The organism is Nocardiopsis alba, assembly GCF_000710955.1.
Taxonomy (GTDB): domain Bacteria; phylum Actinomycetota; class Actinomycetes; order Streptosporangiales; family Streptosporangiaceae; genus Nocardiopsis; species Nocardiopsis alba.
In genome coordinates this window covers 171,970-229,640 of the sequence record NZ_BAZE01000009.1, presented here as the reverse complement: position 1 = coordinate 229,640, position 57,671 = coordinate 171,970, and the positions used below count along the sequence as shown (strand labels likewise).

Sequence of the window (57,671 nt, the reverse complement as noted above, 5' to 3'; positions counted from 1 at the left end):
GGTGGCGGTGACCGGGGGCCAGGCCACGCCGAGGCTGATGACGACGGCGGCGTACACGGCCCAGTTCATGCGCAGGTCGAGCAGCAGGAAGAACGGGGCGGCGAAGGCGGCGATGAGGACCACGCCGCCGAGGAAGACGGTGGTGCGGCCGAGACGGTCCGAGAGCGATCCCATGAGCAGGATGGAGATGGTGCTGACGAGGGCACCGGCGCTGACCGCGTTGAGGACCACCGACTGCTGCATGTCCAGGGTGCCGGTGGCGTAGCTGACCACGAAGGTCGCGAAGATGTAGAACGGCGCGGTCTCGACGACCTTGGCGCCGACCGCCACGAGGACCGAGCGCCAGTGGTCGCGCAGGGTGTCCTTGATCGGCAGTTTGGCGATGTTCCCGCTCTTCTTGGCCTCTCGGAAGGCGGGGGTGTCGGCCAGTCCCTTGCGGATCCAGAGGCCGACGAAGACCAGGACGAGGCTGGCGATGAAGGGCAGCCGCCATCCCCAGGCCTCGAAGGCTCCGTCGGGCAGCAGGCTGACGAGCGCGAAGGCGATCGTGGACAGGAGCATGCCGATGGTGACGCCGGTCTGGGGCACCGAGCCGAAGAAGCCGCGACGGTTCTTGGGCGCGTACTCGTAGGCGAGCAGCAGCGCCCCGCCCCATTCGCCGCCGATGGCCAGTCCCTGGACGACCCGGCAGAGGATGAGCAGGATCGGGGCGAGGACGCCGACCTGGGCGTAGGTGGGCAGGAGACCGATCGCGACGGTGGCGCCGCCCATCATCGACAGGGTGATGACGAGGGTCTTCTTCCGCCCGATGCGGTCACCGATGTGGGAGAAGACGATGCCGCCGAAGGGGCGGATGAAGAAGGTGAGCGACAGCGACAGGTACGACAACATCAACGAGATGACGGGATCGTCGTTGGGGAAGAACTGCTTGTCGAAGATCAGCGCCGCGGCGGTGGCGTACAGGAAGAAGTCGAACCACTCGATGGCACTGCCACTGAGGCTGCCGATGAGCACACGGCGGTTGGTGGCCGGTTGGCCGACCGCGGACTGCTGGGAGGACACGCAGTACTCCTCGTGTCGTGGCCCACGTGACGCGGGCCTCATGATGTGAACTTGTGCAACGTACAATTTTACGTTGCACAAAGCAAGACCACTTTCCAGGTCGATCAAGCCGTGACCTGCGCCGGGCCGTCTCCGAGCGTGCTCTCGAAGGCGTTCCCAAGCCCCTCGATCCCGCGCCTGGAGCCCTTTCAGACCTCTTCGCGCCCCGCCCACACACCGCGCACGTGCCCCAGGTGCCGTCGCATGAGCTCCTCCGCCCCGGAGACCTCACGGGCCTCGATGAGGTCGAGTAGATCGTGGTGCTCCTGAGCCGTGGCCCCGAGCCGATCCTCCTCGTACAGACGCCTCAGCGCCGACAGTCGGGACATCCCGCGCAGACGGCGGATCTCCTCCACCAGACGCCCGTTGCCCGCGATGGACAGTAGCCGCAGATGGAAGTCGGTGTCGGTGGCGATGAACTCCTGGAGTTCACCGGCGGCGGCGGTCGCGTTGAGTCGATCCGCCAGCGGCCGCAGGAGAGCGACCTGCTCGGACGTCGCGATCCGCGCGACCCGACCGACCGTGGGCACCTCGATGAGCGAGCGCAGTTCGATGATCTCGTCGAGGACCACGTCCCCCACCTCGACCACGCGGTAGCCGCGGTGCCTCAGGGGCTCCACCAGCCCCTCCTGGGCCAGCTCCATCATGGCCTCGCGCACCGGGGTGGCGGAGACGCCGAGACGTTCGGCCAGCGTGGGGGCCGAGTAGATCCGGCCCGGTTCGAGTTCGCCGGCCACCATGGCCTGACGCAGCACGTCCGTCACCCGGGACCGCAGGCTGCTGTTCTCGGCGAGCGATCCGATGACCGATGCCGACCGCCCCCGCGGCGCGTCGATGCTCATGTGCTGTCGTTCCTCCCCGCACGGACTTCCGGAGCTCCCAGGATGTCATGTCCGGCGCACACGTCATCGCCGGTCCGCGCCTTCGCGGTACCGCCGCCGATCGCCCTGCCCTACAATCCAGATGTCATCATCATCCGAATGATCCCAACATCCGTAACGCGACCGGACCGACGAGACGACGCACGGCACGGAAGGCGCACCGCATGAGACCCGTGACGACCCCCATCGACCTGTTGATGCTCCGCGGCCTGCGCTGTGTCGGGCTCGGCCCTCCGGAACGACCGCCCGCTCCCCGAGAGGGGTCCGACGTCGACATGGGACCGTCCGCTCCTTCACACGAGGACGCGACCGTCCACGGCATCGGCCCTATCGAGGGGCGGGACTCCACCCGCCCGCACCGCCGCCCGAACGGCTCACGCCCCACCCCGGGCCGCGATCATCGCGCGCACCCCGGGACAGGCGTGCCTTCGCACGAAGACGCACTCGTCCAGCCGCTCGGCGTCGCCCGTCGCCACCTTCAGTCGCACGCCCCGCGCCACCCGGTAGGGACGCGAGGTCAGCACCGAGCCCAGGGACCGACGCAGCCGGGAGATCTCCGCTCGAACACTCACCACGTGCTCCTCGTCCCCGTACAGGACACGGCTGAGCGCGGCGGCCCCGATCCCCTCCTGACCGACCAGGTACATCAGGAGAAGGATCTCCGCGTGCCTGGTGGTGAGCCGGGAACGCCAGGAACCTCCTCCCACGACCTCCACCGCCGGTTCCCCCGACAGATCCAGTCGTAGCTCCACGAGATCGCGGCGGGGGGTCGACGGAGGACGCAACAGCCAGCCCTCCCCCACCCGCTCGGGCATACAGAGCCCCATCCCCGGCACCGCGAGCGCGCGTCCCTCGGCGGGGGCCGCGACCCGGTCCAGGGTAGGCGGCCCCGTGCCCTCCGCCACCCACCCGTCGTCGTCCACGAGCAGGTAGGGCCCCTTCCTCCCCGCGGAGCGGACCCCGGAGGCGACCCTCAGACGTTCCAGCCGGGCCCGATGGTGTTCGGCCAGTCGCAGTTCGACCAGACTCGCGGCCCCCGCGACGAGTGCGGCGACCATGGGGTGCAGGGTCAGAGCGGGGCCGCTGACGTCGACGACCCCGAGCATGCGCCCCGTCCTGGGGTCGTGGATCGGCGCCGCCGTGCAGTACCACGGGAGTTGACACTGCTCGAAGTGCTCGGCCGCGAACAGCTCCACCGGCTGGGCCTCGGCCAGGGCCGTGCCGATCGCGTTGGTGCCCACCGCGGACTCGGTCCATCGGGCCCCCTCCGCGAAACCGAGCCGGTCGGCGCTCATCCGGACCCCGGTGGCCCCGTCGCGCCACAGGACGACCCCGTCCGCGTCGGTGACCACCATCAACGACCGGGAGAGCCGCGCCGCGGAGCCGACCATCCGGTGCAGTTCGTCGACGACGGACGACAGAGGGGATTCCCTGCGCCTGTGCTCGACCTGGTCGGCGGGGATCACCGACCTGAGGTTCCCACCGTCGGGGTCCAGCCCCATCTCCAGGACCCGCGACCACGATCGGGCCACGAGGGTGCGAGGCCGCCCCACGGCGCGGGAGCCGCCGATGACCTGGTCCCGTGTTCGGCTCAGTGCCCGGGCGTGGGAGGGCAGGTCGGTTCCGGGGGAGATCGCGTGGAAGGTCGTCACTCTTCACCGTCCTCGTCGGCGCGTCAGGGGCGGTGGATCCGGGACGGTCGCGCAATCGGCCGCAACCCTTGTGGGGCCTCCACCGAACGAGTTGTGATGGCGATCACGTTACGCCAAGGAGGCCGTCTCATGACAGAATCCGCGAAATCCGGGGCGGGGGAACGGGAACCGACCGCCGTCCGCCATCGTGCGGAGACCTGGCTCCACGCCTTCGAGGAGGCGCTGACCGAACGCGACACCGCGCGGGCCACCGGAATGTTCGCCCCCACCTGCTACTGGCGCGACCTGGTCGCCTTCACCTGGAACCTGAAGACCGTCGAGGGCCACGAGGAAGTGGAGACGATGCTGCGCTCCGTCCTCGACTCCGCCGACCCCTCCGGCTTTCATCTCACCGAGGAACCCACCGAGACCGATGGCGTGATCGAGGCCTGGATCGCGTTCGAGACGGCCGTCGGCCGAGGCCGAGGACATCTGCGTCTGCGGGACGAGGGCGCCTTCACCCTGCTCACCACCCTCTATGAGCTCAAGGGCCACGAGGAACCCGAGGGGGAACGGCGCCCTATGGGGGCCGAGCACGGCGCGCGTCGCGACCGCGTCACCTGGGCCGAACGACGCGAGGCCGTCCTGGAGGGGATGGGACGCTCCCACCAGCCGTACGTGGTGGTGGTCGGCGGCGGGCAGGGCGGCATCGCGCTCGGCGCCCGGCTGACCCGGCTCGGAGTCCCCTACCTGGTGATCGACCGGCATGAACGCCCCGGCGACCAGTGGCGCGGTCGCTACAAGTCCCTCTGCCTGCACGACCCCGTCTGGTACGACCACCTCCCCTACCTCGACTTCCCTCGGAACTGGCCGGTCTTCGCCCCCAAGGACAAGATCGCGGACTGGCTGGAGATGTACACGAAGGTCATGGAGGTCGACTACTGGTCCTCCACCACCTGTCTGAGCGCGAAGCACGACGAGGAGACCGGGGAATGGACGGTCGTGGTGGACCGGGCAGGCGAGGAGATCGTGCTGCGCCCCCGACATCTGGTCCTGGCCACGGGGATGTCCGGCAAGCCGGTGGTCCCCGAACTTCCGGGGCGTGACCGCTTCCTCGGAGATCAGCACCATAGTTCGCGGCACCCGGGCCCCGACGCCTATCGGGGGAAGAAGGCCGTCGTGATCGGGTCGAACAACTCGGCCTTCGACATCTGCGGAGCGTTGTGGGAGAACGACGCCGAGGTGACCATGGTGCAGCGTTCGTCGACGCACGTGGTCAAGTCGGATTCGTTGATGGACCTCGGGCTCGGCGACCTCTATTCCGAACGGGCCCTGGCCGCCGGGATCACCACGCAGAAGGCGGACCTGACCTTCGCCTCGATGCCCTACCGGATCATGGACACCTTCCAACGTCCCGTCTACGACCGGATCAGGGAGCGCGACCGGGAGTTCTACGACCGCCTCGAACGCGCGGGCTTCCTCCTGGACTGGGGCGACGACGACTCCGGGCTGTTCATGAAGTACCTGAGGCGCGGTTCCGGGTACTACATCGACGTCGGCGCCGCCGATCTGATCGCGGACGGACGGGTGCGCCTGGCGCACGGTCAGGTGACCGGGCTGACCGAGACCTCGGTGGTGTTGGAGGACGGCACCGAACTGGAGGCCGACCTGGTGGTGTACGCGACGGGATACGGATCGATGAACGGTTGGGCCGCGGACCTGATCGGACGTGAGGTGGCCGACCGGGTCGGCAAGGTGTGGGGGCTCGGCTCGGACACCACCAAGGACCCGGGGCCCTGGGAGGGGGAACAGCGCAACATGTGGAAACCGACCCGCCAGGAGGGGCTGTGGTTCCACGGCGGCAACCTGCACCAGTCACGCCACTATTCGCTGTATCTGGCGTTGCAGCTCAAGGCCCGCTACGAGGGGATCCCCACCCCCGTCCACGGACTTCAGGAGGTGCACCACCTGTCCTGAGACCGAGAGGCCGACATCACCGGCCCGGGAGGGCTCCCATTCCACTTCGTCCAAAGTATTGACGAAGTGGAACGGCGCCGGCAACGTACCCGGCAACGGCCATGGGACGACGGATCGGAGACCCACCGTGCATGACGACCGGCGGCTGATCGAGGCACGACTGGAAAGGGCCCTGCGGGAACGCGTACGGCCCGCCGTGTACGGGGAGTCGATCCCCTTGGAGGTGGCGCGCTGGGACGTCCCGGGCGAGCCCGTCCCGGTCGCGGAGGGCCTCGCCGCACCGTACGGGCCGGCCCGGGTGGGCGACGCCTGGGGTCCGGCCTGGGGCACCACCTGGTTCCGGCTTCGAGGACGGGTCCCGCGGGAGTGGACCGGTCGCCGGGTGGAGATCGTGTTCGATCTCGGCTTCGACCGGGCCATGCCGGGTTTCCAGTGCGAGGGTCTCGTCCACCGCCCCGACGGGACCGTGGTCAAGGGGCTCAACCCGCTCAACGCGTGGATCCCGGTGGGCTCCCCCGTCGAGGGGGAACAGGACGTGGAGTTCCACGTGGAGGCGGCCGCAAACCCGATCATCCTCGGAGATCCGCCGTTCGTCCCCACCGACCTGGGTACGGCCCCCGGCCCCCGGGACGAACCGCTCTACCGGCTGGCCCGCGCCGACCTCGCGGTGTTCGAGGAACAGGTGTGGGAGCTCGCCCTGGATCTGGAGGTCGCCGGCGGACTGATGCTCGAACTCGACACCGGCGACCCCCGTCGGTGGGAGCTGCTGCGCGCGCTCGGTCGGACCCTGGACGCCCTGGACCCGCAGGACGTCTCCGGGACCGCCGAGAGCGCCCGCGAGGTCCTGGCCCCGGCCCTGCACTCCCCCGCCTCCGCCAGCGCGCACCGGGTGTCCGCGATCGGGCACGCCCACATCGACTCGGCCTGGCTGTGGCCGCTGCGCGAGACCGTCCGCAAGGTGGCGCGCACGAGCGCGAACGTCGTCGGGTTGACGGCCGACCATCCGGAGCTGGTGTTCGCGATGTCTCAGGCCCAGCAGTGGGCCTGGCTCAAGGAGCACCGTCCGGAGCTGTTCTCCCGCGTGCTGGAGGAGGTGGCGGCCGGCCGGTTCGTCCCGGTCGGCGGGATGTGGGTGGAGTCCGACACCAACATGCCCGGCTCCGAGGCTCTGGCCCGCCAGTTCACCTTCGGCAAACGCTTCTTCCGTGACGAACTGGGGGTGGACACCCGAGAGGTGTGGCTCCCGGACTCCTTCGGGTACTCGGCGGCCCTGCCCCAGCTGGTGCGCCTGTCCGGGTCCCACTGGTTCCTCACCCAGAAGATCTCCTGGAGTCGGACCAACCGGTTCCCGCACCACACCTTCTGGTGGGAGGGGCTGGACGGCACCCGGGTGTTCACCCACTTCCCACCGGTGGACACCTACAACTCCGAACTCACCGGTGCGGAACTGGCACACGCCTCCCGAAACTTCAGGGACAAGGGCGACGCCACCCGCTCCCTCGTACCGTTCGGCCATGGCGACGGGGGCGGCGGCCCCACCCGAGAGATGCTGGGCCGGGCCGCCCGGCTGCGCGACCTGGAGGGTTCGCCCCGGGTGACGATCGAACACCCCGAGGAGTTCTTCACTCGAGCCCACGCCGAGTACACCGACGCCCCGGTCTGGTGGGGCGAGCTCTACCTGGAGTTCCACCGAGGGACCTACACCAGCCAGGCCGCCACCAAACAGGGCAATCGACGTTCGGAGCACCTGCTGCGCGAGGCGGAGCTGTGGTCGACGACGGCGGCGGTCCGGGCGGGGGCCGACTACCCGTACGAGCGTCTGGAGCGGATCTGGCGGACGGTCCTGCTCCACCAGTTCCACGACATCCTCCCCGGGAGCTCCATCGCCTGGGTGCACCGTGAGGCGGCCGTCGCCTACCGGGAGGTCGCCGAGGAGCTGACCGACGTCATCGCGCGGGCCCAGGCCGCACTGGTCCCCGAGGGCTCCGAGGCCGGGGACGGCGTGCTCTTCAACCCCGCCCCGCACGAGCGTGACGGGGTCCCCGCGCTGGGCGCGCTCCCCCGCTCCCGGGTCGCCCGAGACGACGTGCCCGAGGCGCTCGTCGCTCCGGACGAGGACGGATTCGTCCTCGACAACGGCCTGTTGACGGTGCGCGTGGACCGGCGGGGCCTCGTCGTCTCGATCCTGGACCGTTCCGAAGGGGAGCGGGGACGCGAGGTGCTCGCCCCCGGGACGACCGGCAACCTGCTCCAGCTGCATCAGGACGTCCCCAACGGTTGGGACGCCTGGGACGTGGACGAGTTCTACCGGAACAACGTCACCGATCTCACCGAGGCCGACTCCGTCGCCGTCCCCGCCCCGGAGGAGAGGGCGGAGGCGGGTCTCTCCTCCACCGCCGCCGCCGTACGCGTCAGGCGCTCCTTCGGTTCCTCCTCCGTCGTCCAGACGCTCTCCCTGGAACCGGGGGCACGAAGGCTGGACGTGGCCACCGAGGTCGACTGGCACGAGCGGGAGAAGCTCCTCAAGGCCGCGTTCCCCTTGGACGTGCACGCCCGGCGCTCCCGCTCCGAGACCCAGTTCGGCCACATCGAACGTCCCACCCACACCAACACCTCGTGGGACGCGGCCAAGTTCGAGATCTGCGCGCACCGTTGGGTGCACGTGTCCGAACCCGGCTACGGGGTGGCGGTGCTCAACGACTCCACCTACGGCCACGACGTCACCCATGACGCGCGCCCCGACGGTGGGACCACCACGACGGTGCGGCTGTCCCTGCTGCGGGCGCCGCGTTTCCCCGACCCCCTGACCGATCAGGGGGTCCACCGTCTCCGCTACGCGCTGGCCCCGGGCGCGGAGGTCGAGGACGCCGTCCGCGAGGGCTACCGGATCAACCTTCCGGTCCGGGAGCTTCCGGGCGCCGCGGTGGTGGAGCCGCTGGTGACCGTGGCCGACCCCGGCGTGGTCGTGGAGGCCGTCAAACTCGCGGACGACCGCTCCGGCGACGTGGTGGTGCGCCTGTACGAGGCACGCGGCGGACGCGCTCGAACCGCCCTGACCACCGGCTTCCCGGTCCGCGGGGTGAGCGCGGTGAACCTGTTGGAGGAGGACTACGAGGAGGCCCCGGAGCTCCTCTCCACGGCCCTGGCGGACGAGGGCGAGAAGGACGCGGGGAGCCCTCATCGGGTGGAGCTGTCCCTCCGCCCCTTCCAGATCCTCACCCTGCGGTTGATGCGCTAGCCCTTCATCGCGCCGCCGAGGGCGAAGCGACCGCCCATGGCGCGGGAGACCGCCATGTACAGCGCCACGACCGGGAGCGTGTAGAGCAGGGAGTAGGCGGCGAGCTCTCCGTAGCGCACGCTTCCGTACTGGCCGAAGAAGGTGAACACCCGCACCGCGGCGGGCATCTTCTCCGGGCTGCTGAGCAGGATGAAGGGGACGAAGAAGTTGCCCCAGGTGGTGACCAGGGTGAAGATCCCGACCACCGCCAGGCCCGGCGCCAGCAGCGGTGCCACGAGGTGACGCAGGGACTGCCAGGCGGAGGCCCCGTCCACCCAGGCGGCCTCCTCCAGGGCGATGGGGATGCCGTCGATGAAGTTCTTGGTGAGCCAGATCCCGAACGGCAGGGTGCTCGCGGCCAGGAACAGGGTGGTGGCGATCAGCGAGTCGAGGAGACCGACCTGTACGAACATCCCGTAGACGGGGACCATGATGGCGGTGATGGGCAGGCCGGTCGCGAACAGGACCGTGTACAGGAACGGTCTCCGGAACCGCAGGTTGTACCTGGACAGCGGGTAGGCGGCCAGGACCGAGCAGACCATGGTGATCAGGGCCGCTCCCCCACAGGTGAGGAGGCTGTTCCAGAGCGGCCGATAGACGATCTCCTCGGTCATGATCGCGGTGAAGTGGTCGAGTGTGAGCGAGGTCGGCGGTCCCGCCCTCAGCGAGGGCTCGGAGTCGACGGCGGCGAACACCATCCACAGGGTCGGGGTCAGGAACAGCACGGCCAGCAGCCCCAGGAGAAGATGGGCGAGCAGGCCTCCGGCCACCCGGCTCGGGGCGCTGACCACCATGCGCGCCCCGCGACGGGTCCTCCGTGTCCGGTTCATCGCCGCTCCTCCTTACCGAGCATGCGCACGTAGACGATCGAGAACAGGCCCGCGACGACCAGGAGCGCCAGGGCGATGGCGGTGCCGTAGCCGAGATCGCCCATGCGCAGAGCCTCCTGGTACATCAGCAGCGGCAATGTCGTGCTGCGGGCGCCGGGACCGCCCGAGGTCATCACGAAGATCAGCGTGAACACCTGGACGGTCTGGAGGGTGATGAGCAACAGGGTGGTGGCCAGGGTGCGGCGCAGCAGCGGCAGCACCACGTGCCACAGCACCTGGAAGGGAGAGGCGCCGTCCACCCGAGCGGCCTCCTCGAGGTCGTCGGGCACCTCGGACAGCCCCGCGGAGTAGGTCATCATCGAGAAGGCGGTGCCCTTCCAGACATTGGCCAGGATCACGGCGAGCAGGGGCGCGGTGAACAGCCAGTTCTGCTCTCCCGCCCCGAGGAACCCCAGGACCGCGTTGAGGGTCCCCTCCCGTTCCAGGAACGCGTACCAGACGAACCCGGCCACGACCTCGGGGACCACCCACGCCCCGACGACGATCGCGCCGACCGCGGCCCTGACCGCCCCGTGGCGGGCGCGCGTGAGCAGGGCCAGGACCAGGCCCAGCACGGTCTGCCCGAACACGCTTCCGATCAGGAAGAGGGCGGTGAGGATCGTGGCGTCGCGGAAGCGGACGTCGGTGAGCAGGCGTTCGAAGTTGGCGACGCCGACGAAGTCGGTCCGCGCCGCGCGGGCCCCGGTCAGAGCGGCGTCGGTCAGCGAGGCCCACACGGTCCACAGGATGGGACCGGCGAAGAAGGCCAGCAGGAGGAACAGGGCGGGGCCCATCGGGACGGCCCAACGGGCCGCCCTCGACCAGGTCCGCCCCGGCCCTCCGGAGCGTTCGGCGCGAGGTCGGGAGAGGTCCCCTCCTCCTCGCTCCAGGTCACCGGAGGCGCCCACCGGTCAGGATCCGTCCGTCACGTTCTCGGGACCCACGATGGACTCCAGCTCCCTCGTGTAGGTCAGCGCGGCCTCCTCCGGGGTGGTCTCGCCCAGCATCACGCTCTCCGTCGCCTCCTGGATCGCCAGGGAGACCCTCGGGTACTCGCTGTAGGCGGGACGGAAACCGGTGACGTCCACCAGCGCGGCGAACCGTTCGGCCATAGGCGCCCCCTCCAGGAAGCCGGGGTCCTCGGCGACGTCGGAGCGGACGGGGATCTGTCCGCCCTCGACCGCGAACCCGACGGCGTTCTCCCTTCCGAGCGCGTAGGTCATGACCTCCCAGGCCAGGTCGGGGTCGGTGGCATGGGCCCCCATGGACAGGGCCCAGCCTCCGGACATGCTCGTCACCCCCTCGCCTCGACCGTCTCGGGTGGGCATGGGGGCGAACTCCATGTACTCCTCCCACTCGGGCCAGGGCCGGTTGGCCTCCTCGATCCACGATTGGGTGGCCCAGGAGCCCTCCAGACTGATCGCCATATCCCCTGCGGGGAAGCGTTCCTCGTTGTTGACGGTGCCGATGTTGGCGTCCAGCGCGTCCTGTGGGGCGTGGGTCAGTTCCTCCTCGAAGAGGGTCCACACGAATTCGAGCGCGTCGGTGAACCCGGGCCCGGCGGCGACCCACCGTCCCGAGTCCTCGTCGAAGAGCGTGTCCTCGGTACCACCGAGCAGCATCTGGAAGCCCTGGAGGGAGGCGACCTCCCCCGCCGGAGTGCCCGCGTAGACGTTGAGCGGCACCACGTCCGCTCCGTGCTCGGCGCGGACCGCCCGTGCGGTGTCGAGTACCTCGTCCCAGGTGGAGGGCTCCCAGGGAAGCGGGACTCCGGCCTGTTCGAGCAGGTCGGAGCGGTACCACAGGCCTCGTACGTCGGTTCCGAGCATGACCCCGTAGCGGGTCCCGTCCAGAGAGGTGACCGCCTCCGCCTCCTGTTCGCCGAAGTACTCGGAGTCCTCCCAGGAGTCGAAGTATTCGTCCAAGGGCGCCAGGTACCCGGCGTCGGCGTCCTGGTTGATGGTGAAGGTGTCCTCGTAGATGAGGTCGGGCGCCTCGCCGGGGGAGCCGTTCATGAGGTTCACCTGGGTCTGGTAGTCCTCGGCGGGGGCCTCGATGGGGACGAGTTCGATGGTGACGTCGGGGTGGTCGGCCTCGAACTCCTCCTTGACGCGGTTCATCAACGAGTCCATCGCGATGAAGGTGCCGTACCTCTGGTAGGCGATACGGACCGTGTTCTCGTCCCGTTCGGCCGGGGAGGAGCAGCCCGCGGCGATCAGGGTCAGGAGTGAGGCGGTCGCCGCCGCCCGGATCGTGTTCCGTCGAGTTCCCCTCATCGTCTACCCCTCGCACAGCGGTGGTGTGGAACGCCGGACGACCCCAAGCAGTGAGCCGTATCACATGCTTACTCAAAACCTTGGATAAAGGCAATGGGGCAAGTCGGATATACAGGCGGTTACCCTCGTGATCGGGGCGGGCCCCGTACCCCGCCCGCCGGTGAGGCGGAGAGAAGGCGACGTATGCGCACCAGCACGAACCTGCTGTGGCTGGGAGACCTCAACCAGAGCAGGGTGCTCGACGCGGTGCGCCGGGCCGAGGGGATCAGCCGGGTCGACCTGGCCGCGCAGACCGGACTGACGGCTCAGACCGTGTCCAACATCGTCCGCCGTCTCCTGGAGGACGGCCTGATCCTGGAGGACGGTCGCGCCACCTCGCGCGGGGGCAAACCCGCCACCCTGCTGCGCCTCGACCCCGGCGCCTACTACGCGGTGGGCATGCACATCGACCCCGCGTCCACCACTCTGGTCGTCACCGACCTGGCCGGACGCGTGGTGGTCCGGGCCCGACGACGCACCCCCTCCTCCCAAGGCCCGGAACGGGTCATCGCCGCACTGTCCCGCTCGGTCCACGCCCTCGTGGCACGGGCCCCCGCACCCGACCGGATCCTGGGGCTGGGGGTGGCCGTCCCGGGACCGATAGACCGAGGCGACGGGGTCGTCACCCCGCCCCACCTGCCGGGCTGGAGATCGGTACCGCTGCGCGAGGCGCTGGCCGAGCGCACCGGACTACCGGTGGTGATCGACAACGACGCCACGGCGGCGACCATCGGCGAACGGTGGGCCGGCGGGGGCGAGCGCTCCGAGGACATGGCGTTCGTGTACGTGGGGACCGGTGTGGGCGGCGGTCTGGTGCTGGACGGTCGGGTCTATCGGGGCGGCACCTCCAACGCCGCCGAGATCGGTCACGTGACCGTCGACCCTCGGGGCCCGTGGTGCCCCTGTGGCGATCGGGGCTGCCTGGAGACCTACGTGTCCCCCCACGCGGTCGCCTCCGAGGCCGCGCGTCTACGCGGGGACGACGCGGCCGACTTCGAGCGCGGACAGGCCCGCACGGTCGCCGCCTACCGGAAGGTCTGCCGTGAGGCCCGCACCGGGGACCCGGTCGCCTCACGGGTGATCGAAACCGCCGGAGAACGGCTGGGAGAGGCCGCCGTCACCCTGCTCAACCTGATGGACGTACCGATGGTGGTCCTGGGCGGCTGGGGGATGTCCCAGGTCGGCGACCTCTACGCGCGAAAACTGGCTCGGGCCGTCGCGGAGCGCACCATCGCCCGTTCGGCGCGCCGCCTCCGGGTGGAGCCCTCGCTCATCGGCGAGGACGTCGGCGCCATCGGCGCGGCCACCCTGGTCCTGCACGCGGCCTACTCCCCCAGCGTCGGCGGGGTCTGACCCCCTCGACGGGGTCAGCGTTCGGGGTAGACCGCCAGGATGCGCTCGGCGACGTTCGGGAAACCGCTCTGCTCCAGCAGGCGCACCTGCTCCCGGACGAACGCGGCGCGCTCGCCCTCGTCCTCGACCGAGTCGATCAGCCCCCGGAGGATGGCGACCTGCACGTCCTGCTGCATGGCGTGCTCGTCCTCCTCGTCCTCGGCGGGCCACCAGTAACTCTCGTATCCCTCGTCGTCGATCCCGCTCCCCGGCCCGGCCGGTGCGTGATCGGGCAGGTGCTCGATGATCTGCCCGGACAACTCCTCGGAGGGCTCGGGCTCATAGCGGGGTGTCCTCGGCGGCGCCGAGGGCGAGGGGCCATCGGCCGCCAGGGTCCGACGGACCCGTTCCGCCTCGTGTTCGGCCTCCCAGAGGGCGCGATCCTTGCGCAGATCGACGACGCGGCGCAGTCGCTCCTCGTCCTCGTCGGCCAGTTCGACCCGGATCTCGTCGGCCCACACCTCGACGACGCCCTCGGCGATCGGGGACTCCGCGGCGAACAACGCGGCGAGCTCGGCCTCGACCAGGCCACGGTCCTCGGGCCCCGTCCTGCCGAGCACCTCGCGAGCGCGCAGCAGGATCGAGTACGAGGCCGGCCCGGCCGGGGCGCGCAATCTCAGGTCGACCCGGCGGGCCCAGCGCCAGTGCACCCGCGCGGAGAAGACGAAATCGTAGTCGGGCAGGGCGCTGGGCAGCTCGGTACGGCGCAGACGCACGCCTCGGGTCCCGCTCTCTCCACGCGGCGCGGGGACCGGTTCGGGCTCGTCCCCCTGATCCGAACGGTCCCGGGACGCCTTCTCCACGTCGGTGTCCACGACCGCCTCCTCCGACGTTCCGGAGGCGCGGCCTCCTCGTCCTCTCGACAGGTCCGCCACACGCCCGGCGATCCGCTCCAACGTCTCGGGCCGCGCCAGGGAGACACCGAGGAGCATCAGGGCCACCGGCAGCCACACGAAGGTCCACACCCCGACCAGCGGGAACAGCACCGCGGGGACGATCAGTACCACGATGAGTACAAGGAGGCGCGTGCGGGCGAAGGTGGCCACGGGGTCTCCTCGAGCGGGGCAGGGGCTGCGGGCGGGGGAAGGTCCACTAGCCAGTCTGCCCGAGAACCGGCGTGCCCGCGCCACCGACGTCGACTCCGTACCCGCTCGCCCGCTTTTTCCTCCTGTCGGGAAAGGAACGAACGCTTCGATGACGGGGGTGTCAGGACCGCTCCACACAGGGTCAACGAGTCGGGAAACAGTGGCTGAAGCCTTGTCGTGTCGTCTTCTCCGGTCCTCGAGAGAGGGTCACCATGGCCGAATGCGACCACCCGCTCTTCCAGCGCAGCCCTCCGTCCCTCCGGGCGGCCGGCCATCGGTCGGTGGGGCCTCCGCGCGCGCTTCGACCCGATTCCGTCCCGAGGTCCAGGGCCTGCGGGCCCTCGCCGTGATGCTCGTGCTCGTCTACCACCTGTCACCGGGGCTGATACCCGGCGGCTACGTGGGCGTCGACGTGTTCTTCGTGATCTCCGGATTCCTCATCACCTCGCTGTTGCTGCGCGAGGTCGAGCGGAACGGGAGGGTGTCGCTCTCGGGGTTCTACGTACGGAGGGTGCGCCGTCTGCTGCCCGCGGCGACGGTGGTCCTCCTGGTCACCGGTGCCGTGTCGCTGGTGGTGCTGCCGGTGACCCGCCTGGGCGACACGGCCTGGCAACTGGCCGCCTCGGCCTTCTACGTGGAGAACCTGTACCTGGCGGACCAGGCCCTGGACTACCTGGCCGCGGAGACGCCGCCGAGCCCGGTCCAGCACTTCTGGTCGCTGTCGGTGGAGGAACAGTTCTACCTGGTGTGGCCCCTGTTGTTCCTGCTCTGGGGGCTGGCCGCGCGCCGGTGGCGGGCCGGCACCGGGACCCTGGTGACGGTCCTGGCCTCGGTGTTCGTGGTCTCCCTCGTGCACTCGATCCTGGCGACCGCCTCCGATGCCCCGTCCGCGTACTTCATGCCGTTCACCCGTGCCTGGGAGTTGGCGACGGGGGGACTGCTCGCGGTCCTGATGGCCCGGGGCTCGCTCCCGAACGCGGTGCGCCTCCCCCTGGGCTGGATCGGGCTGGCCGCGATCGTGGCCTCCGCCCTGCTCTACGACTCCGGGACCCCCTTCCCCGGTTACACCGCGCTGCTACCGGTGCTGGGCTCCGCGGCCGTGATCGCCGCGGAGCGCCCTTCCGGCCCCGCCGCCTCGAGGTTGCTGAGCACCGGGCCCGCCCGCTTCCTCGGCGACGTCTCCTACGCCCTCTACCTGTGGCACTGGCCGATCATCATCTTCGCCCTGGTCCTGCTGGAGCGGGACTCCCTCGGACCGCTCGGCATGATCGTGGCCGCCACGCTCTCGATCCTGTCCGCGTGGGCGACCAAGGTGTGCGTGGAGGACCCGGTGGCCCGGCGAGGGCTGATCCGGACCGGACGCGCGGCCCTGCTCGTGGCGGTGACCGGAATGCTGACGGTGGCGCTGGTGGCGGCGGTGGCGTGGTTCCGCACCGAACGGATCCGCACGGTCGAATTCGACCCTGCCGTGCACCTGGGACCGGGTGCGATCGGTTCCTCGGAGGTCTCCTCCGGAGCGATGATCTACCCGTCCCCCATCGACGCCGAGGACGACATGCCCCGTACCTACGACGACGGCTGTCAGGCCGGGTTCGACGAGGACGACCCCTCCGATTGGTGCTCGTACGGTTCCGACGACCCCGAGGCGACGGTCGTGATCACCGGGGACTCCCACAGCGCGCACTGGTTCCCCGCCTTGGAGGAGCTGGCCGAACAGCGCGATTGGCGTCTGGTCGTCTTCAGCAAGTCCGCGTGCGCCTTCACCGGGGTGATGGTCGGTAAGGAGGGCGGCGCCTACGAGGAGTGCATGGACTGGAATCGGGCGGTGGTCGACGAGGTGGTCGAGATGGACGCCGATCTGGTGTTCACGAGCTCCTCGGCGAAGGGCTCGCCGTACGGGCTCGGGGACGCGGGAGCGGAGGAGTCCCGCCAGGCGATGTCGGAGGGGATGGCGGAGCTGTGGAGCGAGGTGACCCGGGAGGGGATCCCCGTCATCGCGGTGCGCGACACCCCTCGGACGGAGTCGAACGTGTTGGAGTGCCTCGCCGCGAACACCGAGGACCTCTCGACCTGCGACCGTTCCCTCGAGGAGGCCCTGGAACCGGAGGACCCGCAGAAGGAGGCCGCGGAACGGGTGGACGGGGCCGAACTCGTCGACCTCACCGACCGGTTCTGCGTGGAGGACGCCTGCCCCGCCGTCGTCGGGAACGTGGTGGTCTACCGGGACTCCCACCACATCACCAGGACGTACTCGCGCCTGCTCGCCGACGATCTCGGCGAACGGATGGACGAGGCCCTGGCCGGAACGCCCGGAGGCCCTCTCCCCTGACCCGGGGAGGACGGACGAAGGGGCGGGCCGCCGTGATCGGCGACCCGCCCCTTTCACGTTCGGACGGTTCGGGGTCGCGGACGCCGCTCAGCGCGGCCCGGCGGGACCCTGGGGGCCCTGGGGGCCGTGCGGTCCGCCTCGGGGCCCCTGAGGAGGTCCGGCGGGCCCCCACGGAGCTCCAGGCTGCCCCGGAGGTCCTTGCGGGGGTCGAGGACCGCCCGTTCCCGGAGGCGGAGGACCGAAGGAGGGCGACCCGCCCCGGCCCGGCGGCCCGGGGGGAGGAGGGAAGGGCCCCTGGGGCGGGCCGCCCTGGGCACCGCCGCCGGGGACCGGGCCGCGCCGTGTGAGCACGAGGTCGACCACCGCCCAGACCATCACCGCGATCAGGACGAACGACAACAGTACGATCCCGACCCCCGAGGATGTCTGGATGTCGGCGTACGCGACCTGCCCGCCCGAGGCGGATGCGATCTCCTCCTCGGCGGAGGAGGCCATGACGATCTGGTTCACCCCCGCGGTCACCAGGGCGAGACCTCCCGAGGCCAGGGCTCCGATGCTTCTGGCCAGGGGGTTCGGGAGTCCGACGCTCAACCCGACCCCGACCAGCAGGGACACCAGCGAGACCAGGAGCAGCGGGTTCGCGTCCACGCGCAGATCTTCGAGGTCGCCACTCCCCAACTGGGAGGCGAGACTGCCGTCGAGCGAGGGGGTTCCGCCGAAGGTCAGTGACATTCCGCTGTACGTGATCCGGAGATCGCCGGCCATACCACTACAGGAAAGGGAGAAGAAGGGGAAAAGGAAACAGAGGACGGCGAAGGCGAGCCCGCTCGGGCTGATCAACCTTTTCGGCCATGACGTGGACAACAGTCTTCTTCCTCTCACAGTGCGCACCGACGCCATCGCGAACGCACCGGACGGGGGGATGTTCCGGGGCGCCACCGTTCCGGCGCTCCGGAGCACCATGGTGACACACCCTCGGGTCATCGAACCCACACGAATAAGCCATCGAGGGAGGAAGGGATCTCCAGGCGAGTTCGCCACCCCATGACCACATTCGGCCAGAGTGGAAAGAACAAGGAAGAATAAATCACGACACACCATCACAAGACGTACCGGCCATCCTCGTGGAAACCCCTGTGAAAAGGCGTTTCACACGGTCGCCGTACGTTATCCGCAGTATGCTCGTGAAACCTCCTTCCGGCGTGGCCGTTTCCATCCGCCGTTCCCGGCCTCCGCCGGAGCGCCCAGGCAAGGCCCACGAGGAAGGCCCCAATGACCACCCACGGAATCGACCTCGGCACCACCTACTCCCGCTCTTCGAACGGGACCCGTCCCACTCCCGTCGGCACGTCGGCCATCTCGTCCACACCGACGACCCCCTCCCGGCCCCGGCGGACCACCCCTTCCGAATGCGCTTCCACCTGACGGAGGCCGGCCTGCTCCGAATCCGAGCCCGAGAACCCGAGAGCGGCCACGAGGCCGACTTCGGCATCAGGATCGGAGGGATGAGCCCCGAGCAGGTGGAGGAGGCCCGCCAGACCCCGGGCATGATCCGCGCCGGCGGATGAGGGTTCCCCACGTCCGACCCGCACGGACCGGGACCGGCTCTCGCCGGCCCCGTACCCGCGGGCGGGCGAACGCGAGGACAGGGAGGTCCGGGCGACAGACGGTCCGGACCGTCGACCGACGGGAGCGACGATGGCCTGGAACCGGGGTGCCCGGAGCGAGCACGAACGGCGGGTGCCGACCCCCGCTCGACACGACGAGACGCCCGCGGACCCGTTCGTCCGCCACGGCATCGACGACGACCTCCGTGAACGGCCGAAGGAGGAGGCCCGGACCGACCTGCCCGCCCGAGGGGCGCGTGTGGTGGACCGGCTGCCCGAACTCCCGATCCTGCCTCCGTTACGGGACCACCGGGCGCTCGGCGACCACCTTCGTACACGCGGCGCCCTCTTCTCACCGGTGGTGGTGTTCGGCGAGGAGCGGCTGTCCCGGGGGTTCACCGTGCTCGATGGTCTCCGGCTGCGGGATGGCGGCCTCCCGGAAGAGGGCGGGTACGTCACCCTCGACGACGAGGCGCTCGACGCGGCCGGACGCCGTCTCCAACGGGAACCGATGACCGAGGGCAAGGCCGCCGCCGAGCGGGTGATCGCTCTGCTCCGTTCGGCCGGGTCCCGCGAGGCACGCGATCGGATCGTGCTGTGGGAGATCGTCTCCCACATGTCCTCGCCGCCCCCGGTGGTGTCGGAACGTGCCCTGGCCGAGCCGTGGACGGCGGCGGGGTTGGACCCGGACGAGGCCTCACGGATCGCCGCCGCCCTGCGCCGCGGCGAACGGGGCGCGGGACGGACCGGGGCGGCCGAGCGGGAGGTGCGCGCGCTGCTCGCCGATCGCTGTCTGCGCCAGGCCGAGGCGGCCACGGCCGAGCTCCCCCGAGAGCACCCGCTCCGGAGCGAGGTGTCCGATCTCGCCGAGCGGGTCGCATCATTGGTCCGCGACGCCGACCTGGCCCTGCGCGAAGGGCGGGCGGAGGACGCCGCCCGTGACCTGGCCGTGGCGGTGGAACTGGCCGTGGACGACGAGCGACTCCCGCTCCGGCTGGGAGCGATCCCGCCCGAGCCCGTCCAAGAGGTGACGGCCCGTGTCGACGGCCGCCGAGTGGTGGTGACCTGGCGCCCGAGCACCAGCACGGCCGGGACGGTCAGCTATCGGGTGACCCGCCGGACCGGGAGCGGGGGAAGCGCGAGGGAGACCCCTCTGGGCGAGGTCACCGGTACCGAGGCGGTGGACGACCATCTCTGCGTGGGCGGTGACGCCCACTACGCGGTGGTGGCCGTACGCGGTGGTCTGGGGGTGTCCCCGGAGGCGACGAGTACGCCGGTGATGATCACCCCGGACGTCGCCGAACCGAGGACGGTGTCGGACGAGACCGGGGTGACGATGTCCTGGCGACCCCCTCCGGAGGCGATCCGGATCGAGGTGCTGCGCGGTGAGGGGACGCCGCCGCACGGCTCCTCTCCGGGCACGATCGTGGTGGAGCACGACGGTTCCCGCTTCCACGACGCGTCCGTACGTCCGGACGTGGAGTACTTCTACCGGGTGCGCGCGGTCTACCTGACCTCTCGGGGCAGAACGCGCACCTCCCAGGGGCGGGTGATCAGGGTCGTCCCGGGCCCCAGGGCCGTTCCGGTGCGCGATCTGCGGGTGTCCCCCGACCCGCGCGGCTTCACCGCCTCTTGGACGCCTCCGGAGCGCGGCCGGGTCCGGCTCTTCACCGACCGACGCGAGCCCTCCGTCCCCTTCGGCGCCGAGGTGGACACGGGACCGGAGGCCCTCCCTTGGGTCCCCGTCCCGGGCACGCCCGTTGTCGACGCCGACGGACGCGCACGACTTCCGCTCTCCCTGCCGGCGGGGATCACCCACGTGCTGGCCGTGACGATGGCCGGGGAGAGCACCGTGATGGGAGAACACGTCCGGGTGACCGCCGCCCCTCCCGTCACCGACCTGCGCGCCGAACGCTTCGACACGGCGGTCCGGCTGGGGTGGACCTGGCCGGAGCACACCGCCACCGCCCTGGTCTCCTGGCGACCCGACACCCCCCGGGAGGACGAGCTCCCGATGTCGGCCGAAGAGGATCGGGAGGTGTTGGGCACGGAACGCCGCTCACGGCGACGGTACGACGCCGAGGGTGGGTTCGAGGCCCGGATGGGGGCGGGCCCCCTGCTGGTGACGGTCCGCACCGTGGTCTCCACCGGTGACGACGAGGCCTTGAGCGTCCCGGTGACCGTACGTGTCCCCGGACGGGTGGTCATCGACTACAGGGTGGAACCGGCGGGGCTGCTGCGTCGGGAGCGGGTCGTGCGGCTGAGCTCGGAGGTCTCCTGTCGTATGCCGGAGATCGCCGTGGTCTACACCCCCGGCCGGATCCAGCCGCACACCGGGGAGCGGGGGCGGGTGCTCTCGGTTCTACCGGCCCGCCTCCTGGAGCCCGGTGAACGGGTGTCCGTCCGGGTCCGACCGCCTCGGGAGGCCGAGCCCGGCTGGTTGATGTGTTTTCCGGTGGAAGGGGGCGAGGACGTCCGTCTTCGTCAGCCCCCGGTGAAGGAGCTGCGCCTTTGAACCTCCAGGTCCCCTACCCGCTGTCCCCGTTGGAAGGGCCGCGTCTGGTGTGCCCCTACTGCTACTCCGACTTCACCGAACGCCGGATCCTCTTCCGCTGTACCGGACGTCCCGGCCCCACCGGGGCGATCTGTCCGTCCGTTGAGGACGGCGCTCTGCGAGATCATCTGGGGCGGCGGGAGCGGCTGCCACCGGTGTTCGCGGCCGACGGTCGACGCCCCAGGGCGAAGTGCCCCGAATGCTCCGCGGCCACCGATCGCCAGGTGTGCGCGGTCTGCCACTCCCGGCTGCCGGTGAACTTCGGGCGGATGCGCGGTCGCATGATCGCCCTGGTCGGAGCGCGCGAGTCGGGCAAGACCGTGTTCATGACGGTGCTCGTCCACGAGTTGAAGAACAGGGTGGGAGAGCGTTTCGCGGCGTCGGTGGGGGGCGCCGACGACCACACCCGCCACCGCTTCGCCTCCGACTACGAGTCGCCGCTGTACGAGGAGGGCCGACTACTACGGGCCACGCGAAGGACCGGGACGACCCGTGAGCCACTGGTCTTCAGGTTCACCGGTCGACGACGCGGCCTGGTGCGGACGCGCCCTCGTCACACCCTCCTGTCGTTCTTCGACACCGCCGGAGAGGACCTCAACGACACACGGAGCGTGGAGACCGGCCTGCGCTACCTGGAGAACGCGGACGGCGTGATCGTGCTGTTGGATCCGCTTCGGATGGAGGGGGCCCGTAGGTCGGCCGCGCCCGGAAGCAGGTCGCCCTCTCCCGAGGACCCCCGGCACCGCCCCATCCACGCGCTGGAACGGGTCACCGAGGTGTTGATGCGCCGTCAAGGGACCCCGAACCGGCTGATCCCGGTCCCCATCGCGGTGTGCCTGACCAAGATCGACACGCTGCGTCATGGGTTGGACGAGGGATCGCCCCTGCACCGCCCCCAACCGGACGGGCCGTTCTTCGACGAGTCCGACAGTCAGGACGTGCACGCCCAGGTCCAACAGCTCCTCCACCGCTGGGACGGGTCGGGGGTCGACAACCACGTGACCAACCACTATCGCGACGCCCGTTACTTCGGGGTCTCGGCTCTGGGCGACGACCCCGGCGAGGACAACCGTGTACGGGGCGGCGTCCGCCCCTACCGGGTGGCCGATCCGTTCCTGTGGCTGCTCTCGCGGTTCGGGGACGTCCCGGTCGGCGGTGCGCCCCGCCGGTCGCGTTGAACGGCGTCGGGCCGTGCACCCACCTCCCGGACAGGTCCGCACGACACCGCAGGCACCACGAAAGGGCACGTCAGGCGATGAGTTCACCCCAGCTCTACTACACCTCGTGCGAACGGGGGCTGTCCGGCTGCACCGGCTACCAGTTCAACGCCGCCACCCCCGGTGTGGACACACGGGTGCTGCGCGAGGTGGAACGCTTCACCGTCTACGAGCCTCCCCGGGCCCTGCCACCGGATGAGGTCCATCGACATCCGATCAACCTGTGCTACTCGCCCGACCTGGGCGGCGCTCCGGTCCTGAGCCGGGTGGTCTCCAGCGGTGACGACCCCTCGGGGCGACCGGGCAACTACTTCGCGCACAGTCTCGTCCTGGACGAGGGATCCGAGACGCTGCCGGCCGAACTGTGGGGGGCCTCCTTCTGGACCGACCGACCGGTGACCGACCCCCGCCTGCCCGGGATCACGCTCCCTCCGGGACCGCTCGACCGGCGACGGACCTCGGCCTGGCTCCGCGACCGGGCCGAGGAGACGATCCGTGGGCTTTTGGTGTCGGTGGACGCCGCGATCGAGGGCGGCGCCCCCGTTCTGCTGATCGCCGACGACGAGGCCACCGCTCACTGGGTGGCGGCCCTGTCCCACCTGCTTCCGCCCCCACTGGCCCGGCGGATGTCGTTCGCGACCTACAGCGGGAACCCCGAGGAGACCCTCGTGCACGTGATGGGCGTCCCTCCCGGCACGGACACCCGCGGTCTCCGAGGCCGTTTCGTCGTCTTCGACCCGGACCGGCCCGTGCCCATCGCCCCTCCGCCCGTCCACACGGCCTCCTCGGCGCACCGATCCTTCACGGGGGCGGAGTCGGCACCCCTCCACGAGGCACTCGACACGTTCGAAGAGGGGCCGATACCCGAGGCCTGCCCGGAGACCCTCGCCCTCGTCTCCCTGCTGGTCCACGCGGGCGTGGAGGGCACCCCCGCGTTGTGGGCCGCCTCCCTGCCCTACTCCTCGGGTCGGGAGGGCCCGCTCTCCGAATGGCGTCCCCTGTCCGCCGCCGCCTTCCTGGCCGACGGCTCCTTTCCCGCCGCCGACCCCGATCTGCGGGCGGTCAGGGCCTGGCTTCCCGACGCCGTCGCCTGGTTGGCCCCGGGACAGAGTCGCCATCTGCTCCACAGGCTGCTCGACGCCGACCCCGACACTCCGCACGACGATGACCTGGCACGGCTCAGGGAGGTGGCGCACCGGGCCGGAGATCCGGAGGCGACCGAGCGCCTGGAGGGCCTGATCCTGCGCCGCGCCCTGGACGGGATCGCGGCCGGGGCCTCCGCACCCGCCATGGTGCCGATGCGCTCGGCGTGGGCCAAGGAGGAGGCCGGGGCACGGATCGGCGCCCTCCTGGAGGGCGGGCTGGGGATCGTTCCGACACCGGATCGCGCCGTCGAGCTGCTCCGTTGGGCCGGTTCGGGCGGGGTCCCGCTCCCCCGGTCGGCCCTGGAACGCTACGGGGCCGGCCCGGTCGCCCACAGGATCTCGGCCTCGCCCCCCGAGGCCGAACCCGACCGGTATCTGACGGAATTGCTCGCCGCACACTCTCCGATACGACGTGGGGTCGCCCACGGGCTGGCGGTCCTGCCCCGCAGGAACCTGGCCAGGCTGGCGGCGGGACCGACCGGCGCCTTGATGGCGAAGGACCGGGAGCCCGCGACGGCGCTCCTGCGAGAACTGCGCATGCTGGAACTTCGTGAGGACGACCCGCCGGGTCTGTTGCGCGCGGTGATGGACTCGCGCAGGGAGGCCAGACCCTGGGCCCCGCCTCGGCTGGCCGACCATGACCTGGATCGTGAACTGCTGCTCCGTGTCTGGGGGCCCGCCCCGGGGCCGGAGACGGTGACGGCGGCGCTGTCACTGGTCGACGGTCGGACACGGATCGCTCCCGACGTCGGTGACTGGTGTGCCCGGATCCTGGCCCGGGTCCCTCCCCGAGGGCTCGAGGAGGAGTGGCACCACGCCCTGACCCTGGTGGGCCGGCTGATGCTGCGTCTGCCCGAGTCCTGTAGGGGGTTGGTCGAGGAGTGGGCTCCGGTCGGCGCGAAGGTGGCCGCGCTGCGTCGGGCGCACGGCGAGGAGGGCGCTCGACTGTTGGTGTCTCTGGCGGCTCTGCTTCGGGGCTGCCGGCCGGTGGTGGAGACGGTGGCGCTGCGGCGGGTCTGCGACCGTGTCCTGGACTGGGACCACCGTCTGTGCGCCCGGGTGATGGCCGACTGTCCTTCGAAGGTGTTCGACTCCTATTGTGAGGAGGTCGAGGAGCGTCTGGGCCCCATCGAGCGCGCCCACGGCCGCTCCGTTCCCCCTCTGGAGGCGGACCTGGCCGTTCGGGTGTTCCTGACGGCGCTCAGGTTGGGCGCCGAACCCGGTACGTCCGGAGAGCCCGGCGTCAAGGGCGCCCGGGCCGGCCGTCCCCGTGGCGGCGAGGGGGGAGAACGTTCGGCCGAACGAGGTAGGACGTTGCTCGACGAGGTGATGGGACCCTCGACTCTCACGTGGTCGCGACGGGAGGCCGCGTCGGTTCGCAAGGCCTTCGACCGCCTGCCCGAGGGGCAGGTCTTCGAGTCGTGGGCGCGCGGGTTCCGCGACCGGCACGGTCAGGGGGGCCTGTTCGGCCGGTTCCGGAAGGGGGCGCGCAGAGCGTGACCGACGACCCTTGGGAGCCGTTCCTGTCGACCGTGCGGACCGTGTTCGCGTTCCTGGTGTGCGCGGTGATCGTGTTGGCGGCCCTGGCCCTGGTGGTCGGGCTGCTCCTGTTGGTACGCATCCACCTGCGGCGGATCCACGAGGTGCTGTACCTGGGCGATCATGCCGGAGTGGGGTCTCCCGGCCCCGAGGACTTCGCCTGGCTCGGGTATCACGGTGGCCCGGTGTGGTGGGACCTGGCCGAGGTCTATCGGAGGGTCCGGCTCGACACCGGTCTGTTCGTCGTCTTCCTGTACCCGTTCCTGGCGGCCCAGGCGGTGGTCGCGGCGGCCCATCTGGCCCTGGCCTGGGCGGGGGTCGTGGTGTCGCGGCTGGTGGACGCGGCGTTGTTGGCGGCGCGACGGATCCGTATGGTCTGCCCGAACTGCTTCGAGGCCATGTCCTATCCGTCCTATGTCTGTGACGGCTGTGGGCGGACGCATCGGGACGTGCGACCGGGGATGTGGGGCGTGTTCCGGCGCCACTGTGTCTGCGATCGGGCCCTGCCGACGCTGCTGTTGTTGGGCAGCGCCGACCTGGACACCCGCTGTCCCCACTGCGATCACGCCTTGGAGCACAGGCCGGGTGAGGCGCGCGAGTTCGTTCTGCCGTTGTTCGGGGCGGCGGGCGCGGGCAAGACACGGCTGGCCCACGGTCTGTACCTGAGTCTGGAGCACAGGGCCGAACTCCATCCCGAGACCCTCTCGGTGGAGCTCATGGGAGAGGAGACCGAGCGTCGGCTTCGGGAGAGCCGCACCGTGCTCTCACCCCGCCATCGGGTGGCCCCCACGCCGCCCGGTCGGCGGGCCCACGGGGCGACCCTGCGGGTGGCGGCGGGACGCCGGACCCTTCTGGTCCAGATGTACGACACCGCAGGAGAGTGGTTCAACACCCACGAGCGAACGGAGGAGCTGTCCTACCTGGGCCGGGCGACGACGTTCCTCCTGGTGCTGGACCCGCTCGCGGTACCGGCGGTGTGGGAGGCCCTCGACGCCGAGGAACAGCGCAGGCTGGCCGGAGACCGCTCCGGGGCCCGTGACCCCGAACGGGCCTATCTCCAGGTACGGGACCAGGTACAACGGCAGTACCGAACACTGGGTGCGGCCCCGGGGCGGGGGCGACTGGCGGTGGTCGTGACCCGGGGCGACCTGCTCGCGGGCACCTCCGTCGATCCGCGCGGGATACCGCCCGAACGGTGGCTGGACGAGGTCGTGGGGGCGGCCAACCTCCTCAGGGCGGCGCACGTCGACTTCGGGTCCGTGGAGGTCTTCGTGACCAGCGCCGTCACCGGGCCGAGCGGCGCTCCCGATCCGAGTCTGACGACGCTGTCCCGATGGGTACTGGCCCGGGACGCCGGGGCGCTCGGGGCGGCGCTCCGCGAACCGTGCGATCCCCTCTCCGACGCCGGAGAGGAACGTGTGCCCCTGTCGGCCGGGACGGGAGGCCCCTCATGATCGATCCGAGACACCGTTACCGGACCGTCCGACGTTCCACGGCGTTCCTGTTGTACCTGATCGTCGCCGTGCCGACCCTGATGGCCCTGTTCCTTCTCACCGACCGGACGATCCTGCTGGTCCGCTCGGTCTGGGAGACCCTCGTGCCCTGAGACCGCGCACGACATGGCCCGTTCGGATGGCCGGGGCCCATCCGAGAACTCTTCATGGGCATTACGGGTGATATCAGGGACTTCGGCATGACTCGAAGGGATATGACCCGAAAGGACTAGGGAGTGTTTTTTGGATGCTTTCGTTCGGCATCGGCGGAGCCGATCCTCGGCGAGCGGCCGCCGGGCGATCTCTCGCCAGACGACGAGCGAAGGTCAGCCCGGGTTTGGCTGTCCGAGTGATGTCGGCGCCGCGAGAGGAAGCCCGGCCACGCGAGCGCGGAATGATCCACAAAAGCGCGACCTAGGTGCGGAAGAGGCCACGGGGACGGTTCACGAGACGGACGCCGGGACCCTCGTCGGAGGTGGACTGCCCCCACAGGACGAAACCCAGAGCGACCACCAGGAGGGCCACCACGCCCAATCCGTGACCGGTGCCCAACAGCCCCGTACGCGCCAGGACCCCCGCGTAGCCGACGGCGGCCACCACCCCGAGGGCACCGAGGAGGATCCCGGTCCAGGCCCGATCGGTGAACCGACGCTGGTGGCCGCGTACCACCTCCACCATCGCCGCGACGGCGCGACGGGACCCCTCGTCGGGGGCGGCCACTCGCACGAAGCATTCCCCCGCCAGGACCACGGTGATCCGGGTACGGCCGCGTCGACCGGAGATGAACAGCGCCCCGATCCGGCTCTCACCCGAGACCCGACGGTGTTCGGCGAGGGCCTCCACCCGTCGCCCCACCTCGACGCCTCCCTCGGTGAGCCCGATCTCCAGGTCGCCTTCGCACTCGTCACGGACGATCTCGGCGAGCGCGATCATCTCCTCACGACGCAGGGCCGGATCGCCGAGCCCGGTCGTCTCCTCACGATCGGCGGGTCGGCCTCGCTCTTCTGGGGACATGCCCCCATTATCCGGGCACGCCCACGCGCGCGGCACCCGTCGGCGAGAGCCGGGACGACGCCTCTCCGGCCGGCCGCCACGAGTGCCCGCGGTGCCGGGCTCCGGCGATGGCTCAGTGCCCCCGGCCGTGGCGACCCGCCGCCGTCGAGGCGGTCTCGGTGCCCACGCGCTCCTCGCTCCGGGTCTCGCCCCGAGCGGCCCCCGACGGATTCTCGTTCTGGAAGGCCTCCTGGGCCCGCTGCTCACGCTCCCACAGGACGAAGCGCTCGCTCTCACCCAAGGCCATCGTGGTCAGCCACACCGCGACGGCGATGTCGTCGACCAGGCCCAGCACGGAGAAGAGCAGCTCGGGGATGAAGTCGATCGGGGAGATCACGTAGCCGACGAGCACCACCATGGTGAGGAGCTTGCCGCTGTTCAGCTCGGGGTAGCGACCGCTCAGCTTGGCCCCGACCATGCGCGGCAGCGCGCGGACGCGCTGCCAGACGGAGACCCTGCCGTCGGTGTTCTGGATGACCTGCCACGCGGCCGCCCCGGCCGCGGCACGGTTTGTCTTGCGCATCGTTCGTTCTCCTCAGGGGGCGTACGGCTTCTCGAGATATGACGCGAAACCTGCTCTCATCGTTCCCCCGGATCCGCCGGTCAACCCCGAACGAGACGCACACGACACCGGGGCCCGATCGTGACCTTCGGGTTTTCGACCGCGTTCTCTCCCAGGTCACGGACGTGGTTCCGGCTTCCGTCCACAATGGCGACGATGGTACTGGTGGCGTGGATCCGGAAAAGGCATGCTTGTTGATGCGGCGTCACCTTTCCCCGTCCGTATCGGCGCGGGCCCGAGCCGATACACCGCGCAGAAGGGATCACCGGAGAGAACCCCTGGCCAAGGGTGGTCGGAAACGGCCACCGGAGTCCACTCCCCCTTGGAGAGGCCCGACATGCACGTGTGGAGCATCAGCCCTTTCGGACCGCGTCGAACTCCCGAAAACGGCACGGCCCGTCTCGGGGCGACGGCGACGGAACGGCACCATCGATCACCTCTCTCGGCCCGAGGTGACGAATACCGACCCTCCCACTGTGAGCCTCCCATTCGTTACGATGCGTCCGAGTGGTACCTGAGATGTGGGACACCGCTCCGTTTCAGAAACCGCGCACGTGCGTAGACCCGATGGAGCTCTCCCAGTGTCCAATGCCCAAGACCGGTCGGCGACGACCGTGACCCTGCTGGCGGATATCCCCAGTACGGGCCACGTGGGCGAGGCCGGGGCACGGCGTTTCCCGCTCCGAGGCGACGACGTCGGCGAGCGCAGTTCCGCCTTCGTCTCCTTCGCCGTGGACGAGGTGCGATCGGGCCGCAAGGTCGTCGCGCTCTACCCGGCCTGGCGCGCGGAGGACGCCCGACGCGCGGTCAACTTCGCCCGAGGGGCACTGCGCACCGACCAGATCGCCGGGATCGCCGTCGACCTGTCGCCGTTGGCCCTGTCCCTGGTGGCCGATCAGCTCGCCTACCTGGCCCCCTACCTTCCACCCGGGATGATCGCCGCGCTCTGCGACGAACTGCCCAAACACCTGCTCGCGGGGGCCTGGCTGCGTACCGTCTCGGGTCTGTCCACGTTGCCCACCAGCATGCGCCAACACGTGGGCTCCTATGCCCCTTCCGTCTCCTTCCTGGCCCTGTGCGCCCCCACCGCCCAGGTGGGCCGGCTGCGCCCGGACGAACTCGACGCCCGGTTGCCGTTCCGCCCGGTACAACCCGTACAGCTTTTGTGCTCGGCGCCGGTGCAGACGCCCACCAGGGCGTTCGACGAGAACCTCCCCCGCGTCATCCGGCCGGTGTCCACTCGCAGACTCCCCGCCCAGCCCCTGGGGGCCACCTACTGGGGCACCGGCAAGTACGTGGAGTTCGTGGCCCTGAGCGCCCACCCCCAGGCGCTGGCGTACGCGGCCGGTTCCATCCGAGCCTCCGCCTGCGCCTGGTGCGGCGAACCCATGGCCACCCGCCCCTGCCCGTTCTGCGCGGCCGGTTCCACCGGCCGTCCGGTCCGTCTCACCACCACCGCGACCCCGGTCCCCCCGCCGGAGGAGCCGCGGACCATGTCCACGCGCCCCTCCCCCTTCCCGACCGGCTCCCCGTCACCGGCCCCACCGCCGAACGGGGAACCATCGCCGCACCGCCCGCCGCCGGCCCCGGGCTCCCCCGTGGAGGGAGCGCCGAGCCGCGTCACCGGGCCCGAATCACGGACCTACTCCCGATAGCGGCCCTCCTCCTGCCCCGACCCCGTCGCGCCTCCCGGCCGAGGGCCCTCGACGACACCGAAACGGAAACCACCCCCTATGAACCCCCGTCAACGACGCGGAGTCCTGCTCATGGCACTGGCCGCCGTCGGCGCCGTCGCCGTCTTCGTGTCCGTCTTCACCTACCTCGACGACCAGCAGGAGCGGTTCGGTGGTTCCGCCACGGTCCTGCGGTTGACCGAGGACGTGGGCGCCTATCAGCCGATCGGTCGTGACTCGGTCGAGCAGGTGGAGGTCCCCTCCATGTACTTCGACCCGGAGGTGTTCATCACCGACCTGGACGAGGTCGAGACGCCCGAGGACCAGGAACTGGTCGCCTCCTCCCGGTTGGAGAGCGGCGTCTACCTCCAGCGGGGCATGGTGGAACCGCAGCCCACCCTGACCACCGGCGAGCGCGAGATCGCCATCATGGTCAACGCCGAGACCGGAGTGGCCGGCAAGGTCAGGCCGGGCTCGACCGTGGACATCTACGGCACCTTCCAGGCCCGGGACCACGGAGAGGCCTGCGCCACCCGGGTGATCACCGAGGTGGAGGTCCTCGACATCGGGGAGCTGCGCAGCCAGGAGACCGACGCCGGCGGGGTGGCCGGGGTCGTCCCCGTCACCTTCCGGCTCGACCCGGACGCCGCGCTCCGTTTGGCCTACGCCGAGGAGTTCTCCACCAAGCTCCGGCTGGCTCTGGTCAGCGCCCAGGGCAACGGCCAGGTCGGCGACCAGCAGTTCTGTAGCGGCGACTTCGACGACCTCATCGAGCGGATGGCCGACCAGGACTCCGACGAACAGACCGACGAGCGGCGTGCGCCGCATGGGGGGTAGAGACCGGTGAACTTCCGCGTTCTGGCGGGGATGCCCACGTCCGAGACCGAGATGGTGCTCGCCGCGCGCTTCGAGGAGCTGCCCTCCACCGATCTCGTGGCGATACGGAACTCGGGCACGGCGCTGATCGACGCGGCCGGGGAGTTCCCCGAGCTGGACGTGGTCCTCATCCATCAGGACCTGGGCCCGGCGTCGGTCCTGGACACCATTCGCGACCTGTCGCACCGCCACCCCCAGTTGGCGATCCTGCTGATGTCGCCGTCGTTGGATCCGGAGACCTTCACCGTCGCGATGGAGGCGGGAGCCCGGGGCGTGCTCTCCGCCGACTCCGGGATGAGCGAGCTGGAGTCCCGGATCGCCAAGGCCGCCGAATGGTCGCGTACGCTCCGTCGGCACCTGGAGTCGGCCGCCCACGAGCTGCCCGCCTCCGGGGTACGGGGTCGGATCGTCACGGTCAGTGGGGCCAAGGGCGGCGTGGGCACCACCACCTGCGCCGTCCACCTGGCGATGGCGGCCGCCCGCCGTGACCGGGTGGTGTGCCTGGTCGACCTCGACCTGCAATCCGGCGATCTGCCCGCCTTCCTCAACCTGCAACACCGCCGTTCCATCACCGACCTGGTGGACGCCTCGGACGACATCAGTCCGGGGATGCTCGCGGAGACCCTCTACGTGGACCCACGAGGCCCCCACGTGCTGCTCGCCCCCGAGCACGGCGAGCGCGGTGAGGACGTCAACGCCCGCGCGGCCCGCCGAATCCTGAGCGCTCTACGGTCCCGCTACGAACTGGTGATCGTGGACTGCGGCTCCAACATGAACGAGGCCACCGCGATGGCGGTGGAGTTGGCCGACAGCGCCGTGGTGACGGTGACCCCCGACGTCCCAGCGCTGCGCGGGGCCCAACGGCTGATGGCGATGTGGGAGAGGCTCCAGATCCGAGCCCACGACAACGTCCACTCGCTGGTCACCCGGCACAGCCGCAAGAACGAGATCCAGCCGGACTTCCTCCGCCAACTGTTGGGGACCAAGGTGCTGCGCACCCCGGTCCCGGCCGCCTACCGTGCGTTGGAGCCGGGTGAGAACAACGGCGACCCGACGAAGGTGACCGACGAGGGTCTGCGCAAGGCCTTCGCCCGGCTCGCCGCCGAGCTCGACCTGTTCAGCGCGCCCTCCGCCCCGGGGACCGGCGGCCGGAGCGGCGGCACCACCCCCTCCGGAGGCATGTCCCCGATGGTGGCGGCCCTCTCCGGCCGTTCGGGATCCTCCCCCTCGACCAAGGACGTGTCCGGATTCCTCGGATCACCCTCCTCGGGGACCGGTGCCTCTTCTCCCGGCTCGGGCCCGGGCGGGCACGGCGGCTGGAGTACGGGGCCGTCGGGGCGGGGGCTCGGTGGCTGACCGGTGGGGGCCCGCGATCGGCCCCGGGGCCGGCCGAGGCGTCGGGCGTCCCCGTGACGACCGAGGCTCGGTCATCGTGGAGTTCGCCGCGGTGGTCCCCTTCCTGTTGATGGCCCTGGCCCTGATCTGGCAGGTGCTGTTGATCGGCCTCACCTCGATGTACGCCTCGCACGGGGCGTCGGAGGCGGCACGGCAGGCCGCCGTCACCCCCGACGACATGGAACGCATCGACGAGGAGGCCCGTAAGAGGGTGCTCTCGCCCTGGGACTCCCCGGAGGTGCTGACCACCGAGATCGTCGAGCGCGACGGGGGACGCTACGCGCGGGTGACCGTCGCCGTCCCGGTGTTCCTGCCCGGGACCGAAGGCCCCTGGGACATCTCCGGCGAGGCCAAGGTCGTCACCGAGGTCGCTCCACGCGGCGGTCATGGCCTCCCGGACGAGGAGGTGGACCCGTGACCGAACGTCGCGGGCCCGGCCCCCTCCGCGGCCTCTTGACGGGCTCCCGTCCTCGCCGGGACGCGGACCGGGGCGGTCCGATCCTGGAGTTCGCGGCGGTTCTGCCCCTGCTGCTGCTCACCGTGGTGGTGGCCTTCGAGGCCTTCCTCGCCTTCGTGGCGATCGAACGGTTGGAGTCGGCCGCCAGAGCCGGGGCCCGGGTGGCCGGGACCCGGCAACTCGACGGGGCCGAGGCCGCCGCCCGCGAGGCGCTCCCCGACTGGTTGGCCGACGCGAACGTCACGAGCGGCGCCAACGACGAGAACGGCTACTACGTCGAGGTCTCGCACCCGCTGCCCATCGTCTTCTCGGTGGACATCGATCTGACGTTGACCCGGCGGGTGGACATGCCCGATGTGTGAGGTGCCGGTCCCGCACGGAGTCCACCGAGGGAGGAGACGAGGAACATGGGGCTGAAGGACCGTCTGGAGGAGGACCGTTCCGGTGAGGAGCGGGCCGATCGGAGCAGTGTGACGCACTGGCGCCGACGCCTCCTCGCCGAGATCAACCTGGAGGATCTGACCCGCCTGACCCTGGCGCAGCGACGGGTGCGGTTGGAGAAGGTCGTCGGGCACATCCTGACCCGGGAGGGGCCGGTCCTGTCGGACCGGGAGCGATCGATCCTCATCCGTCGCGTCGTGGACGAGGCGCTCGGCCTGGGCGTGCTGGAACCGTTGCTGGCCGACGAGAGCATCACCGAGATCATGGTGAACGGGCCCGACAACGTGTTCGTGGAGCGGGCCGGCCGTATGGAGCGGATCGACGCGACCTTCAACGGCGAGGAACAGCTCTACCAGACCATCGACCGGATCGTCTCCCTGGTGAACAGGCGGGTGGACGAGTCCTCCCCGATGGTCGACGCCCGGCTCCCCACCGGCGAACGTGTCAACGTCATCATCCCGCCTCTGTCGCTCTCGGGACCGGTCCTGACCATCCGTCGCTTCCCCAAGCCCTACCCCATCGAGGAGCTGGTGCGGATGGGGAGCCTGGACCAGGCCACCGGCGTGCTGCTGTCGGCGATGGTCCGGGCCCGGTTCAACATCGTGGTCTCCGGCGGTACCGGCACCGGTAAGACCACCTTCTTGAACGCCCTCTCGGCGTTCGTTCCGGCCACCGAGCGGATCGTCACCATCGAGGACTCCGCCGAGCTTCAGCTGATGCAGGACCACGTGGTCCGGCTGGAGTCACGACCGGCCAACATCGAGGGCCGGGGCGAGATCGCCATCCGCGACCTGGTGCGCAACGCGCTGAGGATGCGACCGGACCGCATCATCGTGGGCGAGGTCCGCGGCCCCGAGACCATCGACATGCTCCAGGCCATGAACACCGGCCACGACGGTTCCCTGGTGACGGTGCACTCCAACTCCGCGGAGGACGCCGTCCATCGGATCCAGACCCTGGCCACCCTCGGCGACGGTCGGGTCCCCTACGCCGCGTTGCGCGATCAGATCAACAACGCGGTGGACGCGGTCGTGCACCTGGGCCGCTGGCCGGACGGTTCGCGCCGGATCTCCGAGGTGTCCGTGGTCTCCTCCCGCCGGAGCGAGGAGTTCCGGTTGGACCGTCTCTTGGAGTTCGTATCGATGCCGCAGAGGGGCGACCGTGCCGTGACCGGGGAGTTCCGTCACCACCCCCTGCCCCGCCATGTGGCCGCCCGGATCCTCCACGTCGGAGAGAGCGTCCCGGCGGTGTTCGGCGTGGCCCCCGACCTTCCTCCCGGAGGCCGACGATGAGCTCGCGAACCGTATCCGCCACGTACTCGTCGGCCGCCTCGCGTCCGACCCGAGGGGAGTCAGGTTGAACTGGCAGATACCGGCGATCATGGGCGGGCTGGCCCTGGTCCTGGCCCTGATGTTGTGGGCCCTGTGGGAGTTCGTCGCCAGCGCCCGTCAGCGCAGGATCATCGCCGCCCGCAGCGCCCTGGCCCAGGCCGAGTACGACGCCTCCACACCGATGGCCCGGTTGGACGTCGCCCTGCACCGGACCCGTTGGGGCGCCCGTTTGAGCCGCCGTCTGGCCCGGTCCGGAACGGAGGTGCGCCTGTCCACGTTCCTGGTGTCCCTGTCGGCCGGTTCCCTGCTGGCGGTGATCGTGGTCTGGCAGATCCTGGCCCCGTTCTTCGGCCTGCTCGCCGCCGCCGGGGTGGCGTTCCTGTTCTTCTCGTACCTGAGCCGCGCCGAGGCCAAGAGGCGCGAGGAGTTCACCGGACAGTTGCCGGACCTGGCCCGGGTCCTGGGCAACGCCACCTCCGCCGGGCTCGCGCTGCCCACCGCGGTGGCGATCGCCGCCGACGAACTGGACGGGCCGGCCGGTGAGGAGCTGGGACGGATGGCGGAGTCCATGAAACTGGGCGCCTCCTTCGAGGAGGCCGTCGCCGAACTGCGCGAACGTATGCCCTCTCGCGAACTCGGGGTACTGCTGTCCACTCTGGTCGTGGCCTCCCGCTCCGGTGGTTCTCTGGTCGGCGCGCTGCGCAACATCTCCACCACCCTGGAGAACCGCAAGGAGACCCGTCGGGAGGTGCGCACCGTCCTGAGCGAGACGACCAGCACCGTGTGGGCCCTGGGGTTCATGTCGGTGGGCGCGCTGTTCCTGCTCAACATGGTCCAACCCGGGGTCATGCGCACCATGACCGGCAGCGTCGCCGGTATCTCGGTCCTGCTGCTCTCCGCCTCCCTGTTCGCCGTCGGGTTCGTGGTGGTCTCCCGGATCACCAAGTTCAAGATGTAGCCCCGGCCCTCCCTCTCCGAAGGAACACCGATGAACCTCCTGCCCCTCCTGGTGGCGTCGGCCGGCGCGTCGATCGTGCTGCTCGGTTTCTACGGTCTGTACCTGACCCTGTCTCAGACACGTGTGCCGGTGGACGAGTCCCTGACGAGCCGCCCCCTCGTCAAGAGCGACGGCACCTTCTTCCTGCACAGGATCACCGAGGCGATCGGACGCCGTTTCTCCCGAACGGTCCTGGAGTCCCTGAGCGAACGTCAACGGGCGTCGATCGCCGAACGCATCGAATCCTCGGGGCGGGTCGACGGACTGACCGTGGAGCGGTACATCCGACGCAAGATCGGCGAGGTCTCCCTCTACGGGGCGCTGGCGTTGGCACTGCTCGCGGCGAACGAGCCCGTCCTCGCCCTGTTGATGTTCGGATTCGTGGGTCTGACCGACCTGAGCATGTACGTCAAGTCCCAGGAACGCGCCGACGAGGTGCAGTCGCAGCTTCCCGACTTCCTGGACGTGCTCGCCGTGACCGTGAGCGCGGGCATGTCGTTCCGGGCGGCGGTGGGCCGGGTCGCCGACTCCATGCCCGGGGTGCTCTCCGACGAGTTCACGATCGCGCTGCGCCAGATGGAACTGGGCATCTCCCGACGAGAGGCCTTCGAGGCCCTGCGTCGGCGCAACCGCAACGAGTCGTTGAGCAAATTCGTCACCGCGATCCAGCAGGCAGAGGAGTTGGGGGCTCCGTTGAGCGACACCCTGGTGAACATCAGTCAGGACATGCGTCGTGCCGACGCCCAGTACATGCGGCGCAAGGCCCAAAGGCTCAACCCGAAGGTGACGGTGGTGACCGCCACGACCCTGCTTCCGGGGCTGCTGATCCTCATCGTCGGTTCGATGATGTTGGGCAGCGACGTCGACTTCGGCGCCCTGATCGGCGGCTGACCTCGATACTCCGGCCCCGCCCCACCACCTCGGCCCGCTCTGGTGGTGGGGCGGGGCCTACCCGATGTCTCGGTCACGCCCCATGGGTTCGGTGAGGGCCCGTCTGTAGCTTCTCGTACAGGCCTCTCCTCTCCCCTGAAGGAACCCGTTCCATGCCTGTTCCGAACACTCGGCGGTCGCTCGCCCCCGATCTGGCGCGCGGCTTCATGCTGCTCTTCATCGCCCTGGTCAACGCGCGTTTCTTCCTCACCCACGACGGCACGGTCCGGGACGTGGGCGACCGATTGCTGACCCTGGTCCAGCTCGTCCTCGTCGACGGGCGCGCGATCCCGCTCTTCTCCCTGCTCTTCGGCTACGGCGCGGTGTGGATCGCCCGTCGGGTCACCGAGGCCGGTGGTGGCCGGGTGCACGTCCGCACGGTGCTGCGCCGCCGGGGCCTGTGGCTTCTGCTGTTCGGCCTGGCCCACGGGGTCCTGTTGCTGCCGGTGGACATCCTCGGCGCCTATGGGCTCGCGCTGTTGCTCTTCACCGGGTTCCTCTGGGCACGGGACCGGACCCTGCTGTGGTCGGCCGGGGTGTTCGCGGTCCTCTCCCTGACCCTCAATGTCCTGTTGAGCGTGTCCGAGGCCGTGGGAGAGGGAGACACGGCGATCTCCGGTGGTTCCGAGGTGAGCGCGACGGCGGTCCCCTCCCTCGTCGAGCCCGGTTTCGTGGCGGCCTGTATCGAGCGGTTCCAGGAGTGGACGTTGTACACACCGGTGACCCTCCTGCTCGTGGTGTTGCCGCCCCTTCTGCTGGGGGTGTGGGCCGGGCGCCGTCGTGTCCTGGAGCGGCCCGAGGAACACCGTCGTCCATTGGTGATCACCGCCGTCGTCGGGCTGGGCGTGGCGGTGATCGCCGGTCTTCCGGACGGTCTGGTCTCCGCCGGTCTCCTACCGACCCCCGAACCGGTGGTCGAGGTCCTGCTGTGGATCGCGCACGACGCGGCCGGGTGGGCGGGCGGCCCCGGATGGGCCGCGCTCATCACACTGCTCGCCCTGCGCCTGAACACCGGTGGCCCGACCGATCACCCCCTGGTCGCGGCGATCACCGCCGTCGGGGAACGCTCCATGAGCTGCTACCTGTTCCAGGCCGTGATCTTCACTCTGGTGTTCGCCCCGTACGGGCTGGGGTGGGGCGCCACGGCGAGCGTCTCGACCGCCGCGCTGGTGGCCGTGGGGACCTGGGGAACGACCGTGGTGGCCGCCTTCCTGTGCCGCCTTGCCGGCCTTCGCGGCCCGGCCGAGGCCCTGCTGCGTCGCCTCGTCTACTCGGGCGTCCACCTGTCGGGGCCGGCGAGGGAGACGGATCCGTCCGGACCTCGTTGACCCCTGTGGTCGGTCAGGTCGGGCAGTCCATCATGTCGTTGTCCGTCAGCGAGGTGTCCGGGAGGGCGAAGAAGCCCGACCCCAGCCGCTCCCGGTCCCGCCACCCCAACGTGCCGTCCACGTCGTAGCAGTGTCCGCTCAACTCGTGCACCAGGGACCCGGAGTGCGCGGTCGGACGGTAGGCGACGCCCCCGCGTTCGGGGGAGCCGGGGATGAGGACGGTCAGCCGTTCCGACGGGTGTTCCGGACTCAACACCGCCAGCGTGGTCAAGGGAGAACCGAACTCGTATCCGCCGCCGCCCCTGAGGGTCAGCTTGTCGACCCCGCCGTTCTGCTCCGGATCGAGCGGGGTGAGGGCCATGAAGTCCTCGGCGTACACGTTGTACGAGCCCATGTTCGGGTGATAGGTCACCTCGACGGTGAAATCCGCCCCCTCGGGGGTGCCCCGCACCTGGGACATGCACACGCTGACCACGGGGAACGCCGGGATCTCCGGGGTGGCCAGACCGAAGTCGACGGTGTCGTGATCCACCGGGTAGGCGAACGGCCAGATCTCGGCGTCGGCCACGGGGACGCCCTCGGGTCCCGGGGTGAGCAGGGGTAGAAGGCTCTCACTCGAGCCCGCTTCGGGGTCGAAGGGGCGCCAGTGCGCCAGTGACTGTTGGGCCTGGACCCGTTCGGTGTCCGAGCAGTCCAAGGGCACGGGTTCGTCGGAGGCCATGGCGCCCTCCCCCGAACCCTCCTCCGGCTCCGACCCGCCCTCCTCGTCCGCGGAGACCCCCGAGGATTCCCCCAAGGCGTCGAACAGCAGGTAGCCGCCGCCCAGCAACAGGAGCAGCGCCGCGCCGACCGCGCCGAGGAGAAGCCCCGTACGTCGCCCGCCCCCGCTCCTCGCGGGCACGCTCTCGCCGGGCTCCGGAGCCGGTTCCGATCCTCCGCTCCGAGCGCCGCCGAACAGGTAGTCCGCGGCCTCTCCGTCACGGCGCGCGCCGGCGGCTCCGGAGGCGGTGATACCGGGGACCGGGACGTCCGCGCCCCTCTCCGGCGGCTCCGGGTCGGACTCCATCGGGCTCCCGGGTCCGGAGTCCGGGAGGCGGTCCTCTCGCCCCCGCCCTTCCGGGGTCAGGGCCAGGTCGCTCCATCGGACCGGATCGTAACGGTCCAGGTCCAACACGGGCCAGTGCCCGGCGACCAGTTCACGTAGTCGATCGGACCAGGTGTCGGCGGTGGCCTGCTCGTCGATGCCGAGCAGCAGCAGGCATTCCAGGTAGACGTCCTCGGCACCGGGGCGAAGCGCCGGGTCCGCGGAGAGCGCCCTGGAGACCAGGGGGCGCAGGGTCTCGGGGACCCGATCGAGATCGACCCGCACCTCACGCGCGCGGGCCGCCATCTCCCAGACGATCTGCCCGGGGACACGTCCCGGAAGATGCCCGGCGGGGGAGGTTCCGAAGGGCGGACCTCCGGTGGCGGCGGCCACGACCAACCCGGCCCAACCGTGCACGTCGGTGGCGGTGGAGGCGACGGCCCCCTCGTAGCGTTCGGGGGCGGACCAGCCCAGGCAGTCGGCGTTCTGGGTCGGGGTCACCGAGTCGATCCGCCGGGTGAGACCGAAGTCCATCAGACGGGGCCCGTCCGCGGCGATCACCACGTTCACGGGGCGCAGGTCCCCGTGGACCAGGCCTTTGGAGTGGAGGGAGGAGAGCGCCTCCGCCAGGCCGGCGGCCAGAGCGAGCACCCGCCCCTCGTCCGGTCGGCCTTCGACCCACAACCCCTGGGGGAACTCCAGCCCGGGCACGTGGTCGATCGCGGCCCAAGGCCGTCCCTCATGGACCCCGCCGTCGCGCACCCCCAGGCCGCACACCCCGTCGAGGCGTTCCCCGATCACCTCCCCGCCCGTGTCGTCGCCCCCGGCCGTCCATTCCGGCGCCGCGATCTTCAGGGAGACCGCCTCGTGGTCCGGCGAGACCCCCGCGTACAGGGTGCCCAGACCGTCGGCGCCGAGTCGCCCGACCAGCCGGTAGCGGTCCACCTGGAGCGGGTCGCCATCGGTCAGCGGGGTGACGTTCGGCGGCAGAGCGGGGGAGGAGGAGTCCATGAGGGGGAGCTTTCCACACGGCAGGGGCGGTTGTGGTGGGCTGTTCCGGGATGGTGCTTTCGAACCCGTGGTCCTGCGAATCTACCCAATGGGGGGAATGGGCATAGCCCCGCACCCACCCCTCGAACACCGTCCGAAGGCCCTTCCGAGACCGTTCGGGAGCGTTCCCGAAGACCGTCTCATAGCCTTCCGAGGAGACGGTATCCGCTGTTCAAGGCGGCGATGGCCGCCCTTTCCCCACGCCGGGGACAGGCGATGCGACCGGCATCACAGCATCCGATCCCCCTTCTTCGCGTCCCCGCTCCGTTATCAGGTTGTTGGGGTGGCACCGCCCTTCGGCCTCACTCGGGGAAGTCGAACAGATGACGGAGCAACTCCGCACGCCGTTCCTCGTCCCCCAGAGGAGCCTCGTCCACGGGGCTCTCCCCCGCCGTTCCGGCCTCCGAGCCGTGCTCTCCCCGTTCCTCGCCGGTCAGAGCCTTGCGGTGGTCCTCCAACAGGACCCGCCCGATCACGATCAAGGCCGCCCCCGCCCCGGTCGCCATCAACGCGAGCAGGGTCAGATCACCCCAATAGAGCGCCCCGAGCACCACGCCGGCGACCACCAGGATCGCCCCGACCGCCCAGAGGAGACGGGAGAGCCCGCGGGGTTCCCGCCCCACCGGCCCCCGGCGTCCGCGCCCGCCCCCCTTCCTCCTCCCGTGATCGACCGCCGGCCTCGGCCCCGGGCGTTCGCGTGGACCCGCCGACCTCTCGGAGACCCTGCGCAGATCGTCTCGGCACGCGTACAGCGCCACCGCGGCCGGCCACGGGTCGTCCGCCTCCCGCACGACCCTGCGCGCCCTCTCGCGCAGTTCGCCCTCCGGAAGCCCCTGGGTCGCCCACACCGCCAAGGCCGGCGCCTCGCCGTTCCGCCGCTCGTGGGTGCCGAGCATGTGGACCAGGTCGCCCTTCTCCACCGGGGAGAGCCGCTCCCGGTCGAATCCGGCGGTCGCGGCCGCACCTCGCAGCCACCCCTCCAGCGCGCGCAGCCTCTCGAAGAGGTCGGAGGCCTGGCGGGCGACGTGCACATAGCGAGAACAAGGACGTTCCCGTCGACAGGAATGGTCGCTGCCGATGCAGTGGTGACCGCTGAGCGCCTTCAACAGGCCATGGCGTTCCACCAGATCCATGAGCCGCTCGTGCTCGGGCTCCCGATAGGGCCAGGCACGCCCGTCCTTGGTGCTGAACAGGGCACCCCAGGACATGTCCAGGTCACGGAAGAGGGCGGGCAGGTCGGGAGAGAGTTCGGCGACCAGATTGGCGGCCTGGACGTCGGCTCCTCCCCAGGCCTCGGGCAGTACCCCCACGATCTCGCGCGCCTTGCCCTCCTCTTCGGGGAGCCACCGCAACAGTTCCTGGCGTTTGTGCGCGTCCCGGAGCATCCCGTGGGCCTCCGGCCATCTGCTCTGCACCCCGCGGGCGAGCTCGGCCACCGTCCCGTAGAAGGTGCCGGCGATCTCGAAGGTCCCCTCGCGGTCGGGCCCGGCCACCGTGGGGAAGCCGCTCATCCCCATGGTGATGCTGCGCCAGAACGCGGCCGCCCCCTCGTCCAGGAGGGTCCGGCTGTCCCTCTGGGTGGCCTCCCCCTCCTCCTCGATCGACGAGGTCTCCTTCCCCAGGAGTCGGGACAGGAGCCGGTGCGAGGTGGGTCGTAGTTCCGGATCCTTCTCCAGGCACCAGGACACGACCCCGACGAGTGCCTCGGGCAGCCCCCGCAGATCGGCCTCGCCGTAGAGGATCCGCTGACGTGTCTCCCAGGCGCTCCCACCGTCGAAGACGTCCCGGCCCGTGCCCGCGAACGCGATCACCGCGCCCCAGGCGAACACGTCGATCGCCGGGCTGACCTCGGTCCCCAGGATCTGCTCCGGGGCCATGTACCGCAGGGTCCCGGTCGAGCCGCTGGCCATCGTCGGGGCCTCCTCGACCGCGCGCGCGATCCCGAAGTCGATCACCCGGACCCCGTCCCCGGTGACCATGATGTTGGAGGGGGTGAAGTCCCGATGGACCACGTCCGCGCTGTGGATGGAGACCAGGGCGGTGGCCGTGGCGACCGCCGTACGGTGGAGGTCGTCCTCTCCCAAGGGCCCCTCGTCACTGCCGTCGCCCATCACGAGCTTGCGCAGTGTCCGACCCTCGACGTACTCGGTCACCACCCAGGCGGGTTCCTGATCGGGCTCCGGGCGGGCCTCGGGATCCCCCGTCTTGAGCACCCGGGCGATGAAGTAGGGCGGGATGTCCATACTGAGCATCGCCTCGGCCTGGAAACGCCGACGGAACTCGGGGGTCCCCGCGATGTGGGGATGCAGAACCTTGACCGCCCCGGGCTCGCCGTCCTCACGACGACCGAGGTAGACCGTCCCGTAACCGCCTTCGCCCAGTTTCTTCTCGAGTCTGTAGCCGCCGAGCGTGTCGCCGATCATCACGAGGGGACCTCCAAGGCCGGGGGGTGAGAGCGCGCAGCACCGTACCCGAGGTGTGATGTCCTTCACCACCTCATGGTGCTGTGAAATGCCCGCTTCTGACTGTTCTGCACTACTTGCCCGAGCCCGGAACCGGCCATCCCTCCGGAGAACGACGGCCTCGCCCCGATCCTCCCGCCCGGTCGGTGAACCTCCCGGTACGCCGCCGATACCCCGGTTCTCACCTCCGATCCGTTTCCCGCCCGAGACGCCCGTCGACCCGCGTCGGCCCTTCGAGAAAACCGTCCCCCCTCTCCCCGAAAGGGACACTCGAAAGCGCGGCCCGAACGACCGGATCGAAAGTCGGGATTCACGTTCGACCTTCGACCCCGATGGGTTCGACCTCCGCTTCACCACCTCCGAACGCTCTTGAAGGGCGCGGGCGCGTTCCCTTCTCCATCACACCGGAACGGAGGAGAGCGAACCTTCCACTCGCCTTGTTATGCAACGTCGAGCAACCTTTTCGAGGACGGCACCCATTTTCGGGAACCCCGTCTCCGAACGGACTTCGCATCGCGCCCATCACGGGCGTTCACAAGCGACTACTTTAAGGACAAACGGACTCGCCAAACGTGCCCAAGGTCCCGCAACGCCAACATTCCACCCCCGACACCGCCCCACACCCCTCGATTCGGACAAACCACCGGACGCGCGCCGATCATTAACTCCGAATCCCTGCGGGCGACCCCTGTTCTCAGGCATACTCGGAGTCGTCGGTCGGACGACAGGAGCGGACTCCGCACCCGAGAACCGGTTCTGTCGTGCTGTCCGAACGATGTACAGGGCGTTCCACGCGATCATCCGTTTCGGATACCCCGATGGGCGAGAGTCGGCCACGACACGCTTCCCATAGGAGGGTCAAGAATGGTCCGAGGAGGCGCTAGAGTACATCACAGGCCCGGCTTTTCAGCGTTTGTCACACGAGGTCAGGCGGGGCTCACCCGAGAAGGAGACCGAAAGCTCGTCATTCCCGGGAAGATCTTTCGAGGATCCTTTTCTCACAAGGTGGAGCGAGGTTTTCGGGGGAATTCACGTTCTTCACGCACGTGGATACCTCGCCGACCACCGCGGGTCTCTGGTCCGACCGCCCCTCCAGCCGTACGGCACTTGGGAGGGAAAGGGGATCGGCAGGTTCAGGGACCCTGTTCCGTAAGGGGATGGAGGCCCGGCGACCTCTCATAGGGGGAGAGAGTCGCCGGGTCTTCGCATGTGCCCGACCTCTCCGCCATACCGGCATCGACGGGCCGTCACGCTCCGCAGCGGACCGGAACAAGAAAACCCCTCGACCGGGAACTCACCCGGGGGCGGCCTCGTTGGTCCCAACGTGAGCGCGGACGAAGCGGTATCGACACGAGTGGCACGACCCACTCGTCCTTCTCGCGTCCCCTCCCCCGGGCTCGACGGACCGCGAGGAGCGGCGACGCGCCTTCGCGCCCTACCGGTCCCGACAGTGCAGGACCGTCTCCAGCAACCCGGGGAATCGACCCTCCATCTCCTCCTCGCGCAACGAGACGAAGCAGCGCGTCCCTTCGGTCCGATTGCGCACCAGGCCGGCGTTGCGCAGGATCTTCAGATGGTGGCTGAGCGTCGACTGCGCGATCGGCAGGTCGATGTCCTTCCAGGCACGCTCGCCCCCGGGCTCGGAGAGCATGGCCACGATCCGCAGTCGTGTGGGTTCGGCCAATGCGGACAGGACCGTGACCAGTTCCACGTCGCACAGCGCCGGATGCCCCGCCCCCTTGGACACTCCCTTGGCCCCCAAGGCCCCACCTCCGATTCCGCCGCCACCCGGCCGTTTCCGCACGGACCGACCACCGGCGTGAGCACGCGAAACGCCCCACGATGTCCCGAATCGGATTTGGCCCGTGTTCAGGCGCGAGTGTACCGTCACTGTTCGATGATCGTCGATCATCGAACATTCGAGGTCAGTGGGGGTAACTGAGATGTCGAACAGCAAAGAGGCCGACGAGACCGTTTCCGGGGACGCGACCCCCGGCACCCGGCCCGCCCTGTCCGTCCTGGACCACGCGGGCATCGTCGAGGGCTCCGACCCGGGACGGGCCCTACGCGACGCGCGCGAACTCGCCCAGAACCTGGAGCGCCGGGGCTACCACCGCTTCTGGCTCTCCGAGCACCACAACATGCGGGCCATCGCCAGCGCCGCCACGTCCGTCTCCCTCGGATTCATCGCCGAAGGGACCTCCACCATCCGAGTGGGCTCGGGCGGCGTCATGCTCCCCAACCACTCCCCCCTGGTGATCGCCGAACAGTTCGGCACCCTGGAGTCCCTCTACCCGGGGCGGATCGACCTGGGCCTGGGACGCGCCCCCGGCACCGACCCCCGCACCATGAGAGCGCTGCGCCGCGACCAGACCTCCTCCTCCACGTTCCCCAACGACGTTCAGGAGCTTCAGGCCTACTTCGAACCGGCCGTTCCCGGACAGCCCGTGCGCGCCGTTCCCGGCGAAGGCCTTCGGGTGCCCCTGTGGATCCTGGGTTCCAGCCTGTTCGGCGCCCAACTGGCCGCGCACCTGGGCCTGCCCTACGCCTTCGCCTCGCACTTCGCCCCCAGCGCCCTGTACGACGCGCTGGACGCCTACCGGGAGGGGTTCGCCCCCTCGGCCCAGGCCGAGAAGCCCTACGCCATGGCCGGGATCAACGTGTGCGTCGCCGACACCGACGAGGAGGCCGAACGCCTGTTCACCTCCATGCGGCTGTCGTTCCTCGGGATCCTGCGCAACGAACGCGGACTCCTTCAGCCGCCCGTGGAGCCCTCGGCCCTGGACACCATGTGGCGCCCCGGGGAGAAGCCGCAGCTCGACATGATGCTGCGCTACTCCTTCGTCGGCTCGCCCGAGACCGTCGTGGCGAAGATCGATCGGTTCGTCGCCGACACCGGGGTGGACGAGCTGATGCTCTCCTCCATGATCTTCGACAAGGAGGCCCGCATGCGCTCCTACGAGCTGCTGGCCGACGCCTACGGCCTGGAGGCGCCCACGAGCGGCTGACAGGTCGAGAGAAAGCCCTGGTCGGGGGAGCTGGGTCAAGGGTGATGGTGTCGAGTCAGGCAGGGCTCGACATCGTCTTCCCCCGATCATCGGGGCGTGGGGCGGAATCGGTCAGGGTTCCGCCCCACGCTTTATTCACCGACCACCGCCGGAGAGCGTTCCCTAGTGGTCCCGCGCGGCGAGGTCCGGAGCGTACCGTTCACCGCTCATGGGGTTGGTGGCCATGCCGCTCACGGGGTCGTAGTCGACGTCCATACCCAGGTTCGGATCGTGCAGGAGACCGCTCTCCGGGTTGCGGAGCAGACCGGACTCGGCGTCGATCTCCCAGCCGGTCGCCGGATCGACCTCCGGGACGCCCGCCTCCGTGGAGGGCTCGGTCGAGGGCGCCTCGGCCTCTCGCTCCTCCTCGCCGGCGGCCGGGGCCTCCTCCTCTTCCTTCTCCGGGGCCTCCTGCTCGGCGACGACGTCGCTCCGGGCGGGCTGGGACTCCGCGCCGCCCTGAGGGTCGAGCGCGCCCCAGCTCACCAACGCCAGGATGACGATGCCCAGAGCCACGCGGTAGTAGACGAAGGGCATGAAGCTGTGCGTGGAGATGAACTTCATCAGCCACGCGATCACCACGAAGCCGACGACACCGGCGATGACCGTACCGACGATGGTGGCGCCCCAACCGGCGTACTCGTCCCCACCGATGTCCAGCATCTTGTAGAAGCCCGAACCGAAGACCGCGGGCAGCGCCAACAGGAAGGCGTACTCGGCGGCGTCCTTACGGTTGAAACCGAGCAGCATTCCACCGGTGATCGTGCCGCCCGAACGCGAGACGCCGGGGATCAGGGCGAGAGCCTGGAACATACCGAAGGCCAGACCGCGGGGGACGTTGAGGTCCTCCAGGCTGCGCTGCTTACGCGCGTACCTGTCGGCGATACCGAGGATCACACCGAAGATGATCAGGTTCAACGCGACCAGACGCAGATCGCGGAACACACTGTCGATCTGGTCTTCCAGGAGCAGGCCCAGCACCACGATGGGGACCGAGCCCAGGATGACGTACCACCCCATACGGGCGTTGATATCGCTTCGCAGCTCACGGACGACCAGGGAGCGCGTCCACGTCGACAGGATCGCCCAGATGCGTTTACGGAAGTAGATGACCACGGCCAGCTCGGTACCGATCTGGCTGACGGCGGTGAAGGCCGCACCGGGGTCGGGCCAGCCGAAGAACGCGGACACCACGCGCAGATGCCCGCTGGAGGAGATCGGCAGGAACTCGGTCAGCCCCTGGACCAGTCCAAGGACGATTGCTTCGATGAGGGACACAGAGGGGCCTTCTGTTGAACGTCGGCGCCGTGGCCGCGCGCGTCGATGTCGACACCGATCGTCACGCGGTCGAACGTGCTCGATGAGATGACACAGGACAGCAGGTCAGCGATGCCGCCGGCCCGATCTGGGTCATCGTATCCCGCTCTGGCGCGCCCTTCTTCGGGCTCGTTCGGCCCCCACGAACCCGTTCTGTCCCGGTATCGGGCACCCTCCGGTGGGACGAAGGCAGCGATGTCGGACACCACGCCCCTCCGAGACCGGCGCGTCGTCCGCCCGGAACGGGGACTTCTCCGCGGCGGTGGGGCGAAGACCACACACCCATCCGGACACGGCCACCGGCACGACACACGGAACGCCCCATGTCGGAGCCCCGAGGCCGGACGCCGACGGTGTCCGATATTCGCCATGATTTCACCGGGTGTCCCCCGGCCCTCCACCTCCGTGTACGGAGACCGCGAAGAGAACGGCCGCCTCCACACCCCGGCTCAGCCCTCGTTCTCCCCCAGGAAACCCTCGATCCGGGCCAGCAGGGGCAAGGGGGGTCTCCTCCATCGCGTAGTGCCCCGCGTCCTGGAGCACGTACAACTCCCCGCGGGGGAACCACTCCATCCAGGTCGCCCTCATCACCTCCGCGGACAGGGCCGGATCATGGGCCCCGGCCACGGCGAGCGCGGGAACCTCGGCCCCCTCGACGGCCCATGGAAGTCCTCGAAGGCCCAATCCCGGAAGTAGGCGGCGAAGGCGTCCCGGTCCGAACGGGCGAGGGAACGATCCACCATCCGATCGAGCCACCTGGCGGGGAGCCTGCCGCCCGTGGTGAGATCGATGATGGCGCGCCGGGCCGCCGGATCCCCCGCGGCCTGGGTGAAAAGGGCCCGGGCATCGTCTCCGAGCCCCGCCCCCGAGGCCGGGACCGGAGAGATCCCCACCATGCACCGGACCCGCTCGGGGGCCAGCGCGACGATGTTCTGCGCGACCTTGCCGCCCATGGAATGGCCGACCACGGAGAAGGTCGACCACCCGAGATGATCGGCCAGTGCCAGGGCGTCGGCCGCGACGCGAGCGGTGGTGTACTCACCCCCGATGCCCCCGGCGTCACCATAACCACGCTGGTCGAGGGCGGCGTAGGTGAAACGCCCGCCATCGGAGTGGGCCAACACCGTCTCGTAGTCATCGCGATCTCCGAACCATCCGTGCAGGGCGATGACGCCGTGCGGGCCGGTACCGCGAATCGTGTGGGGCAGGACGAGGGGTTCCGCCATGGGGGGCGCTCCTGGTGCGTCAGGGGTCGTACGGCGGCCGGGATCGGCGCGACGGTGGTCCGGGGCGTGGCGCTGGAGCCCCTACCCACTGGGGAGGAGGTCAAGCGCCACCACCGCCCGCGTGAAGATCTCGGGGCCCGGTCTCCGTCCGCGCCGGGCCCGGACCTCACAGGATGAGGAGCACGAAGACCGCACATGTGGCGATGGTGATCACCCAACTGTTCGAGGTCAGCCAGTCCCGTACGGCGGGCATGGCGTCCCTCCCACGATGGCCCAGGGCCAGGAGCGTCAACAGTGGAAGGGCCGCTATCAGCACGGTCGCCGCGACGAACCCCAGCCCGGCCACGAAATCCTCCCCGCCATGGGCCAGGTGCGCCCCCACCGTCAGCATGACGACGATGTCCGAGGGCATCGCCAGGATCACCAACAGCCCGGTCGTCAGCCCACGACCGACCCCCGCGTCCATCAGTCCGGTGAGCCACCCCGGTGGCTCGGACGTCTCCCGTGTCAGGAAGGCCCGGATCGCGGCGAGGACCAGCAGCACCACCAGCCCGATCTGAATCAGGGTCCCCACCGACCCCGAGTCGGAGGGGCTCCCCAGAGAGACCTTGTTCCCGAAGAGCCCGAAGAGGCCATGGGTGATCGCCACCCCGACACTCGTGGCGATGGCGACCCCCAGCAGGAACGCCACGGACACGCGTACCGCCTGTCTCGCCGTGACCAGGACGAGGGCCGCGATGATCTGCGGCCCCGCCATCATGGTGATCGCCAGCGGCAGGATCTTGAGGTCCATACTCTCCCCCGTCGTTCTCGAGGAGTCGGTGTCGGCCGAGGGCGGGACGTGGGCCTCCGATGCTCGTGACCACGATCCTCCGCCCGCCTACCGACGACGGCATGGTCTCCTCCAGTCTGCGCGGAGGGCGGCAAAACCACGGGCAATGACGGCTCGACGATCGGTCGACCTCGATGAGGACCGGATCGGGGATCAGTCTCCCCCGCCGCCTCCACCGTCCCCGCCACCCGAGTCGCCACCACCACCGGAATCACCGCCACCGGAGTCTCCTCCGAAACTCCAGCCGCCCCCGTCACCACCGAAGCCACCGGAATCACCGGAACCGCCCCCATGGGAGCCACCGCTCGACCCGCCGCCGCTCTCGTCGGCGCACCGCTCCGCGTAGTCGCACACCTCGTCCCAGGTGAAGACCTCCCCGCCGACGGCTCCCTCCCCTCGCGACGAGTGGTGCGCGCCCGGGTCGACCATGAGGCCGGGGTCGGTCACGACCGGTCTCCTCTGCCGACGCACACCCGACATGCCGTGGATCGCTCCGAACCGTAGAGCCGTCTCCCGGTTCACGTCCCGCCCTCGGGATTCGGCGAGCGGATAGCGGGCCTCGGCCACCTCCAGAAGCCGGTCGCCCGCGGACGTGCGCGGCACCGATCTCCCTCCCCGCCGCTCCGGGACACCGGAGAACCCGGAGGCGACCGTCCCGACCACCCCCAACGTCAGCCCGAAAGCCAGTTGCCCCGACGCCCAGGAGACCCCCTCCAGCAGAAGCAGGAACACCGGCCCGAGGACGGCGATCACCCAACCGGCCTTGGCGATGACCTGGAGAAGGGCGTGGGAGCGCCGTCGACGACCGAGCGACCGCTCCGACCCGGCCGAATGGACGATGAGACCACGTTCGCCGAGATCCCGCCGAACGGTGTCGAGAACATCCCCCTCGGAGACGGCGTCGACGATCGCCACGGCGTTCACCGCCACCCTCCCTCGAAAGACGGCGAGCACCGCCCTGCCGACCGGATCCCCCTCACCGACATAGGGGCGTTCGGGACCGACCAGGGTGATGAGCCCGCCTCTCCGTTGGGCCCGCACCCTCCCCCTGAGGAAGAGCTCCATCAGGACGACCCTCCCCGCCCTTCTCGGTCCTCCCGCGAGGTAGGCGAGTTCGATCGGGGAGAGCTCGTCCACCCCCGTGGCCCTTTCGGGTTCGGGCGTTCGAGCGGCCTGGCGACGCAGGCTCAGGTTCGCGACGATGAGGGAGAGGACCGGCCACAGGGTGAGCAGAAGGCCGATCACCACCCCGGAGGCGACGAGGAAGGGCACGGTGTCCATGGGTGAGGCCCTTTCGGCGAGGAGGACACGAACACGGAGGCGACAAGCGGGGGTAGGGCTCGGGGGGAGTTCCAAGCCTCCCACTCGACCGGACGAAGCGGACGAACAGGGTTCGGTCGACGCCCCACCGCCCCCACCCCGGGCCCCGTCGAACACCGCCCATCACCCTCCACCGTGCCGAAATGCCGTGTTGGCCAGGTGCACGCCACACGACGGAGACCCCCACATGAACCGGGGAGGCCAGGATCTTCGAAACGAAGCCCCTCAGTTCTGAAGGCTCCATGTCCAGAGCTGGCGCTGTCCGTATCCGGCCATACTTGGAACCGCTACTTCAACATCAGTAGGGTGTTCAGGGAGCCGCGGGCCCCATTCGCGACTCGAAGCGAGTCATGTGGAATCCCCGCCGGCTCTGAGCAGGCGTTGAGGGAGGTGACCCTGATGAGTACGACTCGCACGGGAGTTCGGCCCTCGCGCCGCCCACCTAGAGCGAGCACCGATCGGGCCCCCTTCTCACCGACCATCGGAGAACACGACACCCCGGCTCACGGAACTCGGTTTCCACGTACCGCTCGGCCTGTCCCCCTCGAACAGCCTCTCGAGCAAGCGACGGCTACTCCTCCCGAAGGGTGGGCTCCCGACACACCCTCGCTCCAGGGCCCACCTTCGCGCGACCGTTCCATCCGGGCCATCTCCCTCGACCGGCATCGAGAACCGCTTCATTCTTTCCACTCCGACCTCATGGTGCGGGTTCACGAGACTCGAGAACCTACGAACGTCTCATCATTCACCCTCACACCAAAGGCCTCCGACCCTGAAACCCTCTTTCCCCCGGAGAACATCCTCCGAACAAAGAGCACAAGAGAGCAATTTCAGAAAGCGCGGCCCCTCTTTCAGAAAGAGGATCACCGGGCGAAAAAGGTGCAAATAATTCCCCAAGGAGCCACCCCGTGAAAACCATACTCGAGACCTGGACAAAACTAAGCACCCTGACCTTTCCCAAAGAGAGGAAGAAGGGAGACCAGGGAGCGGGATTTGTGGAGTACGGGGCCATCCTCGTGTTCGTCGGGATCATCGCCGCACTGCTGTACAACAGCAACATCGGGAACCTCATCGTCCAAGGAATCACCTCTTCGGTAAGCGAAGTATTCAGCACGCCTTAGATAAATAAAAAACAACATTAGAAACGGGAAGAAGTTGCCCCCCAGAAGGATACTTCCCCCAAAAACCAAACATGGGAAGACGCAAGCAGGAATAACAACTGCCATCCTTCTCGTTCTCTCCACCGGATGCGTTGTATCCCCTCCACAGGAAGAAGGAGGAACAGAACAGACCCGACCCTCTCAGGCAAACCCGTCACTCCCGGGCACAGAGAACCCCAGCGAAGTCGTCGCCAGTTCCACCACAACATCGACAAGCCTGGGATCCGACCTCCAAATCGACGTATACGCCTTGGAACGCATGGAGAATGATCTTCTAAGACTCCGAATCGGGGTAACCAACAAATCCGAGGATAATTTCAACCTTGGATTCGGACTCTCAGAAACAGATCACCTTTCCGCCGGGAGCGTCAGCCTCATCGACGAGAGAAACCAACAACGCTACCTGAGCTATAGACAGAGCAGCGGACAGTGTTTCTGCAACCAACTGGACGGGAACATTCCAAGCGGTGAGACCGATCTCCTGTGGGTCATGTACCCGAAGCCCCCAGAAGATCTGGAAAGGATGACGGTAACCACTCCGCTGACCCCTCCCATATTCGACATACCCATCACCTCCTCCTCTGAGACCATCGAGAACAGCAACCTCGATAGCCCACAAATTCTGGACCTCACGATGATTTCCGACAGTCTGGACGGTGACCAGACCGGGCGGACAGAAAGCAACGAAGAGGTCAGCATCATACTCTCTTCCGATGTCTTGTTCGATACGAATAGCGCCGAACTGACAAATGAGGCGAGAGACATTCTCGAACAGGTCGCCCAGGAGATCGACGACTCAGGGGCTCCCACCGTCTCGATCGACGGCCATGCAGATAACACTGGAAATGATTCGATCAATATCCCCCTCTCTCAGGAGAGGGCGGAAAGCGTAGAGAAAAGCTTGGCGGAGATCATTACCAGCGAAGGAATTACTTTCGAGGTAGAAGGCCATGGCTCCGCAGACCCGATCGCCGACAACGAAACAGAGGAGGGCCGCGAGCGAAACCGGCGAGTCAGCGTCACATTCGAAAAGTAGGGACAATGATGAATATCACCCTTCGATCCCTCGGGGTGGCAGCACTCGTAGCCTCACTCCCCCTTGCCACGGCGTCCGGCGTTCTCGCGAACCCTGTCCCGACGACGGACGAACTGGGCTCCCTCGGCACAGCGGCCTCCAACGACGAGGTCAGCGAAGGCCTTACCGCTGAAGCCCATCAGACCGAGCGAAGCGAGTCCGGTTCTCTTGTGTCAGTAACCTGGAGCGTAGAGAACAACGGAGCAGAAAAGGTTTTCTTCAACTGGCCCGCCGGAACCTCCTACATGTACAGCCTCACCACATACTATTCCGGTGTCACCGCCACTTCCACCGAAAAAGATATGAGATACCATCCGATCATGGACGGAGAAAGCGACTGCCTCTGCTCAGGAAAACTATCCAACGATTTCAAAGAGATAATAAATCCTGGAGAGAAGGTCGCTTATTGGTCGATGTTCTCTGTTCCTTCGGACGTGGACACCATCACTCTGGAAATCCCGGGGTTCGACCCGATCGAGGACATTCCTATATCCTGACCTCGGCCCCTGACCCACTCCTGGAACTTCTCTGGAGGCGGCGTTGACCACCCCCCACCACCCTGAACTCGGGGATCCTCGGCGACCCTCGTCGACCCGCCCTCCGAACCGCTCCGACGAGCGTGGACGTCCACCACGGGCGGCGCCCCGGCTCGGTCGTGTGGCTCGTTGGTTCCGACCCGCGCGGCGAAGCGAGAGAGATCGTGGGGCCGGTCTGGTGGAGGTCGGGGCGACCACGATCTTCGCCGCGCTGGTGATCACGTTGATCTATCAGAGCGATCTCGGCACACGTTTCAACGACGGTGTGCGTTCGATGGTCTGCACGGTGCGGGGACCGGGCTGTGGCGACGAGACCTGGGTCGACCGTGATCGGCCAGAGGAGCCGGAGCAGTACGACTGGGGGGCGGGCGGCGGCGACTTCGAGGACAACAAGAACATCGCCATGCAGTCGGCCAGGGGTTACAACTGGACCGATCAGGAATGGGCCTGCCTGGACAATCTCTGGAGTCGACAGTCGGGGTGGGACCCCGGCATGGTCGACTCGGAGACCGGCTCGCGGGGGATCGTCGGGTTCAATCCGGCTCTGCACGGGGAGATGCCGGAGGGTTTCGAGGGCAGCGCGGCCGCACAGATCGACTGGGGGCTGGACTACATCCGGGACGCGCATGGGTCACCCTGCCAGGCGTGGGCGTACTGGCAGTCCACTCGGACCTACTGACCCCTCCGCCCCCTCGTTCCCAGAGGTTCGCGCGCCTTCGGCGGTGAGTCGGCGAGAGCGCGGGCGTTCTGGATGAGGTGCGATATTCACTCTGGGCCCCGGGGACATACGGCCATGCACGGATGACGAGGCACATCCTCGTGGTCGGGCCGGCCGCGGTCGAGAGGCGTTCCGCTTTCGCCTTCTCCGGGTTTCGTCGCCCCTGAGAAGGCGTCGGTCCGAGTCGACGCTCACCCTCCGCCAACTGGGGATTCCCCAACGTGGCCGGTTACGGCCACAAGAAGTACCCGTCAGAGCACGACATTTTCCTTTGTTTGCGGCAAAGTGTCTCTCACGGGCAACATTGCGTTGCCTGCGGCAATACATGAGATGTAGGACAACCCTCACGCGTTTGTTGTTGATCATGAAAACGATCCGCCGATGAGCGCACGCCGATGGACTCACGGGGTTCTCGACCGAGAGTCCATCGAACAACGAGCCTCCCCCGACTCGTCAGGAACAGCCGTGGACATCACCCCCTTCGACCTCTCTCCGGAGCGCCCGCCCTTGCCCAAGCGGACACCTCCGACCGTCCACAACGTCGACAACCCGCACGACATCGCTTATGCCGTCCAGCGTCTGGCGCTGTTCGGGATGATCGGCCTCGTCCTCGCTCACGCTCGAAGAGACGACGCCGACGTGTGATACCGAGCCAGGAGGCGGCACCGGTGTGGGGGGCGGGCCCCGACCCGGTCGACCGGGCTTCGTGGCCCGATGACTCCCGAGCCTGGAGGGTCTTTCGGGAGCTTCTTCGGCCACGACCCGGAAGAGATGGAATTCCGTCCTGCCGCCTCCGATCCCGCTCCCTCGGCCGAAGCGCTCCTCATGGACGCGGGCCGAGGGGGCGGACCCTCTCCCGAACGCTCAGGGAAGCGTTCGGTCCAGGCCGGCGGGCGCGCGGTCAGCAGAGCCCCATCCCACCGCGCGCCCGTCCTCTCCCGGGGCCTCGTGAACGGTCGTGAGGGCGAAGCCCACCGCCGTCGGCCCGGGAGCACCGGCGCGGACCGTCTCGCGCGAGGCCGGCCCGCACGAACACACCCATGAGGGTCCGCCCTCCCGGGTCTCCGTCTCATCGCGACCGGACGGTCTTCGCGCTCATGGCCCGTGTTTCACGAAGGCCCCGCAAAACCCCCACAGGAGAGGGCAAATATTCGGACAGGCGAGCATAGATATGGACCTTTTGCACCATTTCTCCCCCTAATCTGATCGACCACTCGCGCATCGCTCCGATGTGGGTGAGGGGGATCGTCTCCGTCCGTCAGCGCACAGGGCGGGGTTGAGGACACGGGGGCCCGATGAAGATCGCTTATCTGATCAACGACATGTACGGCATCGGTGGCACCGTGCGCACCGTCGCCAATCAGGCCGCGGCTCTCTCGGAACGGCACGAGGTCGAGATCGTCTCGGTGTTCCGCCACCGTGCCGACCCCGTCCTGCCCGTCCCCTCCCGGGTCCGTATACGTCCGCTCGTCGACATCCGCCGCCATGGGGACCAGGGGACCGGCATCGGAGGGCGGCCCCTCTACGAGGGTTCCGAACGCGCCGGCCTGCCTCCTCTCCTGTTCCCCCCGGAGGACGGGCGCGGTTCCACCCACAGCCGGCTCACCGACGACCGGCTCGAGGAGTACCTGGCCACCACCGACGCCGACGTGGTCGTCGGCACCCGCCCGGGCCTCAACGTGGTCATCGCACGGGCCGCCCCCGACCACCTGATCAAGGTCGGACAGGAACACCTCACCTACGAGCAGCATTCGGACGAACTGCGTCGGATCCTGGCCGCCGAGTACACCGCCCTGGACGCCTTCGTCACCGTCACCGAGGCCGACGCCCGCACCTACTCCGCGAAGATGCCCCTGCCCGGGGTGCGACTGTTGTCCATCCCCAATTCGGTGCCCGCCCCCGCCTTCATCGGCAACGGCCACGACACGCGCACGATCGTCGCCGCCGGACGGCTCGCGCCCAGCAAACGGCACGACCTGCTCGTCCAGGCCTTCTCCATGGTGGGCGACGAGTTCCCCGACTGGACCCTGCGCATCTACGGACGAGGCAGCAGGCGGGGCGCGCTCGGACGGCTGGTGAACTCCCTGGGGCTCCAGGACCGGGTGTGGCTGATGGGGCCTCATCCGCGGGTGGAGGAGGCCTGGGCCCAGGGGTCGTTCGCGGCGGTCACCTCCAGTGAGGAGCCCTTCGGGATGACCATCGTCGAGGCCATGCGTTCGGGGCTGCCCGTGGTGAGCACCGACTGCCCGCACGGTCCGGCCTCGATCATCCGCGACGGCGAGGACGGACTGCTGGTGCCCAACCGATCGGCCTCCGGCATCGCCGAGGGGCTCGCCGAACTGATGGGCGACGACGATCTGCGTCGGCGCATGGCCTCGGCCGCGCTGACGGCTTCGGAGCGGTTCGATCCGGTCAACATCGTGCGCCTGCACGAGGAGCTCTTCCACGAGCTGGCCGGGGAGCGCCTCCCCTCCTCTCCCCCGATCACCGTGCCGGCCCCACGATCCGAGCCGCCCGCCGCCTGTCGGGTGGAGCTCGGCCCCGACGGGGTGGCGGTCCTGGACTTCGGGCCCTCCCTCGGGGAGACCGGCCTCGGGTCGATACCGGACAAGGTGGTGCTCTCCCGGGGGGCCGGGCACCTGGAGCTGGCACCCGATCGCGACGGGAGGGTGAAGGTGGACGCCTCCGCCCACGACCTGACCACCGGAACCTGGCAGGTGCACCGGAGGGACGCGGGCGTGGAACGCCCGATACGGGATGTGACCATCCACCAGCACGGTTTCCCGCTCTCCGTCGCCGACACCGAGGAACTGTCCCTGGTGATCCCGGACCGTTCCCCCAAGGGACGGCTGATCCTGCACGCGCGGCGCTCTCCCCATCACGCCGAGGTCGAACACGTGGAGATCGCCGACGGGCTCATCACCGTCCAAGGACGACTTCTGGGCCGGTCGCTCCCCGATGCTCGGGCCCGCCTGGTGGTGCGGAGGAACTCCTCTTCCCGGGAGCGCCACGAGTTCCCGTCCGCCGTCGCCTACGAAGGCGAGTTCACCGCCGTCATCGACCCGTCCGAAGTGGTACGGGAACGCCATGGGGATTCCGACAAGTGGCAGATGAGGCTGGTGTTGTCCGACGGAACCGAGTGCACGTTGGGGCGGCATCTATCGGGGGTCGTGGGTTACAAGAAGATCATCGACTACCCGGCCCAGCAGGTGAAGAGCGACCGGGGCACCGGTTCCAAGGTGCGGCCGTACTACACGATCAACGATCGGCTGGGGCTTCGCAGCTCGCCGTTGGCGCCGACCCTGCCCGTGGAGAGGGTGCGGGTGCGTCCTGTCGGGAGGCGCGCCGACGAACTGCGTGTGGAGGTGGATCTCGGGGCGCCTCCGCCGGAGGGGGTGGCCTACGCGCTGGAGGTGGTGCGCGGCACCGACGCCGGCCGTCGTTTTCCGCTGGAGGTCCTCCCGGGCCCCTCCACCAGGGAGGAGGGACGGCTGGTGGGCGCGCTGCCGCTTCTTCTCCATGACGACTACCGGGGGTTGACGATCTCGCGTGCCCGCTGGCGTCTCCGGCTCCTCGCCGGCCCCTCCGGAGCGTTGGGGAGGTTGGGGGCCAAAGCCGTTCCGTCCCTGACCTCACGGCGGTGGAGCCATGGGGCGTACGCGAGGTCGGTGACCGTGGCCCCGATCGATTCGGGCGACCTGCGATTGACCATCGCCGACGTGCACGTCGTGGAGGCCCTCAGCCGCCGACTGCCCTGATACCGCGCACACGAGAACGTCTCAGGGGCGGACGTTCCATCCGGGGGTGCGCTTTCACGCGCGCTGAGGGCTTCCGTGGGGTACTCCACCGGCGCGGCATGCTCCGGAGCCCGCCTCCCGACGGATCACGACTCGGCTCCATGTGACGCTCGCGGTGGAACACGGTAGAACGGCCGGGAACATCCCCGAGCGAGAAGGTCTCCCGTGCCCACTACCACTTCTCGAACGGTCGGTTCCCTCACCGTTCTCTTCCTCTGCGTCCCACTTCTGGCGTCCGGCTGCTCGATCATGCCCGGCGTTTCAGAGGGTTCCACCCCTGTAGAGCACCATGTCCTCGATGGTGAGGCGCCTGTGCGTTCGTTGCCGACCTCGGTGTCGGAGGTGGGCTGGGAGTGGAGCGCCGAAGAGGCCGGTGGCAGGCTCGAGTACATCCTGCCGGGGGTGTCCGGCCCCTTGATGGTGCTGGGCAGCGGTGTGGTGGGGTTGGACGGGGTCACCGGGGAGGAGCTGTGGAGCTACCGGATGCCACAGACCTCCTCCGCCCGTGCCGGGGTGACCCCGGATCATGAGAGCGTCCTTTTGACCTTGTCGGAAGGGGCGGTCGATACGACCGTGGTGCTCGACTCCGGGA

The 57,671-nt window shown here is 69.3% G+C and carries 44 protein-coding genes (2 of these 44 only partly in view); 27 read left to right on the top strand and 17 right to left on the bottom strand.

The genetic code is table 11. From position 1 onward, the window contains the following. From TR33_RS17680 to TR33_RS17670, 3 genes are all read right to left on the bottom strand, one after another. Positions 1-1,062 carry the 5' portion of an MFS transporter gene (locus tag TR33_RS17680; protein WP_017535639.1) on the bottom strand. It extends 282 nt beyond the left edge of the window, so the window shows 1,062 of its 1,344 coding nt (coding positions 1-1,062); it begins with the start codon at positions 1,060-1,062; its stop codon lies off the left edge, out of view. A 188-nt stretch (positions 1,063-1,250) separates the two neighbouring features. Next, entirely contained in the window at positions 1,251-1,943 is a 693-nt protein-coding gene (locus TR33_RS17675; protein WP_042284226.1) for a GntR family transcriptional regulator, read from the bottom strand. A gap of 413 nt (positions 1,944-2,356) precedes the next feature. Next, a complete protein-coding gene (locus TR33_RS17670) occupies positions 2,357-3,634 on the bottom strand; it encodes a GAF domain-containing protein (protein WP_042284224.1) in 1,278 nt (425 codons plus the stop codon). A 129-nt stretch (positions 3,635-3,763) separates the two neighbouring features. Here TR33_RS17670 and TR33_RS17665 point away from each other — a divergent pair, with 129 nt between their 5' ends. Together TR33_RS17665 and TR33_RS17660 are read left to right on the top strand one after the other, a co-directional pair. Further along, the gene (locus tag TR33_RS17665) at positions 3,764-5,590 is read left to right on the top strand and encodes a flavin-containing monooxygenase (protein WP_042284221.1); all 1,827 of its coding nucleotides are present in this window, start codon (positions 3,764-3,766) and stop codon (positions 5,588-5,590) included. 127 nt (positions 5,591-5,717) lie between these two features. After that, positions 5,718-8,828 carry an alpha-mannosidase gene (locus TR33_RS17660; protein WP_042284218.1) on the top strand — a complete coding sequence of 1,037 codons (3,111 nt, stop codon included), beginning with the start codon at positions 5,718-5,720 and terminating at the stop codon, positions 8,826-8,828. On the opposite strand, the gene TR33_RS17655 is transcribed toward TR33_RS17660, so the two are convergent. The 3 genes from TR33_RS17655 to TR33_RS17645 are packed head-to-tail and all read right to left on the bottom strand — an operon-like array spanning position 8,825 to position 12,012. Beyond that, complete coding sequence (locus TR33_RS17655) at positions 8,825-9,697, bottom strand: carbohydrate ABC transporter permease (protein ID WP_042284216.1); 873 nt, start codon at positions 9,695-9,697, stop codon at positions 8,825-8,827. The genes TR33_RS17660 and TR33_RS17655 overlap by 4 nt on opposite strands. Further along, the gene (locus TR33_RS17650; RefSeq protein ID WP_014913297.1) at positions 9,694-10,644 is read right to left on the bottom strand and encodes a carbohydrate ABC transporter permease; all 951 of its coding nucleotides are present in this window, start codon (positions 10,642-10,644) and stop codon (positions 9,694-9,696) included. The genes TR33_RS17655 and TR33_RS17650 overlap by 4 nt, the downstream gene beginning before the upstream one ends. Positions 10,645-10,647: 3 nt before the next feature. Next, complete coding sequence (locus TR33_RS17645) at positions 10,648-12,012, bottom strand: extracellular solute-binding protein (RefSeq protein ID WP_017535633.1); 1,365 nt, start codon at positions 12,010-12,012, stop codon at positions 10,648-10,650. A 183-nt stretch (positions 12,013-12,195) separates the two neighbouring features. On the opposite strand from TR33_RS17645, the gene TR33_RS17640 reads away from it, so the two are divergent. Continuing rightward, a complete protein-coding gene (locus TR33_RS17640) occupies positions 12,196-13,404 on the top strand; it encodes an ROK family transcriptional regulator (RefSeq protein ID WP_014912512.1) in 1,209 nt (402 codons plus the stop codon). Between the two features lie 14 nt (positions 13,405-13,418). On the opposite strand, the gene TR33_RS17635 is transcribed toward TR33_RS17640, so the two are convergent. After that, positions 13,419-14,489: a hypothetical protein gene (locus TR33_RS17635; RefSeq protein ID WP_014909328.1), complete on the bottom strand. Its 1,071-nt coding sequence runs from the start codon at positions 14,487-14,489 to the stop codon at positions 13,419-13,421. A gap of 259 nt (positions 14,490-14,748) precedes the next feature. On the opposite strand from TR33_RS17635, the gene TR33_RS17630 reads away from it, so the two are divergent. Beyond that, positions 14,749-16,857, top strand: a complete 2,109-nt coding sequence (locus tag TR33_RS17630; protein ID WP_267880662.1) for an acyltransferase family protein — start codon at positions 14,749-14,751, stop codon at positions 16,855-16,857. Between the two features lie 87 nt (positions 16,858-16,944). Here the strand turns inward: TR33_RS17630 and TR33_RS26660 are convergent, their stop codons facing one another. After that, the gene (locus TR33_RS26660; protein WP_152472930.1) at positions 16,945-17,622 is read right to left on the bottom strand and encodes a hypothetical protein; all 678 of its coding nucleotides are present in this window, start codon (positions 17,620-17,622) and stop codon (positions 16,945-16,947) included. A gap of 644 nt (positions 17,623-18,266) precedes the next feature. Here TR33_RS26660 and TR33_RS26945 point away from each other — a divergent pair. The 6 genes from TR33_RS26945 (at position 18,267) to TR33_RS26940 (ending at position 26,525) form a co-directional block, all read left to right on the top strand. Continuing rightward, complete coding sequence (locus tag TR33_RS26945; RefSeq protein ID WP_014912470.1) at positions 18,267-18,425, top strand: hypothetical protein; 159 nt, start codon at positions 18,267-18,269, stop codon at positions 18,423-18,425. A gap of 130 nt (positions 18,426-18,555) precedes the next feature. Continuing rightward, positions 18,556-20,979 carry a hypothetical protein gene (locus TR33_RS17620; protein ID WP_042284213.1) on the top strand — a complete coding sequence of 808 codons (2,424 nt, stop codon included), beginning with the start codon at positions 18,556-18,558 and terminating at the stop codon, positions 20,977-20,979. Then, the gene (locus TR33_RS17615) at positions 20,976-22,196 is read left to right on the top strand and encodes a TRAFAC clade GTPase domain-containing protein (protein WP_014911853.1); all 1,221 of its coding nucleotides are present in this window, start codon (positions 20,976-20,978) and stop codon (positions 22,194-22,196) included. Before TR33_RS17620 ends, TR33_RS17615 begins: the two co-directional genes overlap by 4 nt. Positions 22,197-22,273: 77 nt before the next feature. Continuing rightward, positions 22,274-24,880 (top strand): GTPase-associated protein 1-related protein, encoded by a 2,607-nt coding sequence (locus TR33_RS17610; protein ID WP_042284210.1) that lies wholly within the window; start codon positions 22,274-22,276, stop codon positions 24,878-24,880. Further along, positions 24,877-26,373: a TRAFAC clade GTPase domain-containing protein gene (locus TR33_RS17605; RefSeq protein ID WP_042284209.1), complete on the top strand. Its 1,497-nt coding sequence runs from the start codon at positions 24,877-24,879 to the stop codon at positions 26,371-26,373. Before TR33_RS17610 ends, TR33_RS17605 begins: the two co-directional genes overlap by 4 nt. Further along, the gene (locus TR33_RS26940) at positions 26,370-26,525 is read left to right on the top strand and encodes a hypothetical protein (protein ID WP_014913095.1); all 156 of its coding nucleotides are present in this window, start codon (positions 26,370-26,372) and stop codon (positions 26,523-26,525) included. The genes TR33_RS17605 and TR33_RS26940 overlap by 4 nt, the downstream gene beginning before the upstream one ends. Positions 26,526-26,826: 301 nt before the next feature. Here the strand turns inward: TR33_RS26940 and TR33_RS17600 are convergent, their stop codons facing one another. Together TR33_RS17600 and TR33_RS17595 are read right to left on the bottom strand one after the other, a co-directional pair. Beyond that, positions 26,827-27,426, bottom strand: a complete 600-nt coding sequence (locus tag TR33_RS17600) for a hypothetical protein (protein ID WP_042284207.1) — start codon at positions 27,424-27,426, stop codon at positions 26,827-26,829. 112 nt (positions 27,427-27,538) lie between these two features. Then, on the bottom strand, positions 27,539-27,988 hold the full coding sequence (locus tag TR33_RS17595; protein WP_014909906.1) for a YkvA family protein: 450 nt from the start codon (positions 27,986-27,988) through the stop codon (positions 27,539-27,541). A 620-nt stretch (positions 27,989-28,608) separates the two neighbouring features. Here TR33_RS17595 and TR33_RS17590 point away from each other — a divergent pair. The 9 genes from TR33_RS17590 (at position 28,609) to TR33_RS17550 (ending at position 37,455) form a co-directional block, all read left to right on the top strand. After that, entirely contained in the window at positions 28,609-29,682 is a 1,074-nt protein-coding gene (locus TR33_RS17590) for a hypothetical protein (protein ID WP_014909080.1), read from the top strand. Positions 29,683-29,760: 78 nt separating this feature from the next. Continuing rightward, entirely contained in the window at positions 29,761-30,537 is a 777-nt protein-coding gene (gene cpaB / locus TR33_RS17585; protein ID WP_014911075.1) for a Flp pilus assembly protein CpaB, read from the top strand. Positions 30,538-30,543: 6 nt separating this feature from the next. Then, positions 30,544-31,932, top strand: coding sequence for a CpaE/TadZ family protein (locus TR33_RS17580; RefSeq protein WP_014909626.1), 1,389 nt, complete (start codon positions 30,544-30,546; stop codon positions 31,930-31,932). Between the two features lie 76 nt (positions 31,933-32,008). Then, positions 32,009-32,389: a TadE/TadG family type IV pilus assembly protein gene (locus tag TR33_RS17575; RefSeq protein WP_014909885.1), complete on the top strand. Its 381-nt coding sequence runs from the start codon at positions 32,009-32,011 to the stop codon at positions 32,387-32,389. After that, positions 32,386-32,790, top strand: coding sequence for a TadE/TadG family type IV pilus assembly protein (locus TR33_RS17570; protein WP_014911440.1), 405 nt, complete (start codon positions 32,386-32,388; stop codon positions 32,788-32,790). The genes TR33_RS17575 and TR33_RS17570 overlap by 4 nt, the downstream gene beginning before the upstream one ends. Positions 32,791-32,835: 45 nt before the next feature. Further along, positions 32,836-34,161, top strand: coding sequence for a TadA family conjugal transfer-associated ATPase (locus TR33_RS17565; protein WP_014908718.1), 1,326 nt, complete (start codon positions 32,836-32,838; stop codon positions 34,159-34,161). Between the two features lie 64 nt (positions 34,162-34,225). Then, on the top strand, positions 34,226-35,158 hold the full coding sequence (locus TR33_RS17560; RefSeq protein WP_014911382.1) for a type II secretion system F family protein: 933 nt from the start codon (positions 34,226-34,228) through the stop codon (positions 35,156-35,158). 30 nt (positions 35,159-35,188) lie between these two features. Continuing rightward, positions 35,189-36,088: a type II secretion system F family protein gene (locus TR33_RS17555; RefSeq protein ID WP_014913071.1), complete on the top strand. Its 900-nt coding sequence runs from the start codon at positions 35,189-35,191 to the stop codon at positions 36,086-36,088. A gap of 152 nt (positions 36,089-36,240) precedes the next feature. Beyond that, positions 36,241-37,455, top strand: a complete 1,215-nt coding sequence (locus TR33_RS17550; RefSeq protein ID WP_042284205.1) for a DUF418 domain-containing protein — start codon at positions 36,241-36,243, stop codon at positions 37,453-37,455. A 13-nt stretch (positions 37,456-37,468) separates the two neighbouring features. Here TR33_RS17550 and TR33_RS17545 read toward each other — a convergent pair whose 3' ends face one another. The 3 genes from TR33_RS17545 to TR33_RS17535 form a co-directional block, all read right to left on the bottom strand. Beyond that, a complete protein-coding gene (locus TR33_RS17545; RefSeq protein WP_042284203.1) occupies positions 37,469-39,550 on the bottom strand; it encodes a serine/threonine protein kinase in 2,082 nt (693 codons plus the stop codon). 341 nt (positions 39,551-39,891) lie between these two features. After that, positions 39,892-42,012, bottom strand: coding sequence for a serine/threonine protein kinase (locus TR33_RS25735; protein WP_051018305.1), 2,121 nt, complete (start codon positions 42,010-42,012; stop codon positions 39,892-39,894). 1,474 nt (positions 42,013-43,486) lie between these two features. Beyond that, positions 43,487-43,813 carry an ArsR/SmtB family transcription factor gene (locus TR33_RS17535; RefSeq protein WP_014910216.1) on the bottom strand — a complete coding sequence of 109 codons (327 nt, stop codon included), beginning with the start codon at positions 43,811-43,813 and terminating at the stop codon, positions 43,487-43,489. 181 nt (positions 43,814-43,994) lie between these two features. On the opposite strand from TR33_RS17535, the gene TR33_RS17530 reads away from it, so the two are divergent. Next, positions 43,995-45,059 (top strand): LLM class flavin-dependent oxidoreductase, encoded by a 1,065-nt coding sequence (locus TR33_RS17530; protein ID WP_014912442.1) that lies wholly within the window; start codon positions 43,995-43,997, stop codon positions 45,057-45,059. Between the two features lie 162 nt (positions 45,060-45,221). On the opposite strand, the gene TR33_RS17525 is transcribed toward TR33_RS17530, so the two are convergent. From TR33_RS17525 to TR33_RS17510, 4 genes are all read right to left on the bottom strand, one after another. Further along, on the bottom strand, positions 45,222-46,376 hold the full coding sequence (locus tag TR33_RS17525; protein ID WP_042284201.1) for an undecaprenyl-diphosphate phosphatase: 1,155 nt from the start codon (positions 46,374-46,376) through the stop codon (positions 45,222-45,224). 626 nt (positions 46,377-47,002) lie between these two features. After that, the gene (locus tag TR33_RS17520; protein WP_234305874.1) at positions 47,003-47,641 is read right to left on the bottom strand and encodes an alpha/beta fold hydrolase; all 639 of its coding nucleotides are present in this window, start codon (positions 47,639-47,641) and stop codon (positions 47,003-47,005) included. 166 nt (positions 47,642-47,807) lie between these two features. Continuing rightward, entirely contained in the window at positions 47,808-48,434 is a 627-nt protein-coding gene (locus tag TR33_RS17515) for a GAP family protein (RefSeq protein WP_014911092.1), read from the bottom strand. A gap of 192 nt (positions 48,435-48,626) precedes the next feature. Further along, complete coding sequence (locus tag TR33_RS17510; protein WP_042284199.1) at positions 48,627-49,754, bottom strand: TIGR04222 domain-containing membrane protein; 1,128 nt, start codon at positions 49,752-49,754, stop codon at positions 48,627-48,629. 947 nt (positions 49,755-50,701) lie between these two features. Here TR33_RS17510 and TR33_RS17505 point away from each other — a divergent pair. The 7 genes from TR33_RS17505 to TR33_RS17475 form a co-directional block, all read left to right on the top strand. After that, positions 50,702-50,914 carry a hypothetical protein gene (locus tag TR33_RS17505; RefSeq protein WP_042284196.1) on the top strand — a complete coding sequence of 71 codons (213 nt, stop codon included), beginning with the start codon at positions 50,702-50,704 and terminating at the stop codon, positions 50,912-50,914. Between the two features lie 34 nt (positions 50,915-50,948). Continuing rightward, a complete protein-coding gene (locus tag TR33_RS25730; protein ID WP_042284195.1) occupies positions 50,949-51,989 on the top strand; it encodes an OmpA family protein in 1,041 nt (346 codons plus the stop codon). Between the two features lie 5 nt (positions 51,990-51,994). Then, on the top strand, positions 51,995-52,525 hold the full coding sequence (locus TR33_RS27265; RefSeq protein ID WP_234305873.1) for a DUF4352 domain-containing protein: 531 nt from the start codon (positions 51,995-51,997) through the stop codon (positions 52,523-52,525). Positions 52,526-52,742: 217 nt separating this feature from the next. Further along, the gene (locus TR33_RS17490) at positions 52,743-53,243 is read left to right on the top strand and encodes an aggregation-promoting factor C-terminal-like domain-containing protein (protein WP_042284190.1); all 501 of its coding nucleotides are present in this window, start codon (positions 52,743-52,745) and stop codon (positions 53,241-53,243) included. Positions 53,244-53,747: 504 nt separating this feature from the next. Beyond that, a complete protein-coding gene (locus TR33_RS17485; protein ID WP_042284188.1) occupies positions 53,748-53,927 on the top strand; it encodes a hypothetical protein in 180 nt (59 codons plus the stop codon). A 650-nt stretch (positions 53,928-54,577) separates the two neighbouring features. Then, positions 54,578-57,040 carry a glycosyltransferase family 4 protein gene (locus TR33_RS17480; RefSeq protein ID WP_042284186.1) on the top strand — a complete coding sequence of 821 codons (2,463 nt, stop codon included), beginning with the start codon at positions 54,578-54,580 and terminating at the stop codon, positions 57,038-57,040. Positions 57,041-57,391: 351 nt separating this feature from the next. Continuing rightward, positions 57,392-57,671, top strand: the beginning of a protein-coding gene (locus TR33_RS17475) for an outer membrane protein assembly factor BamB family protein (protein ID WP_234305872.1). Its footprint extends 926 nt past the window's final position; the window shows 280 of its 1,206 coding nt (coding positions 1-280); the start codon lies at positions 57,392-57,394; the stop codon falls past the right edge of the window.

Bases quoted from the DNA above. Each gene is read 5' to 3' on its own strand.
- TR33_RS17675 (WP_042284226.1), bottom strand. From the start codon at position 1,943: ATGAGCATCGACGCGCCGCGGGGGCGGTCGGCATCGGTCATCGGATCG.
- TR33_RS17665 (WP_042284221.1), top strand. From the start codon at position 3,764: ATGACAGAATCCGCGAAATCCGGGGCGGGGGAACGGGAACCGACCGCC.
- TR33_RS17655 (WP_042284216.1), bottom strand. From the start codon at position 9,697: ATGAACCGGACACGGAGGACCCGTCGCGGGGCGCGCATGGTGGTCAGC.
- TR33_RS17645 (WP_017535633.1), bottom strand. From the start codon at position 12,012: ATGAGGGGAACTCGACGGAACACGATCCGGGCGGCGGCGACCGCCTCA.
- TR33_RS17640 (WP_014912512.1), top strand. From the start codon at position 12,196: ATGCGCACCAGCACGAACCTGCTGTGGCTGGGAGACCTCAACCAGAGC.
- TR33_RS17630 (WP_267880662.1), top strand. From the start codon at position 14,749: ATGCGACCACCCGCTCTTCCAGCGCAGCCCTCCGTCCCTCCGGGCGGC.
- TR33_RS26660 (WP_152472930.1), bottom strand. From the start codon at position 17,622: ATGGCCGGCGATCTCCGGATCACGTACAGCGGAATGTCACTGACCTTC.
- TR33_RS26945 (WP_014912470.1), top strand. From the start codon at position 18,267: ATGCGCTTCCACCTGACGGAGGCCGGCCTGCTCCGAATCCGAGCCCGA.
- TR33_RS17620 (WP_042284213.1), top strand. From the start codon at position 18,556: ATGGCCTGGAACCGGGGTGCCCGGAGCGAGCACGAACGGCGGGTGCCG.
- TR33_RS17610 (WP_042284210.1), top strand. From the start codon at position 22,274: ATGAGTTCACCCCAGCTCTACTACACCTCGTGCGAACGGGGGCTGTCC.
- TR33_RS26940 (WP_014913095.1), top strand. From the start codon at position 26,370: ATGATCGATCCGAGACACCGTTACCGGACCGTCCGACGTTCCACGGCG.
- TR33_RS17600 (WP_042284207.1), bottom strand. From the start codon at position 27,426: ATGTCCCCAGAAGAGCGAGGCCGACCCGCCGATCGTGAGGAGACGACC.
- TR33_RS17595 (WP_014909906.1), bottom strand. From the start codon at position 27,988: ATGCGCAAGACAAACCGTGCCGCGGCCGGGGCGGCCGCGTGGCAGGTC.
- cpaB (WP_014911075.1), top strand. From the start codon at position 29,761: ATGAACCCCCGTCAACGACGCGGAGTCCTGCTCATGGCACTGGCCGCC.
- TR33_RS17565 (WP_014908718.1), top strand. From the start codon at position 32,836: ATGGGGCTGAAGGACCGTCTGGAGGAGGACCGTTCCGGTGAGGAGCGG.
- TR33_RS17555 (WP_014913071.1), top strand. From the start codon at position 35,189: ATGAACCTCCTGCCCCTCCTGGTGGCGTCGGCCGGCGCGTCGATCGTG.
- TR33_RS17550 (WP_042284205.1), top strand. From the start codon at position 36,241: ATGCCTGTTCCGAACACTCGGCGGTCGCTCGCCCCCGATCTGGCGCGC.
- TR33_RS17545 (WP_042284203.1), bottom strand. From the start codon at position 39,550: ATGGACTCCTCCTCCCCCGCTCTGCCGCCGAACGTCACCCCGCTGACC.
- TR33_RS25735 (WP_051018305.1), bottom strand. From the start codon at position 42,012: ATGATCGGCGACACGCTCGGCGGCTACAGACTCGAGAAGAAACTGGGC.
- TR33_RS17530 (WP_014912442.1), top strand. From the start codon at position 43,995: ATGTCGAACAGCAAAGAGGCCGACGAGACCGTTTCCGGGGACGCGACC.
- TR33_RS17520 (WP_234305874.1), bottom strand. From the start codon at position 47,641: ATGGCGGAACCCCTCGTCCTGCCCCACACGATTCGCGGTACCGGCCCG.
- TR33_RS17515 (WP_014911092.1), bottom strand. From the start codon at position 48,434: ATGGACCTCAAGATCCTGCCGCTGGCGATCACCATGATGGCGGGGCCG.
- TR33_RS17510 (WP_042284199.1), bottom strand. From the start codon at position 49,754: ATGGACACCGTGCCCTTCCTCGTCGCCTCCGGGGTGGTGATCGGCCTT.
- TR33_RS27265 (WP_234305873.1), top strand. From the start codon at position 51,995: ATGATGAATATCACCCTTCGATCCCTCGGGGTGGCAGCACTCGTAGCC.
- TR33_RS17480 (WP_042284186.1), top strand. From the start codon at position 54,578: ATGAAGATCGCTTATCTGATCAACGACATGTACGGCATCGGTGGCACC.